A 57671-nucleotide genomic window follows, 5' to 3' on the forward strand; every position below is an offset into this window, starting at 1 on the left:
GCTGACGGTTCACGGCTACTGTCTGAACCACGGCTCACGGCCACGACTTGGCACACGACCTACGACTCACGGCTATTGGCTCACGGCTTCTGGCATACGACTGACGGTTCACGGCTTCTATCCGGCACACGGCCACTGCTTCTACGTGGCGTGCGGTTACCGGCGGCGGGCACAGGGCTTATGGCAAATCGCAAACAGTCCGAAAATTTCCCTTGACACGCCTTCGGCAACTGTGTTATACTGCTGTCATCTTGTGGAGGCGGGCTTGCCGCCCACCGGGCAATCGGGCGGCCAGCAGTGTGCCATTGGCGCGTCGTTGGACGCAGGAGGCCCAACCAATGGACCGACGTAGCACGCTTCGACCCGTAGCTGTTCTCTCTCTCTCTCTCTCTCTCTCATGCTCTGCGCGCTGACCATTCGATCCACGGTCGCTGAAGACCCGCCACCGGGCGGCAATACCGAGCCGCCGTACGGACAGCCGCTGTGTGGCGCGGTGCCGGTGGAGGGCACCCCGGTCTTCACAGGCGCCATGGGCTGGGCCAAGTACGCATTTCACAACCCGCCGCAGAACTACAACCCGAACACTTGGTATGAAGTGACCCACCCAGGGGATTATCTTCCGGGCGTAGAGACGCCCATTCAGCACACGCTTCGCTACGCCATCGAACAATTGACCGGCCCGCGGAATATCAAGGTGCTGGTCAACGGGACCATCAAGCTCAAGAGCCGGCTTAGCATGGATGACCAGTCTTACGTGAAAATCACCGGCGAGTACGCCACCGGGATCGGCCCGACGGTGACCGGCGACGAGTTCCGCATCAAGGACTGCAACAACATCGTGCTGCGGTACCTGCGCTTTCGCTCCGCCGAGGACCCGACAAGCTACCACTGTGCCCGTTCGCTGCTGATCCTTGGCGAGGACGAAGGCTGCAACGACATCATCGTGGATCACTGCTCCATCGGCGCATCGCGTGATGACAACATCTCTGTCTATGGCAAACTTTGCCGCGTCACGGTCCAGAACTGCATCATCGGCGGCGGGGTTATGAGCATTTCCAAAGCCGGGATCGGATCAGGAGGACTGGCCTCAAATGAACACGAGCGATTGACCTATTGTCGGAACCTGATCACGAACACCAAGGAGCGGCAGTTGCACTTTTCCGGCCATGGAAGAGTCGATTTTTTCAATAACGTGGTGTCGATCAACAAATGGGCGATTGAACTTGCTTCGGATAACGGAACGGACAGCCCCAAGATCAACATCATCAATAATCAGTTTGAAACAGCCAACGCATGGACGCGCGGCACCTACTTTGAAGACCCCATCCGTGCCAGAATCATCAATGCGCCGACCAACCCGCCGACTTCCTATTCCGCGCATTTGCCGAAGAGCACGAACGAACATTCAATCTTTGTCAGTGGCAACCGTTACCGCCGATACAATCCTGTCGAATCACAATATGAAGAGCCGTACCTGCTCGAGGATTTTCCCCAGTGGGCGATGACGTACGACTTCAACAACAACGCCGGCCATTCAAATCCGCTGCCGGGTGAGACCGATTTCCCGACGGTCCTTGCAAAGTCGACTGCCTTCGACATGCCAAGCGACACGATCCTCGACACGGAGGACGTGAAGGATCACGTGTTGGCCAACGCGGGATGCCGGCTGCCGGTGAGCGGCCAAGTCCTGGACGAACATGATAAGGACCTCGTCGACGCCGCCGAAGTCGGCGACCGATTGTATAAAGAAGACGAGGGGGACAACAACGGCTTCCCCGGAACACCAATTTTGGTCTCGCCCGCGGACGAAGCCACTGGCGTCTCGACGACCGTCACGCTCTCGTGGGCCGCGAGCGATGAGACGAATTGCTATCTAATTGCATTTGGAACTTTGAACCCACCCTCAATCAATCACGCATGTCAAGTATCGGATCCTTGTTGCGCGACTCCGACGCAATGCTGTACACCGGACACGGAATTTGAGCTTTCTGGCTTGCAGCCGAACACAACTTATTACTGGCAGGTGTACGCCAAGAACCCGTGCAGCATTGTTCCCAGTGCCAACGTTCGATCATTTACAACGGGGTCCTAATCCATGGAGGCTTCGACCATGCTCTTGCGTCATACGTGCAGCATTCTCTTTTTCACCCTTGCATTCGCCAATCCGAGTTTCGGAGTAATCTGGGTTTGGCAGAATGCCGAACCGCTTACATCAAATACGTTTGTCCAGTCTCAGGGTAACCTTGGTTCGTCCCTGTTTCTTCGCTGTGACGCGACGGCTGAACTATGCAAGTGGCGAATCACGACGCGAATGCGCGTCGATAGTGGTTACTCAACCGCCTACTCGCTTTGGATCCGCGACCCTGCCGGGGCGGCCACCCAGTTAAGCATCTCCGAGACCAGCTTCGTCGGTGCGCCGCACGCAACCACGCTCGTGAATCAGGAGAATACAGGGTTCTACCTGTCCAACATCTTCGCGACTGTTCTCAACGGCGACCACGTCATCCCCGCCGGGCCGACCATCTACAACCTGCACAGTTACGTTTTGACGTCGCAGGCCGGTATTGCCCCCGGTACGCTTACACAGCTCCGTGGCGGCTCGGACGGATTCTTCGGGTTCGAACCCGCCGATCCATTTGATAATCGGCACATCGCCGGCTTCGGTGCCAACCCCGGTTTCCAGATCGCCGGCGGGGAATGGCCCAATCCGGTCATTCACATCAATTACGTCCCCGAGCCAACCACCGCCGCGATGCTCCTCGCCCCGGCGGTGCTGCTGTTGCGACGGCAGATACGACGCCCGGCTAATACGTCAATGCGCGACCGGCGGTAAGTCGATATGTTGCGCGGGTTCGGTCAACGTGAAAGCCCACGGCGGCGATGAACAGGCCATCGCGACAACCGTGGGCTTCGGATTCAAACGCGTGTTGGGGGGATCAGTCGATGATCCACTTGCTGGCGCGCAGGGGTCGCCGGGTTTGGAAGAACAGCGCAAGGTCATCCACCATCATGCGGGCGTCGTAGTCCGCCACGCGGCTGATCTGCCGGTTGTTTTCCTGTTGAGTCGTTCCCACGCCGCAGCCCCCGAGCACCGGGACAATCGCCGCGATCGCGAGCACCAGACACAGAAACCTTCGCATCGAATTCATCACGACGAATCCTCCCACTTCAACCAGGCAGTTCGCTTTCCCCAATTGTCGGCGGGAGCAGGGTGCTCCCGAATCGGCCGGTTATGCCGGCCGGGCAGGCAGGTTGTTCACGACGGTTAATTGTATCGTCGACGAGCCGGAAGGGTCAATCGCGGCCGGTCTTAAACTGCCGGCAGCGGGGCCTGGATGCCTTGAACCCGAAGCGGCGGTGGAAAAGACACTTAGCGCCGATAACCATTCCTCATACCGATATTGAATTCCCTGGTCCGCCATGAACTGTTTCAGTTCGCGCAGGCGGGCTTCATAGAATTCATTCTGCCACGCCTGGGCCTGGGGATCGCAGAAATAAACACGACAGCCCAGCGGACGGAACTCGCGGGCAGTACAAACGCCATCAACCTGCCACGGGCAACGGCCCGCCGCTGGTTCCGCCGACAGCCAGCGATCCGCGTAGGCCCGACGAAATGCCGCGACCTCGATCGGCGTCACAAAGAGCCGGTGGCCGGCCCGCGCAAAGTTGCAGCAATGCCCCCGATTCGTGCAACGCGGCTGGTACTCGGCCAGAGCCTCGTCAACCCGCTGATAGAAACCACGAAGGAAGTCGATGACGTCCGGTTGTGCCGACAGGCGATCGAACTCTTGCCGGCGCTCGGCGGATTCGTCGTCATCATGCGGAATCCACCGCTTGAATTCACGCGAGTCTTGATCTCCAGGCGCGCTCATCGTTCCGCATCCTCCCAGCGCACGGCGTTGACGCGCACCTGAATCTGCACGAGCGAATACTGCCGTCCCCGGTTCATGCCAGGGCATCCTTGAGCTGCCTCATCCCAGGCTTCGGGTGATTCAAGATTGATGTCCCAAAAGGGCCACGTGCGGCATTGCAGCGGGCGTACGGGATAAATCGAACAGATCCGCTTGCCGTTCTCCGTTTTCAGGAAACAGCAATCGCCGGACTTCTTGTCTTCCGTGAGGGAGTAGCGACGACCAACCCTTCGAAGATGCTGCGGCGATAACGTATCGTCCGCACGTCCCAGAAACGCGGAGATCCGCTTGATCTCCTCGGGCGTAACGTAAACATAACCCGGCGCGCCGGTGCAGCAGTTACCGCACTGGGTGCAGGTGAACTTCAAGCCCTGATCGTACCACGGTTTGGATGGGGGGTTCCGCTTCATGCCGTTCATTCAAGCCGCACTGGGCGGATATCGAATTAAACGGCATCGTACCTCGGTGTTTCTCGTGTCGCTATCCCTCTTCTTCCTGGGAAAGTGCCTTGCGATGTTCGTCAACGACCTGATGGTCGTTTGCGCAGCCGCCCCCCGTGAGCAGCAAGGCAAGAATCAACAGCAGCGGTAAAAGCCGTGCAACCATCGGTTCTCCCGGCCTGTGGATACCCACGGGTTTCTCCGGCTGGTGGATATCCGCCGCATCGATCCCCGATGCGATCGCGCTATTCAACCACCATTTCGCCCGGTGAGACGTCCTTGACCTCGCCCTCGGTCTTGATTTCCTTCTTCTCCGTCACTTTGTGTTCGTTTTCAGAGCAGCCAATACAGAGGCCCAATCCGAAGCAACAGACCAGGCACATGCCAAGAATTCTGCGAATCATGATTCGAGTCCTTTCGTGCGATTTCACCGACAACCAGTCCAGTCGATTCCGTTTCCAACCGGCACGGACACTAAGTACACCCACGATGAGAAGCAGCCTGTGGCACAGTCGTCTCGCCTGTGATCTACCGGCGGGGCGCCGGCGCCACGCCAGATGAATCATCCTGCGTTTCCACTTAACCGGTCGAGGGACCGCAGCGTCCCCGCGCTGCGGCCCCGGAATGCCCGCGATCACGTTCGGCGGATTACATCCGCTTGACCTTGATGTAGGTATGGACGATCTCCCAGATCTGCATGGCCGGCATCTCCACGGCGACGGTCGCCGTGCCCTCGGCGTCGTATTTGGTGGAGACCACGTACGCGCCTTGGATATACGCCAGCAATTGCGTGTTGATCTCATCATGCTCTGCGACGAAGTCCCGCACCGTCGTCGACGAATCGATCTGGAAACCCATCACCTGCTCGGCCAGCCTCCGCTTGGCATCCAATTCCGCTGCGCGGGCCGCCATGAGCTTGCCCTGCGGCGTATCCGCCTTGTCCGCCGGCGGCACGCCGTTGCCCTCGGCGCGAATCTTCTGGCCGGCCCAATCCGGCAGCTCGATCTTCGCCGTCTTCACGCATGCGGCGATGGCTTGCGGCCGCGGCACGCCCATGCCGACCGCCTGGAACTTCTGCGATTTGATCTCCTGCGAGACCTTCTCGATGTCCATGCCCGTCACGTTGTCGCCTTTGTAATGGCGCTTGTGAAGGCTCTTGATCGTCGTGATGACCTGCTCGGTCGGAACCTCGCACGTTACTTCGACGATCAATTCATCATCGTGATAGTAAGCGTCGCCGACCTGGTACGAACCAGTCAGCGTCGCGGCGCATTCCGCGTCGATCACGTCGGACTCGGCCACGAAATCACGCACATGAGTCGAACTGCTCACACGCAGACCTTTGATGCGCTCCACCAACTTGCGCTTGGCGTCCAGCTCCGCGGCTCGCTGCGCCATCAGCCGCTCCTGCGGCGGCACGCTCTTCCACAGCGCAGGAATCACCGGCGGCGGCGCCGTCACGCCGGCCGGCATGGGAATGTCACCGCCGGGAATCCCCGGCGGCAGTTCCGGTCGCGGCGCGCCCATGCCGACGGCCTTGATGATGTCCTTCTTGTAGTACTGGGTGATCTGACGGAAGTCTTCGGCTTTGAGCTTGTCGCCCTTGTAATGGCGCTTGTGAATTTCCTTCAGTTCTTCGACCAGCTTGGCGACGGTCACTTCGGCTTCGATTGAACAGGTGCCTTCGGAATCCCACTTGGGCTTGCCGAATCGCACCCCGCGCACAAAACCGTCAAAGTCAGATCGAATCGTGTCTGACTCGCACACGAAATCGCGGACATGCGTGTCTGACGTGATTTGCAGTCCCTGGATCGTCTCGCCGAGCTTGCGATAGGCATCGGCCTCGGCGGCGCGCTTGGCCAGCAGCTTGTTCTGGGCATCCCTGGCGGCGTCCTGCGCCGAAACCAGCGCCGGACAAACCACCAGGCAAGCCACGGCGGCGAAGAGTCGGTTTGTTCGTTTCATCGTGGTGTTCTCCTTGGGTCGAGGGATGGAGCGGCCCCCCGGCGGTGTCGCCGGGAAGGACCGGACCGTTGATATCAAGCGAATGGGCGCGGCAGGGAATCCTCCGCGTTGGCAAGTCATCATGGCGGAATAGACACGGCGGACGATCAAAGGTTGGTACGCCTCCCTTCTCCGCGGAAAGCATCCCACCGCCTGCTCGACGGATCCATGGGATCGCGTATCGGCCGATCACATCCGCTCGATTCTCGCGACGGCGGCTTTGTACTGCGGATCGTCGTTGTCATAGGACTTCGCCTGCTTGTAGTACTTTCGGGCCTCGTCGCGGCGGCCGAGCTTCTCGCACGCCACGCCCGCGCCGAAGCACGACTTGTGATCGGTCGGATCGGCGGCGATGGCCTGCTTGAAGCTTGCGAGCGCGCCTTCGTAATCGTCGGCAACCAGCGCATTGACTCCGGCGATGCTGTTCTTGTCGCTGCTGGGCTTCACGGTGATGTCCGTTCGGCGCGACATGGGGATGAATTTCGCGAGGAAATCCTGGGCGTGATGTTCAATCATGCCGCCAATGACCTGATCGCGCGGCGACATGTCGGCCTCGGTCTTCGACGACCCGAAGAACGGGCTGGCGGACGTCTTGGTAAATTCCTGCGACGGCATGCCGTTGTGCGAAATAATCACTTCATTGGTCGCCGGATCCTTGATCTGAAACTGGCAACTCACCGTGATGTTGCGGGCCTCTTCGTCCACCTGCTCGGTATCGACCGAGCCGGCCCCGAACCCGCCGCGACTCCACGCCCCGGCCGCCAGCGACATCGCATCGATGGTGCGCTTCTTGCCGACCTGTTTGTCGATTTTGACCGTGACTTTGCTCGTCAGGATCGCACTGGCGCCCTGGACCTGCGCCGCGGCGACGGAGTCTCCGCTGTCGGTCACGCCGGCAGCGGCGAGGTCCTTCTCGCCCATCGTCATCTTGAGATGCTCTCGGTCAACGAGTTTGATCGGAATGTTGTTCTGCTCGGCCGCGCGCTCCAGATAGGACTGGATCATGTCGGCTGTCAGCTTCGACCATTTGTCCTGATCGAACTCACCGCTGGAGTCCGTCATGTTGGCGTTCATCACCGCGATGTGCATGTGCTGACTCGACAGCGGCGTCTTGGGCTGCGAGCTTTCGGTGATCTCGACGTTGGCTATCGGCGTCTTGGAACAGCCGATAGCCGAAACCGCAAGGGCGAAAGCGGCGAGACAGGCAAACTGCTTCATGGGGTCGATCTCCTTCTAAGTGTGCAGTGAGTTCGAAACGAAAAGCAGGGCCGCGCCGTCCACGGCGCAGCGCGTGATGAGTGGCTGAACAGAGGATTCCGGCATCGGACGATCCCAGAACAACGCGAGGGCAGGACTCGCTTCCCGCGCACACCGCTTCTACTCCATGGCATCCTTGCGGATCGCGCGGAATCCACGAGCAACACGCTAGGTATATCGCAGCTTATAGGACCTGTCAAGTCGCTAAGTGCGTTTGTAGCAAACCCCTGCTTCCGAAATGGCTGACGTTCGCTGAATTGTCCGTCATCCATGGCGTCTTTTTCACAACCTTCGTCGTCGTCGAACCCGGCGGCAACGGACTTCCCCATTCCCGCTGAACGGACGATTTCACAGGCAGGTGTCCGCTTGATCCAGCCATCGCACGCCTCGGTTACACTTCGCCGCGCAGGGACCGCTCACCTGCGCACTCGAGCGATTCATGACTGGACAGCGCCATCATCGTGACACTTCAAAGACTGATGCGGCGCAAGCCGCGCCCGCGCAATCGCCGGCCGCGCGATCGCACCGCGAGCCGGCTTCGCACCGCCGCGGGCCTGCTGAACCGCCCAGCAGGATCGCGCCCGCGATGCGTCAGTACCTGGAGCAGAAGGCTCGCGTGCCCGATGCGATCCTCCTGTTTCGCATGGGCGATTTCTACGAAACGTTCTACGACGACGCGAAGACGATCTCGCGCGTTCTGGGCCTGACGCTGACCGCGCGTGAGAAGAACAGCGACTCACCGGTCCCGCTGGCAGGCGTGCCGTATCACGCGCTGGATCGCTACGTGGCGCGCCTCGTGGCCGCCGGTTACCGTGTGGCCATCAGCGAGCAACTTGAAGATGCGAAGCTCGCCAAGGGCGTGGTCAAACGGGACATCGTTCGCATCATCACGCCCGGCACGCTCACCGATGAAGCGTTGCTGGACGCACGGACCGACAACCTGCTTGTCGCGCTGTGTCCGGCCGCCGGCGGCATGAAGCGCGTCGGCCTGGCCTGCGTCGAGCTGGCGAGCGGGCGGTTCTTCGCACAGATGATCGATTCCGCCGACCTGTCTGACGAACTGGCACGTCTGAATCCGGCCGAACTGCTGATCCCCGAGTCATCGATGGGAGAAACAGCCGACAGCGCGTGTGAACTCTGGCAGTCGATCCCAGACGTGCCGCGCTGTCCAACCACCTCCCGCCCCATTCACGCGTTTGATCCCCATCTGGCACGGGAACGATTGCACCGCCAGTTCGGCGTCACGACGCTCGAAGGACTGGGATTTGATCGCTTCGATGAATCGCTTTGTGCCGCCGGCGCGCTGCTGGATTATCTGAACGAAACGCAGAAGTCCGCGCTGGCGCACATCAGGCGCCTCGCCCCCCGGTCGACCGAGCGGCACATGATGATCGACCAGTTCACGCTCCGCTCGCTCGAGATCGAGCGAACGCTGCGGGATGGCGCACGCGAGGGTTCGTTGCTTGGTGCACTCGACGCAACGTGCAATCCGATGGGCGCTCGGCGCCTGCGGCAATGGTTGTGTTATCCACTGACCGGCGTTGCCGAGATTCATCGACGACAGGATGCCGTGGCGGCTTTGGTCGATCAGCCCGACCGGCTCGCGGCCCTGCGCAACCTGATTGTCGAGATCAGCGACCTGGAGCGGATCGCCGCGCGACTCGGCGTGCGCCGGGTCAGCCCGCGCGATCTGCTCAATCTGGGTCGTTCCCTTGAGCGCTGCGCCGAGGCCAAACGACTGATCGGCGACTCGATTCGCGAGAGTGCCGACGACCTGCTGGGCCATATTGCGCAACGGCTGGGCGGCCATGATGATTTGGCGCGCGCGCTTACCTCGGCCTTACGAGACGATGCGCCAATGGTGGCGCGGGACGGCGGGTTTATCACCGAAGGTTACGACGCGGAACTGGATCGCCTGCGTCAGATCAGCATCGCGGGCGATCAGTATTTGGCCGAGTATCAGGCGCGCGAGGCGCAGCGCACGGGGATCCCGAACCTCAAAGTAGGCTACAACTCGGTATTCGGATATTACATCGAGATCACGCATCAACACCGTGACAACGTGCCGCCCGAGTACGTGCGGAAGCAGACCGTTCGCAACGCCGAGCGGTACATCACTGACGAACTCAAGAAGCACGAAATCGAAGTTCTCGGCGCGGCGGAGCGTGCCCAGGCACGGGAGCTGGAACTGTTTGAGCGGCTTTGCGCACGGGCGGCGGAGCGGTTGACCAGCCTGCAAGAAACGGCTGACGCCGTGGCGACGCTGGATGTCATCGCCAGTTTCGCGGAAACCGCGCGGCGGCGCGGTTACGTGCGGCCCGAATTCACGGAAATCGGCGATGATCTCCTCGAGATACAAGATGGGCGCCACCCGGTGCTGGATGTCACGCTGGCCGAGCGATTCGTGCCGAATGATTGTCGTCTTCGCGCGGACGGTGATCGGCTGATCCTGTTGACCGGTCCGAACATGGCGGGCAAGTCAACGTACATTCGCCAGATCGCGCTGCTCACATTGCTCGCGCACACGGGCAGCTTCGTGCCTGCGAAGGTCATGCGACTGACGCCGGTCGATCGCCTCTTCGCTCGGGTCGGGGCGAGCGACGAGCTGACGCGCGGACAGTCGACGTTCATGGTGGAGATGGTCGAGGCGGCGCGCATCCTCAACACGGCAACGCGACGCTCGCTGGTCATCCTCGACGAGATCGGGCGCGGCACGAGCACCTACGACGGTCTCGCCATCGCCTGGGCCATCACGGAACACCTCGCGCGCACGACGCGCTGCCGAACGTTGTTCGCAACGCATTATCACGAACTGACGGACCTCGCCGGGGAGTTGCCCGGCGTGGCGAATTTCAACGTCGCGGTGCGGGAGGAACTGCGACCCGGTGGCGCGGGGCGCGGCATCGTCTTCCTCCATCGCATCCTGCCAGGCCCGACGGATCGCAGCTACGGCGTCCATGTCGCTGCAATGGCCGGTCTGCCGCCATCGGTCGTTCAGCGCAGCGAGGCCATCCTGCACGAGTTGGAAACGCGCCCGATGGGCACAGGCCCGAGGCCCCCGCGCGGCAAATCGGCCGCCGCGCCCAACCAGTTGCTGCTGTTCGAGGCTGTCCCGTCGACGCCCGAATCCTGGCGGCTGGTGGCAGAGCGATTGACGCAGCTTAACCCGGAGGAAATGACCCCGCTGGCGGCCCTGACCGCGTTGGCGGAATTGCGAAAGACCCTTGCGCAAGACGCACCTCCGAGCACCAATCGCTCGTAATCCACGGCCGCATGGCGCGGGTTTACGTTCGACGGACATCGAATAGGATATGCACCGAGAGGGTCGCGATCGCGCGCCGGTTCGGACGCGTGATGCAGGGCGGAGTTCCATGAGACATTGTCTGGCGGCTGGAATCATCGGACTGATCACGCTGGCCGGCTGCGCGGACCCGAAAGAGAAGTTCGGCAAGACGTGGTACATCGACGGAGCCGGCAACTGGGGTTTCGGCGTTCTGGACGTTCCGGTCGGTCTTGAGGAAGCGGGCTACAAGGGGCGCGTGAACAATTACCAGTGGTCGCTGACCTTCAACCCGGCTCTCGATCAGACGCTGCGCTTTATCGCGAAGGGCCGCGGCGAAGTGCTGGGCGCGATCATCACCGATTACCTCAAAAACAACCCTGACGCCGACGCAAACATCATCGCCCTTTCGGCCGGGACGGGCGTAGCCATGTGGGCGGTCGAAGCGGTCAAGCCGCCGCACAAGGTCAACAACGTCATCCTGGTCGGCTCAAGCTTGTCCTGCAATTATGACACTCGTAAGGCACTCGAGAACATGAAAGGCGATATCTACGTTTACTATTCTGCGTCGGACCCGGTCTTGCAGGGGCCGGTGCGCGTGTTGGGCACGATCGACGGCAAGTTTGACGATTCGGCCGGACTCGTGGGCCTGCGCGGACCGGGCAAGTCCAGCGGGCGGATTCACAACATCGGCTGGTCGAGCCGGTATGTTGCGCTCGGCTGGACCGGCGGCCACGCCGACTGCACCAACAAACGTTTCGTCAAGGCGGAACTCTCCAAGTACATCGTGCGGACCGCGCGAAAGGCCCCCGCCACCGTGGTCCAGCCGGAGCCGGTTGAGTCCAAGGAGCCGGTCCAGGAAGAGGCCACGCTCGGTGACGCCGGCCGCCGCTGAATTTGTACGAGTGCGGCGCGACAACGGGAAACGAGTAAAAGGGTACCTACACCACCCCGCACGCCAGCAAGGGCTTCATGAAGCGAACATCAGGAATCGGATTTGGTTTGGTGTTTCTCGTGGTCGCCGCCGCGGGATTCTTCGGATACCGGGCCTACAACGGCGCTGGGCCAGCCTATGAACTTGAACATGCCATTGTCGAATCCGGCCCGGTGCAGATGACGGTCGAAACCAGCGGAACCGTCGAACCGCTTTCCCAGGTCCAAGTCGGCTGCGAGGTCACCGGCAAGATCATCGAAATGCCGGTCGATCATGACCAACCGGTCAAAAAAGACCAAGTCATCTGCCGGATCGATCAGGAACTGGCCGACGCGGACCACCAGCAATCGACCGCCGACCTTGCCCGTGCCCGCAGCGCGCTGGCCGATGCGAAACTGGCTCTGGACGAATTGAAGGCCAATCTTCCGATCGCAACGAGACAAGCGCTGGCGGCAAAGGAAGAAGCCGAGGCGAACATGGTCGACGCGGAATACCAGTGGGAGCGCGTCGACGAACTGTATCGAAACAACAACGCCCCCAAGGCCGAGTGGATCGCGACGAAAGCGAGATTGCTTCGCGCGCAGGCTGCGGTTCACTCCACGGCGGCCGCTCACGAACTGGCCAAACTCAATGAGACGGTCAAAGTGAAGCGTGCCGAACAGGCGATCTCGCAGGCCGAGGCAACGCTGAAGCAGGCCGAGGCGCGGTTCGAGCTGACCAAGACGCGGGTTGAGCGTTGCACGATCAACTCCCCGATAGACGGCATCGTGCTGAAGCGCTATTTCGACCCGGGCACAACGGTCAACGCCGCGTTTCAAACGCCGATCCTCTTTCTCCTCGCCCCCGCGCTCGACGAGATGCGCGTCAGCGCCAAGGTCGGCGAATCGGACATCAGCCACATCCAGGTCGGCCAGAAAGCCCGCTTCACGATCGAGGGCCGCCACCGACAAACATTCGAGGGCATCATCGAAGAGCGCCGCAATCAGCCTGATATCATTAACAACGTCGTGACCTACACCGTCGGTTTTCGGGTGAAAAATGACGAAGCGCGCACCCTGATTCCGGGGCTGACCGTGAACGTCGTGATCGAGATTGTGAACAAGCCCGACGTGCCGCGAATCGCCAACGCCGCGCTCCGCTTCAAGCCTCCGCTGCCGATCGAGGAACGGCAGAAACTCATCGCCGCGATCAAGTGGCCCGATCAGCCCGAACGCGATTCAACCGGCGCAGCGGCGGACTACTGCACCAAGTCCTTCGCGTGGCAGTACGAGGAAAAGTCCCGCAAGTGGCGCGTCGTGCCGCTGTGGGTCGGTGTGACCGACAACGTCATCACGGAGATTCTTAGCGGCGCAAAACCCGGCGAGAACTTCGTCCGCCGATTCACTGAAAAGTCCGGCGGTGGATTTGACCTCAAGGAAGTCCTCAAGCAGGCCCGGCCGGATAATCGCACGCTCTGACGCCTGCCGGTTGCTTCCAGCCGATCAGGTCGAATTACGGATTCCTATCATGCCGTCGCACACGCCCCTTCCTGCCCAGCCGAAATCGACGGTAGACGATTCGGGCGTCAACGTTGTGATTCAGCTTCGCGCTTTGGAAAAGATTTACGATTCCGGGGACAACGCCGTGCATGCGCTGCGCGGCCTGAATGTGGACATCCCCGAGGGGCAATACGTCGCGATCATGGGCGCGAGCGGATCGGGCAAGTCGACCTTGCTGAACGTGCTCGGCGCGCTGGATGTTCCCACGAAAGGCACCTATCGCCTCGCGGGTCAGATCACGAGCAATCTCAATCGCGATGAATTGGCAAAGCTGCGAAATACCTACATCGGCTTCATCTTCCAAAACTTCAATCTGCTGGCGCGCAGCACCGCGCTGGAAAACGTCGAATTGCCAATGGTCTATGCCGGGGTGCAGGCGACGCGACGGCGCGAATCCGCGCTCGCGGCCTTGCGCCGCGTCGACCTCGCGGAACGCATCCATCACTTGCCGTCGCAGCTCTCCGGGGGCCAGCAACAGCGCGTCGCCATCGCCCGATCGCTCGTGAACAACCCGCGCATCATGCTGGCCGACGAGCCGACCGGCAATCTCGACACGCACACCAGCGCCGAAATCATGCGTCTGCTGACGGAACTGCACGAGCGCGAAAAACGCACGATCATCCTCGTCACGCACGACCCGGGCGTCGCGGAATTCGCCGAGCGCGTCATTGTGCTGCGCGACGGTCTTATCATCGCCGATCAGAAGACGCCGCGAATCGGCGGGCCGCCGGTGCCCGATGTTCGCGCGCTCTCGGCGCAGGGGGTGGCGTGATGTTCGCGCTGTGGATCGAATGCTTCAAAATGGGCCTGCGCGAGCTGTGGCGACACAAACTGCGCAGTTTTCTCACCATGATCGGCATGATCATGGGCGTCTCGGTCGTCATCATCTGCGTCAGCGTCGTGCAAGGCGTGAAGGAATCACTCATCGGCGACATCCGTAAAGCCGGGCGGAACATGATTTTCGTCATCAACGAAGAGACGAAAAAAAAGAACGTGCAGCTTGAGACCTCCGGCGTGGCCGTCAGCAACCTGACGCGCGCCGACGTGGAGGCGATTCAGGAGGAATGCGACGCCGTGACGATGGCCTGCGGCACGCAGGGCATCACGACGCAAGTCGTCTCCGAAACCGACAACGCGATGGTGCCGGTGACCGGCGTGCACGCAAATTACACGGCGATTCGCAACTGGGGCATCGACGAGGGCCGCGATCTGGAGCCGTTCGACGTGGCCACCGGGCGCCGGGTGGCGCTGATCGGGCAGACGGCTGCGCGCAATCTGTTCGGCGAGCGCAATCCGCTGAATCAGACGGTTCGAGTCGGGCGCGTGTCGCTCAAGATTGTCGGGATCCTGGCGTCCAAGGGCTACAACCCGCTCGGGATGGATGAGGACGACACGCTGATCGTGCCGTTGCCGATCGTGCTGCGCGACTTGATGGGTATACGCGAACCGGCTGCGATTCTCTGCTCGGCGCGATCGGACGAGGACGTGGAATTGGCGGTGCAACAGATCACCGATCTGCTCCGTCAGCGCCACAAGATCGCCGAAGGGGAATCGAGTGATTTCCGCGTGACGACGCTGAAGGAGAAAGAGGAGCAGGCGCGGCAGATCAGCGATCAGATGACGCTGCTGATGTTCTTCCTGGCGCTGGTGAGCCTCGCGGTCGGCGGCGTGGGCATCATGAACATCATGCTCGTCGCGGTGACCGAGCGGACGCGGGAGATCGGCGTGCGCATGGCGATCGGCGCTTCCACGAAGGCGATCAATCGCCAGTTCCTGGTCGAAGCGGGCGTGATCTCCAGCGCCGGCGGATCGGTCGGTATCATCATCGGCCTGGTCGGCGCGACGTTGATTGCGAACTCCATCGGCGTTGAGCCGCTCATGTCGCCGTGGATCGCGGTGATTGCGTTTGTGTTCAGCGCCGGGGTCGGCGTGGGATTCGGCCTGCTGCCGGCGCGGCGCGCGGCGAATCTGAATCCGATCGAGGCCCTGCGGCACGATTAGTGAACAACGTCTCTCAAGCCGGGCGCCCGGGGTTCCCGGCTTCGGTCTCTCCTCAACGACCTCAAATGTCGCCATTACGACAGCGAGCATCGCACGTCCGGTTTTAGGGTCCGACAATCATCGCCCCTCCCCTTCCGTGCATTGCTTTATGCAAAGCCGAATTGGATGTTTAGTCGAATAGAAGAGTCGGCCCGGCGCGCGCCGCGAAACGCGGCGGTCCGGAATCGACAGGCCGCCGGCGCGCGGACGCCGGCGCGGGGGAAGCGAGCTATGTCTCAATCCTGTTCAACGCCAGCATCATCACGCATCGCTGAACGGCTGCGCAAGGGCCGGCGGCGGCTCGGCCTTGCACGCCGCATGTCGCTTCGTGCGCGGTGCCGTCTGCTGATCGGGCTGCAATTAACCGTCACGTCCTTCGTCGCTTCGCCGGCGCGCGCCGACGGCACGTCTTCGGCCATGATCGGGATCTCACGCTCCGGCCAGAGCACGCCGCGCTCCTCGACCTGGAACGGCTCGGCGTGGACCAGCTCGGCCGCGGCGCTGAACGTGGGAGAGATTCAGGCTTGGATCGTCACGCGCAATTGCCCGACTCGCAATGAAACCGCGATGGCGACGCTCGACTATCAGGACGACCTCAATCTGCAATTTTACAAGAACGGCATCTGGACCCAATTGTTCGAATTGTGTTCCAACACGGGAATCGACAACAGCCGATGTTATGACGTGGCCTACGAACAACTCTCCGGCAGGATGTTGATTGCATTCTGGAATGACTCGACCGATCAACTGATCTATCATACCTATGACGGCACGACGATGTCCGGCGCGAACTCCATCGCCCTGCCTTCGTCTTCGACCGTCCGCTGGGTGCGGCTTGTCCCCAAGCCGGAGAGCAACGAAATCGCCGCGATCATTGAGAACGATTCCAAGAAACTATATGCGATGTTCTGGAACGGCTCCGCCTTTGGCTCCATCACCACGCTGAACACTGAGCTGGATACAGCCAGCAAACAGTGCTTCGACGCCGCCTATGAAACCATCGCAGGACGCCTTCTGGTCGCCTACGCCATCGAGGACAGCAAATCCCCGTGTTATCGCATCTGGAGCGGCTCCTCGTGGACGAGCCAAGCAAGCATGCCGTCGATCGGCGGCAAGGGGCGATGGTTGCGGCTCGAGGCCGATCCGGCGAGCAATCAGATTCTGTTTGGTGCGATCGATAACGAAGAAGATCTGAACGTCAACGTCTGGAACGGTTCGGCCTGGGGCACGAATCAGGAGTTGGAAACCACGGCCTGCTGGAGCCAGTTGCGGGCCTTTGACATCGCCTATGAGGGCGGCGGTACCCGGGCGCTGATCGCCTATGCCGACAGCTGGGACAACCGATTCCGCTACCGGACCTGGAATGGCGCGTCGTGGTCATCAGAGGTATGGGGTCATAACTTGGGCAACACGCCCTGCGTGATTCAACTGCGAACCGGATCGACCACGGGAGAGGTCTTTTTGGCCGTTCATGACAACAGCAGCCGACTTAACGCATGCCGCTGGAACGGCAGCACTTTTTCTTCCAATCAAGTCGTGGAGTCCGACATGTCCAACAGCTGGGGCAAGGAATGCTTCATGATTGCTGCCCCGGCCGCTTTGGGCCTGGTCCCCGCGGAGCTTCCATACGCGCACGATTTCGAGTCGCCCATGGGCGCGGAATGGTCGGACAGCACGCGGTCCTCTGTTTCCACCTATACCAACTACGCCGGACGGCATCATTCCAAACCACTGAAACTGGCCTTGAACACGACGCCGGGCGAAACGTATACCGTCATGTTCGATTTTTACGCCATCGACTCGTGGGACGGCTCGACGTCGAACAACAACTCCGCGCCGGACTATTTCAACATCAGCGCCGGATCAACGCAGATCTTTAGCCACACGCTGACGCATGAGTGGCCGAACACACGCGCCGGGAGTTATCCCTATTCCTACGATCAAATTGGTAACTACGGCTACAATTCGTGGCACAAGGACGCAATCTTTCGCAAGATGCAGGCGACCTTCACCGCAACTGACACAACTACGACGCTAGCGTTTCAAGGTGTGCTGACGGATGAGAACAACGCCGGCGTCGGCGATGAGTCGTGGGGCATCGATAACATCGCCGTGGAGGTTGCGCGTTTTGTGGACGTTTCGTCCGCCACCGGCTTCGCCGTCTCCACTTCGACGGATTTTGATAACTACGGCGGGGGCATGTCCTGGGGCGATTTCGACAACGATGGCGATTTGGACTGCTTCATCAGCGGCAACACGGCACGGCTTCTGAAAAACAACGACGCCGGCGCCTCGTTCACGGCCGTTTCGCTCGGCGATCTGCGCCGACAGGCCGCGATGGTCGACATCGACAACGACGGCGATCTGGACGTGTGGGTCGCCACGACCAACGATTTCAGCACCGAGCGCTGCATGCTGAACAGCGGTTCGGCGTCCTTCACCAGCGGCGGCAATCTTGGTTTCTCCGGCCCCAGCAATAACGAGAATTGTGTCGCGGCCGACGTGAACGCCGACGGCTGGCCCGACGTCGTGATGTTCAGCGAGAATGGAAACTGGATCGGCCATCACACGGGGTCGACGTCGCCGGCGCTGACGGGCACGAACGCATCTTCGTACGGGCTGCACACATCCGGCCAATATGGCAACGGCGATTACGCGAGCGCTGGGGATGTGAACAAGGACGGCCGGTTAGACTTTTTCTATCACTACGGCGGCGGACGATTGTTCTGTTCGAATGGAGACGGAACGTACACGTACAACAACCGGAACATCGGAATCACAACGGGCGAGTCGCTGAAGCTCGGTAGCGCCTGGGGCGATTACGACAACGATGGCGATCTGGACCTGGCCACGGCGCGGATGAGCGAGGCCTGTTCCGGATACCTCTGGCGAAACGATTGCTTCACACCCAACGGTTTCACGGGGAATTTCACGAACGTCACCAGCTCGGCGGGACTGGCGTTGAATACCGTGGTTGATTACGGCCCGGATGACAAACCTGGCACACGGAGCGTTGCCTGGGGCGACTACGACAACGACGGTGATCTGGATCTGTTTATCCTCGGCGCGAAAGGCGCGCACTATCTGTATCAGAATCAGGGCAACGGCACGTTTCAGCGCGTCGCGCATGGCATCAGCACGACGGGAACCTTTATCGACTGCTGCTTCGTGGACTATGACAACGACGGTGATCTTGATCTTGCGCTGACACGCGAGAACGGAACGGCCATGCTGTATCGAAATCGGACCAACAATGCGAGTTACCTCAAGGTGTGTCTGACCGGTCGCGGCGCCGGCGGCACACCGAAGGATGCCATCGGCACGCGCGTGGAACTGTGGAACGCCGCCGGGACGCAGTTGCTCGCGCGGCGCGATATCGGTGTGGCCAGAGGCTACGGCGGCACCGAACCGATCTGGGCACACTTCGGCGGCGTCAATCCTTCGACGGAATATCAGCTAAAGGTCTATTTTGCCACGACGACAACCGTCAAGACGGTGCGTCCGGGGGAGACCTCGACGACCATCGGAACCCGTACCATTCCCCAAATGATCTCCATTTCCGAGTCGTCGCCCGCGACGATTATGAAATGGAAGGAAAACGTGAATAAGCCGGCTCTCTGACCTTCGGACCGATTTACGGCTGTCACAATGTTAACTTCTTGTAAAACAGATAGTTATCGCAAAGCAAGCAGCTTCAAGCCTAGTATCTTGCTGAAATAGCACTATACCGGTACTATCTTTCTCATGGCTGACCACAGAACGGGTCGGCCGGAGGAGCCGTTGCGTGTTTGCGCTCACAAAACGCACCGATTACGCGATCATCGCGCTGGCGCACATGGCGCAGAATCCCGGGGCTGTGCACAACGCGCGAGAAATCGCCGAGCGGTTTCGCGTGCCTCCGGCCCTGCTGATGAACGTGCTGAAAGATTTGTGTCACGGCGAGCTGGTGCGATCGACTCGCGGCGTGAAAGGCGGTTACTCGCTGGCACTGCCGGCAGATCAGATCACGCTGAACGATATTATCCGCGCGGCCGACGGTCCGGTTCGGTTTGTGCAGTGTGCCGGCGAGGAGTCCGGTGACGCGGCCTGCGAGTTGATGGCGACGTGCCCGGTGAGCCGACCGGTGCGAAAAGTGCACGACAAACTGACGGATTTCCTGGCCACCGTGACGCTGGCGCAGATCGCGCACGACCCGGACTACAAAGATCACTGTGTACATTTATCCCTTGAAGGGACGGCTGTTGCCAAAGGAGCGACCCCACGATGAAGCTGCCGATTTACATGGATCACAACGCGACAACGCCCGTGGATCCGCGGGTGCTCGAAGCGATGCTGCCCTACTTCACGACCAAGTTTGGAAACGCGGCTTCGCGCAACCATCCCTTCGGCTGGGAGGCCGAGGAAGGCGTCGAACTGGCCCGCCAGCAGGTGGCCGCGGCGATCAATGCGTCGCCGAAGGAGATCATTTGGACCAGCGGCGCGACCGAGAGCAACAACATCGCGATCAAGGGCGTCGCCCAGATGTATCGCGACAAGGGTAATCACATCATTACCCAGGCCATCGAGCACAAGGCGGTGATCGATCCCGCGAAGTACTTGGAGCAGAACGGGTTTCAGGTCACGTTCCTGGAAGTGGACAAGCACGGCATGGTGCACCCCGAGCAGGTCCGCGAGGCGATGACGGACAAGACGATTCTCGTCTCCATCATGCACGGCAACAACGAGATCGGTACGATCAACCCGATTCGCGAGATTGGGAGGCTGTGCAAGGAAAAGGGCGTGCTGTTTCACACCGACGCGTGTCAGACGTTTGCGAAGCTGCCGATCGACGTGGAGGACTGGGGAATCGATCTGCTGTCGTGTTCGGGACACAAGATTTACGGTCCCAAGGGTGTTGGGGCGTTGTATGTTCGCAGAAAAAAGCCGCGGGTGCGCTGCGAGCCGGTGATCCACGGCGGCGGGCACGAGCGCGGCATGCGCAGCGGCACGCTCAACGTGCCCGGAATCGTCGGCATGGGCAAGGCGGCCGAGTTGTGCGTGCAGAACCAGGAGGAAGAAATCAAGCGGATCAGCGCCCTGCGCGACCGCATGAAGGACGGTCTGTTCAGCCGGCTGGACGAAATTTTTCTGAACGGCCACCCGACGCAGCGGATCCCGAACAATCTGAACGTGAGCTTCCTGTACGTCGAGGGCGAGTCGTTGATGATGGGTTTCCACGAGATCGCCGTGAGCAGCGGGTCGGCGTGCACGAGCGCTTCGCTGGAGCCGAGCTACGTGTTGAAGGCGATCGGCCGGGGCGACGATCTGGCCCACAGCAGCATTCGCTTCTCGCTGGGACGCTTCACGACGGAAGAGGAAGTGGATTACACCGTGGAGCGCGTGTGCGCGACGGTGGAGAAGCTGCGTGAGATGAGCCCGTTGTACGAAATGGCGAAGGAAGGGATCGACTTGAGCAAGGTGCAGTGGGCGGCGCACTAAGTTGACCTTGACTCACGACTACGATGAGAAGCGAATACCAGAAAAAGCAGGAGAACCTGAAATGGCTTACAGCGAGAAGATCGTGGACCACTATGAGAACCCGCGAAACGTGGGGTCTCTGGACAAGAACGACCCGAAGGTCGGCACGGGCATCGTCGGCGCGCCGGAATGCGGCGACGTGATGAAGCTCCAGATCAAGTGCGACGACAACGGCAAGATCATCGACGCCAAGTTCAAGACATTCGGCTGCGGCTCGGCGATCGCGTCCAGCTCACTGGCGACCGAATGGATGAAGGGCAAGACGGTGGACGAGGCGCTTCAGATCAAGAACACAGACATCGTGAAGGAGCTGTCGCTGCCGCCGGTGAAGATTCACTGCAGCGTGCTGGCCGAAGACGCGATCCGCGCGGCGATCAGCGACTACAAGAAGAAGCAGGAGAGCATGGCGGGCGCGACCGCGGCGAGGTAGCGTGGGCGCGCCGGCATGGCCGCCGAAGGGGCGCGCGGTCCAGCCACTCGGTTCGATTTCTTGCGCAATTGGTGCTTTGGAAAAATGGATTCGGTTGCTTGCGCAATCGGATCCTTGGGATAAATGAAACGGGAGTTTGGCGATCATGGTAACGCTGACGGAACGAGCGGCGGCGGAAGTGAAGACAATCATCGACCAGCAGAAGCTGGAGAGCGAGAAGACCTACCTTCGCGTCGGGGTGAAGGGCGGCGGTTGCAGCGGGTTCTCGTACACGCTCGACCTGACCGAGCAGGTGGGCGAGAACGACGAGCAATGGGACGTTCACGGGATCAAAGTGATCTGCGACCCGAAGAGCCAGATTTACCTGGACGGTGTGACCGTGGACTTCAAGGATGAAGTCATGGGCCGCGGGTTTGTCTTCAACAACCCGAACGCGACGCACACCTGCGGCTGCGGCAGCAGCTTCAGCGCGTAGGTCTTGCGCCGGTGAAATCGACTCGGCGAGGCGTGGGTCGCAACGGCGGGCCGCCTGCGGCGGACGCGAGGCGAATGCGATCATGACAGCGACCCCATCCAGCGCGGCGGGCACTTGTGGTGTGTGCGAGCGCCTTCGCAGCGCGCTCCCCCGCGATACGAATTGGAGCGAGCTGCTGTTGCACGTCGAGCGTGCAGACTACTTTGAGATGTTCGGTCTGCGTCGCGCCTACCACATCGATCTCGCGGCGCTTCAAGCCGCCTACATGGCGATCAGTCGAAACATTCATCCCGACCGATACGCCATGGCCAGTCCCGCGGAACAGGCGTTCGCGATGCGTGCTTCGGCAGTTGTCAACCGCGCCTACGAAACGTTGAAAGACGCATTCGCCCGTGCGGAATACCTGCTCGAGTCGGCCGGCGGTCAGAACGCGGCGCAAGACAAGCGCGTGCCGGCGGATCTGCTCGGCCAGATCATGATGATGCGCGAGGAGCTGGAAGAGGCCCGCGCCGCCGGGGATGAGAAGCGAATCCAATCGATACGCGCCGAGGTGCTGGAGCAACGCCGGACCGCTCAATCGACGGTGGCCGAACTATGTCACCGATTGATCGAACAATCGGACGACGTTCGAGACGAACTGCGATTAAGACTGAACGGACTGAAGTATCTGAACAACCTTTTGAGCACGATTGACGCACCGTAACGGCCATGACCGCGACGCAGGACGACCTCATCATCGGCATCGACCTCGGCACGACGTTCAGTCTTGTCGCCTATGCCGATGCGCGCGGGCCGCAGATCATTCGCGACGAAACCGGCGAGGGGCGGTTGCCATCGGTCATCTGCTTCTCACCCGACGGCCGGGCGACGATCGGCTGGGAGGCGCGGCGGCATGCAGTGGAAAACGCGCAAAACACCGTCTACTCCATCAAGCGACTGATGGGCCTGGGAATCAAGGATCTTCAAAAGGAGTTGCCGCACCTGGCTTATCACGTCGTGCCTGGCGAGCGCGACACCATCAAGGTGGAGATCAACGGCCGCCTCCTGACGCCGCAGGAAATTTCGGCATTGATCCTGCGCGAGTTGGCGCAACGCGCCGAGCGACACCTGAAGCGCCCCGTGCGCAAGGCCGTCATCACCGTGCCGGCTTACTTTGATGACGCGCAGCGACAGGCGACGCGCGACGCCGCGACGATCGCCGGACTGGAAGCCGTGCGAATCGTGAACGAGCCGACGGCCGCGGCGCTGGCCTACGGCATCGGCCTGCGCGACGCAACGAGTCCGGCGACCTCCGGCACCGCCCCGCGTAAGACCGGCGGCGCGATATCGATCACGGTCGGCGACAAGTCCAAATGCGTCTGTGGCAACACCGGGGCCGCGCTGGTTTCGAACAAGCCGCACACGATTGCGGTGTACGACCTGGGCGGCGGGACGTTTGACGTCAGTTTGTTGCGTGTCTCGGGTGAGACGTTCGAAGTCATCGCGACGCACGGCGACACGCATCTGGGCGGCGACGATTTCGACCGCACGATCATGGAGCTGGTACAGCGGGAAGTGCGTGAGCAGTTCGGGCTGGACATCGATTCACCGGCGACCAAACAGGCGCTGCGGTCCTTTGCGGAGGAAGTCAAGATCCGCCTGGGCACGGAAACGGCGGCGAAGCTGGAACTGGATCTGGGTGCGAGTCGCGTTTATCGCAGAACCATCGCGCGAGACGAGTTCGAGAAACTGATTGAACCACTCGTTCAGCGGACGATTGCCTCATGCAAACGCGCGCTCGCCGACGGAAAGATGACGGCGAACGAGATTGACGAAGTCGTCATGGTCGGCGGATCAAGCCGCGTGCCGCTCGTGCGACGGCGCGTTCAGGAGTTCTTCGGGCGCACGCTGTACACGGCGCTGAACCCGGACGAAGTCGTGGCGCTGGGGGCCGCGGTTCAGGGGCAGGTGCTCTCCGGCGCGCGGCCCGACACGCTGTTGCTGGACGTCACCCCCCTGTCACTGGGAATCGAGACGATGGGCGGAGCGATGGGCAAGCTCATCCTGCGCAACACGCGTATTCCCTGTCAGGCGTCGGAGCCTTTTACGACCTTCGTCGATGGCCAGACCTCGGTAAAGATCAACGTCCTGCAAGGTGAGCGGGAGCTGGCGGCCGACTGCCGCAGCCTTGGCGTGTTCGAGCTTCGGGGGATTCCGCCGATGCCGGCCGGGATTCCCAAGATCACCGTGAATTTTCTCATCGACGCCAACGGCATTCTGAACGTTTCGGCGCGCGAAGAGCGCAGCGGCGTGGAAGCGTCGATCCAAGTCATCCCCTCGCACGGCCTGACGCGGGAGGAGGTGCGGCGGATCGAGCTGGATTCGGTGCGTTACGCCCGGGAAGACATGACGGCGCATCGCCTTATCGACCTGCGCAATCAGGTGGAGTTCGACACTCACAAGACCGAGCAGACGCTGGCGAAGTTCGGCCATTTGTTGCCGCCCCACGAGCGCGAGACGCTGGAGCAGTCGATCCGGGCGTTGCGCGAAATGGCGGCTTCGACGACCGATTGCGACGCGCTGCATCAGGCGCTGGATCGATTCGGGAAATCAACGGAGCACCTCGCAAACCTGGCGATCACCCAGTCGCTTCGCGAAGTGACCTCAACGAAATAACCTGAACGGAGACGCACATGGGCGGCCAGAATCCCTACATCAAGGACACCGAGATCGCGCTGCCGAAGCAGCCCTACGAGCTGACGATCATCGATGAACAGGGCACGGAACACAGTCTGACCATCGACCCGAAGAAGATCCCCTACGACGATCACGGGCTGCCTGGCTCGATACTCGATATCTGCATGGCGCACGGCATCGAACTGGACCATGCCTGCGGCGGCGTGTGCGCCTGCTCGACGTGCCACATTCATGTTCTGGAAGGTGCGGCTTCGTGCAACGAGGCGTCAGAAGAAGAGGACGACCAGCTTGAAGAGGCATACGACCTGAAGTCCAACAGCCGCCTCGGATGCCAGTGCGTGCCGAACGGAACGATGCCGGTGAAAGTTCGCATTCCGACGTGGAACCGGAACCTGGCGCGCGAGCCGCACGGTGCCGAGGGAATGACGACGAAGGACAAGGAGTAGCGCCAATGCCGCAGAAACTAACCTGGCTGGATTCCGAGGACATCGCCCTGGCCCTGCATGAGAAATTTCCCGACCTCGATCCCCTGACGGTGCGGTTTACGGATCTGCATGACTGGGTCGTGGCACTGCCGGACTTCGGCGACGATCCGCACAAGTCCAATGAAGCCAAGCTCGAAGCGATCCAGATGGCGTGGCTGGAGGAATACAAGGACGCGAAGGACGACGAGTAGCGCGCGATTATATTCTACCAACCCGGTACGGGGCGTTAAGAATGATGACCGGTCATTGATGATCGCTCCCGCGAGGCTTCCCTCCCAGCATTCACGGTCTTGCAGTCTGCGCTTCTTTTTCAAGCCGCCCTTCTCGCTTGACTTCGCCCTTCCGCTTCCAGAATTGCAGATATCCGATCGAATCGGTTGGTTCGTACCAGGCATGAAGCAGCCTTCCCAAGGGGTCGTCGCCGACCGCCCCGCTGAAAAAATCTCCTGCTGCCGTGATCGCCAGCGCCGGCTGCGTCGGTTGCGCCAGGACGTCATCCGCCATGATTGCGCGCAGCCGCGGCGAGACGCCGACGTGCATGAGCAGGTAAAACCGTGTCGCGCTACGGCGCTCCGTGAGAAAGTAAAGCAACCCGCTGTTGCTAAGGTCGAGAATCGTCTCATCCGGTCGGCTATTCGCTTGAATGTAACCACACACCGTTTCAACAAACCTCGTCTCTCCCAGAGGCAAATCACACCCCACGCGCTTGACCCTGCATTGCGTGCGCACGCCGCCGACCATGCTGGGTGACAGCCGCGCCGGCACACGGCTGTTCTCGCCAAGCCCCGTCCAGCGACGCCACGGCCCGCCGACGCCGCCCTCGCCCATTGCCATCAGCATGATCAGACTCGGTGCGATCATCATGATGACACCGATGGACCCGCGTTTCAGGTGCGCCCATCTCCAGTTCGTCTGCGTCCACGACGAGATCGGCAGCAAGACGACCACAGCGAGCATGAGGAACGGCCCAGCCGCGTAAGCGACGTGCCAATCATCGGGTCGACCAAGAACACTGCCCCAGGATGCCAGCGAGGCGAGCGCCATGAGCATCAGGCCGCTTCGCATGGCTGCCGGCCATGAACGTCGACGCCACGCGAACACCGCGACGCCGATCGCCGCGAGGGGGATCGAATAATAAAGCATGACGCATTGAAGGCCAGCATAGACAGTTGGCAAGTCCGGCGCGTCATGGCTCTGCCACGGCCGCGGGTACGTCGCCGGCATGGCTTCTCCGCGCAGGAAGAGTTGCCAGGACACATTCAACCCAAAGTCACCGAGGATATCGTGCCAAACACACCAGAGCATCAGCGGAAGAAAGCCGATCACCGTACCAGCCAGGAAAGAAATCAATCGCTGCGTGATCTCGCGCGGGCGAGGCGCGCTGATCGGTCCGAGGTACGCATCCGCCACGCACCACGTCCCGATCGTCAGCAGCGAGAACAGACCGACGTCCAAGCTGTACGTCGCCGCGAAACTCGTCAGGACACCTGCCTGGAACAACCTGCTCCGTCGCCGGGAATGCAGAAACGCCCCCGCGGCGGCCAGCGCCAGCAGGCCCAGCACATGCCGATCGGTGACTTCAACCCAGCAGAGAAGCAGCAGCGCGGCCGCGACCAATGCCCCCTGCCACCGTCGCGTCAGCGTGGCGACGGCAATGATTGCGGTCACCGTCCCCAGCGGCGGTAGAATCCCGCGGTAAAGAAACGCATTGCTGCCGAGCTTGCGCAGCGCGGCGACGTCCGTGCCGAACCACGCGCACGCCAGAAGCGGTTTGAGAATGTTTTCACCGAGGCCGTGCTGGACGTAGATGTCGCGAAACGGCAGCTTGCCGTCATGCAGGGCGTCGATGTGTGCCAGCCGCTCGCCTTCATGGATGAAGTCCAGTGCGCCGTCGATATCGAGTCGCAGCGCCGCGAAATAGGCCAAAATGCAGATGATCGCAACGCGAAGCGTCATTTGATTGAGCAATCCGGCATCACGCCGGGCGCATGGCGGGCGGCCACAGCGTGCGCAGCGCCGTGAGGATGGTTCGCGTCGCGGCAGATTTGTTCAACGTGTAGAAGTGAATCCCCGGCGCGCCGCGATTGAGGAGGTCCAGGCACTGCGCCGTCGCGTAAGCGACGCCAAGCGACAGGACGGCATCCTCGTCGTCCTTGAGGCGGTCCAGCTCGTTGAGCAACGTTGGGGGAATCGTCGCGCCGCACATTTGCGTGAACCGCCGGACCTGCTCGACGTTGGTAATCGGCATGATGCCCGGAATGATCGGCACGCCGATGCCGATGGCGCGGGCGCGATCGACAAATCTGAAATAATGGCTGTTGTCAAAGAACAACTGCGTGATGAGGAACGCGGCACCGGCTTCCACCTTGTGCTGGAGATTCTCCAGATCGCGATGGAGATCCCGTGCGCCATCCATCCCGACGCATTCAACGTGTCCTTCCGGATAGCAGGCGCCGCCGATGCAGATCTCACGATTCTGCGAGCGGATGAACGCCACCAGCTCGCTCGCAAAACGGAACCCGTCCGCCACCGGTCTGAATTCCGCGTCACCTTTCGGCGGATCGCCGCGCAGCGCCAGGATGTTTCCGATGCCCGCAGTCGCCAACCGATCGATTACCGCGGCCAACTCATCACGCGTCGAGCCAACGCACGTCAAGTGCGCCATGACTTCGACGCCATAATGCCGCTGAATCTCCGAAACCAGTTCGATCGTCCGATCGCGCGTGCTGCCGCCCGCGCCGTACGTCACGGAAATAAACGTGGGCGACAAATCCCGCAGTGCCCGCACCGTCGCGCGCAACTGCTCGAGTCCTCCGTCCGTTTTGGGCGGGAAGAACTCGAACGAAAAACACGGACGGCCGGTCGAAAGTAGTTCGCGGATTCTCATGCAGAGCAGTGGTCCGTTTCCGGTGATGCGTGTTCAAGTCGAGCGCGGAGGCCCGGTCGTTGATCCATCTTCCTTGCCGAAGCGCCAAGGCGTCAGTCACCTTTCTTCCGGGGTTGAGGTGATTCTTTTTCTGCCTTCGTCTTGTCTTTTGCCGATTTCGCGTCGATTCCAGCGGCGGGCTTCGGAGCCTTCAGCGCCGTGCTGACGGCCGAGGTTACTTCGTCGCTCATCGGATCCACGCGCGGCTCAAAGCGGCCGATCACTTTCCCGTCGCGCCCGATCAGAAACTTGTTGAAGTTCCATTTGATTTCACCGCCATGATCGTGCCCGGCGTCCTTCGCCGTGAGGTATTTGAACAGCGGGCAGATGTCCTCACCTTTCACGCTCACCTTCGAGAACATCGGGAACGTCACGTCAAACTTCGACGAACAGAACTCCTTGATCTCCTCGTTCGTGCCCGGTTCCTGCGCGCCGAAGTTGTTCGCCGGGAAGCCGAGGATGACGAACCCTTCATCCTTGTACTGGCGGTAAAGCTCCTCCAGGCCCTTGTATTGCGGCGTCAGTCCGCACTTCGACGCGACGTTGACGATCATCACGACCTGCCCGTAATAGGCTTGGGCGAGGTTGATTTTTTCTCCATCAATGTTCTTGACCTTGAAGTCCAGTGCTGGCGCGTCCACGTGGCCTGCCTCTTTCAATTTCCTCGCAGATTGTTTCTTCGACGTTGATTTCTTCTTCGATTGTGAGTCATTCGGACCCGCCAGCACGGGGTACGAGATTAGGAAGGCCGTTGCGAGTGCTGCCGCCGCGATTACCCTAAGCGTCATGGTGCGATTCTCCGAAAGTCCCGTTACTCCACCGTGCGGGATCCAGCCCGCTATCGAGGGATTCGCTTATTGTAGTAGATTTGATCCGGCAATCCCAGTCGCGTAGACGAACACGGGGAGCGTGTCGCAGGTTCAATGCCCGATTCATCGAGCTTCAACCTTCATGGGAACCGCGCTTGCCTCATAATGCCGCCTGCCGTCGCACGGCACGCTTGGCACGCGCTCGGCGCAGCGATACGCTGTCCGCCATGAACGCCGTCGCGATCATTCCCGCCCGCTATGCTTCCACGCGCTTTCCGGCGAAGGCACTCGCGCGCGAGACCGGCAAGTATTTGATCCAGCATGTGTGCGAACAAGTCGCGCAATGTCGCACCATTCGGCACGTGCTCGTCGCCACCGACGATTCGCGGATCGCCGAGGCGGTACGCTCCTTCGGCGGCGAAGCCGTGATGACGCGTGTGGATCACCCCAGCGGAACCGACCGTGTCGCCGAGGCGGCGGCGACGTTGGATTGCGACATCGTCGTGAACGTGCAGGGCGACGAGCCGGAGATCGAGCCGACGGCGATCGACAAGCTGGTTAGCCTGTTCGAAGACCGACCCGATCTGCCAATCGCCACGCTCGCCTGCCCTTTTCCGGCCGACGGCGATCCGCGCGATCCGAACGCGGTGAAAGTCGTGCTCGCGCAAACCGGCGACGCGCTGTATTTCTCGCGCAGTCTCATTCCATTCCCGCGCGATACCGGAGGCAACCCTTTCGGCGGTGCGCCGTGCTCACCGGGTGCGTCACCCTGGCACCTGCACATCGGCGTGTATGCCTATCGCCGAAGCTTTCTGTTCGAGCTGGCGAACCTACCGCCCACGCCGCTGGAGAAACTGGAGAAGCTTGAACAGCTTCGCGTGCTCGAGAACGGTCATCGCATGGCGGTCGCTGTGGTCGCGCAAGCACCAGTCGGCATCGACACGCCCGAGGACTACGCAGCGTTTGTTAAGCGTTGTCGCAGCGAATGACGCCACCATCCGGCTTCACGCTTTCGCGATGCCGCGTTGAACTAATGCGGGACAAGCGCTACACTTCCGGTTGTCGCGCTGCTGGCATGAGTGGATGAGGAGTAATTCCATGGCCGACGCGATGAAGCCCACCAACGTTCTGATCCTCGGTGCCGCCGGGCGAGATTTTCACAACTTTAACTGCTTATACCGCGACCATGCCGCCTTTCACGTCGTCGGCTTTACCGCGACGCAGATTCCCAACATCGAAGGCCGCGTGTATCCACCGGCCCTTGCCGGCCGCCTCTACCCGCAAGGCATCCCAATTTTCCCTGAAGACGAATTGGAATCGCTGATTCGCTCGCACCGCGTCGACCTGGCTGTGTTCAGTTATTCCGACGTGCCCTACGCGGAGTTGATGCACCTTTCGGCACGAGCCAACGTTGCCGGGGCGGACTTCGCCCTGATCGCGCCGAGGCGAACCATGCTGCCCGCGACCAAGCCGGTCATCGCGGTCTGCGCCGTGCGCACCGGCTGCGGAAAGAGCCAGACCACGCGTGCCATCGCCGCGACGCTCCAGCGCTTCGGAAAGCGCATCGCCGTCGTGCGCCACCCGATGCCCTATGGTGATCTCTCGCGCCAAGTCTGCCAGCGCTACGCCGAACTGGCCGACATGGACCGCCACGAATGCACAATTGAGGAGCGCGAGGAATACGAGTTGCACATCCGCGCCGGCAACCTGCTCTTCGCCGGTGTGGACTATCAGAAAATCCTCGACGCCGCGCAGGCGGAAGCCGACGTGATCCTTTGGGACGGCGGCAACAATGACACGCCCTTCTTCAAACCCGACCTGATGATCACCGTGGCTGATGCGCATCGCCCCGGTCACGAAGCGGGCTACTATCCCGGCGAGACCAATTTCCGCCTCGCCGATGTGATCCTCATCAACAAAATCAACACCGCCCGTGCGGAGGATGTCGCCCTCATCGAGGCGAACGCCCGCCGCATGAATCCGAAGGCAACCCTGCTTCGCGCGGACTCGGTCATCGCCTGCGAGCATCCCGATGCCATCCGCGGCAAACGCGTGCTCGTCGTCGAAGACGGTCCGACGGTGACGCATGGCGAAATGCCCTACGGCGCCGCGCACGTAGCCGCACGCCAATTCGGTGCGGCGGAAATTGTCGATCCCAGGCCGTTCGCCGCCGGGTCGATACGCAACGTGTTCGCCAGGTACACTCACCTGCGCGATGTGCTTCCCGCAATGGGCTACGGCCGTGAGCAGATGGCCGACCTTCAGGCAACGATCAACGCGACGCCTTGCGATCTTGTGCTGGTGGGGACGCCGATGGACTTGGTCAAGCTCCTGCGGCTGAATCGGCCGGCCATGCGGATCGGGTACGATCTGGACGAGCGGACGGCCACAGCGATTGACAATCTGGTACGCGACCGGGTCCGGTCAGGCCCGCAGGGCTGATGATCCTTGTTTTGGAATCAGCGGCAAGCGGCCTGTCGGCATTGCCTGCCGATCTCTGGAATCGTGCCCCCTGTCCCGCCATTGCCCGCCAAACCGTCGATCCATATATTACGCGGCCGAGCCTTGATAACCTCTCGACTTGGAGCCGCCTGCCATGCCGTCACCGTCCGCCCCCCGCAGTTTCGTCTCGATGAAAGACCTCTCGCCCGATGATCTGCATCGCGTGCTGGAAAAGGCCGCAAAGGTTAAGAAGAACCCCGGCGAGTTTCGCAGCGCCTTCGCTGGTAAGACGCTCGCCATGATCTTTCAGAAGCCCAGCCTGCGAACGCGCGTCTCGTTCGAGGCCGGCATGACCCAGATGGGCGGCCATGCGATCTACCTCGCCCCCACCGACATCTCCATCGGCCAGCGCGAGACGACCGAGGACATCGCCCTTGTTCTTTCGCGCTTTGTCAATGTCATCATGGCCCGCACGTTCGGCCACGACATCGTCGTGGACCTCGCCCGGTACGCGACCGTGCCGGTCATCAACGGCCTCTCCGACCACGAGCATCCGTGCCAGATTCTGGCCGACATGCAAACCATCGCCGAACGGCGCGGCAATCTCAAGGGCCTGCGCTGGGTCTATTGCGGCGATGGCAACAACGTGGCGCACTCGATCATGCTCGGCGGCGCGCTGGCCGGCATGCACGTTACGATCATCGCGCCGAAGGGCTACCAACCCAAACCGGAGATTACGGCTGACACCGAGGCGATCGCCAAATCTACCGGCGGCAGCATCACCATCACCGATGACATGCCCGGCGCGGCCAAAGGGGCCGACGTCCTTTACACCGACGTCTGGGCCAGCATGGGGCAGGAAGCCGAGGCGGCCGCACGCAAGAAAATTTTTGCGGGTTACACAATCGACATGAAGGTGCTGTCGCTGGCCTCCCCCGATTGCGTCCTGCTGCATTGCCTGCCGGCGCACTACGGCGACGAGATCACCTATGACGTGACCCGCACGAAGAATTCGGCCATCTTCGACGAAGCCGAGAACCGTCTGCACGCACAGAAGGCGATCATGCTGACGCTGTGCGGGATGTAGCCGGACGGCTCTGTGGGAATCGTATCGGGCTTATCGCCCGTTGGCGGTTTCATCGTCGTCGTCGGCGATGAGGTCGTCGTCGGAGAGGTCCACGACCTGGTCGACTTCTTCGAGATCATCGGAATCGACTTCGACCAGTTCATCAATATCGATGTCCGACAGATCGTCGGAGTCCAACTCTTCCAAACCGTCGACGTCGAAGGATTCTTCGTCGTCGGTAGCGGGTTTGCCGGCCGGTGCGGGCGCCGACGCGGCGGAGGGCTTGGCGGTCTTCCCCGATGTCTGAACGGCCCCCGATGCCGGCGCGGGCTTGCCGCCGGAACCGTTCGCGGGCGCGGCTGGCTTCGCAGCAACCGGCCGAATCTCCTTCGGCTGGCCGTCGATCTGAACAGTAAAGACAATGGAGCCGGCGCGGATGTGGTCGCCGGGTTTCACCGTCGCCTGGGCGATCTTTTGATCGTTGACAAATGTCCCGTTTCGACTGGCGAGGTCCTTGACGATGACCTTGCCGCCCGTGCGGGTGATTTCGCAATGCGTTCGCGAAATTTCATCCAGCGGTATCCGCACGTCGGCATCGGTGCCGCGGCCGATCACCAGCGGCTTGTCACCGACGGGAATCTCTTTGCGCACGCCCTTCGGGCTGAACGTCACCAGGGTCACGATCATACGAACTTCCCGCGCTGTCGGGGCAACCGGTTGCGTTGACAAGGGATTGTATGCTCCACCGCCAAACCCAACTCGAATCTACCCGTTTTCGGCGGCATTATCAAGGCAAATCGGCCGGGGCGGCTGGGCCCCCGAATGGACAAATTCACCCGAAAATGCTGAAATTCACGCGCAATCAGGAGGAATCCCCCGAGTCCTGCGGACCGTTCGTCCCGTAAGATACACGCTGTGACGATGCCATCCGATGAACGCCTTTCCGACCTTCAAGTGTGCGCCGACAAGTCCCGTCCCGCGATCGGCTGGTACGTGCATCTCCCCTTCTGCGCGACCAAGTGCGGCTATTGCGATTTCTACTCGCTGCCCACGATTCCCGGACTGATCGACCGACTCGTGGCCGCAATCCAGGCCGAGGCCCGAGCACGCAATCCGGGCCGACTGGTCGAGACGATTTTCATCGGCGGCGGCACCCCCACCGTGCTGCCCGCCGCAGCCTTGGACGCGATCCTGACTGAGGTCGTCTCGCACACCGGACCCGTCAGCGAATTCACCGTTGAGGCCAACCCCTCCTCTACCGACGAATTGAAACTCGATCTGCTTCGCCGCCGCGGCGTCAATCGCATCTCCTTCGGCGCGCAATCGTTTCACCCTGACGACTTGGCGATCCTCGAGCGTGTCCACGATCCCTCGCACATCCGCGAGTCGGTCCGCGCCGCGCGGACCGCCGGGTTTGACAACGTCAACCTCGATCTGATCTACGCCATTCCGGGGCAGACCCTCGAACGATGGCGCGACAATCTCCGTCGGGCCATCGATCTGAATACCGAGCATCTATCCTGTTACTCGCTCATGTTCGAGCCGGGCACGTCCCTGACGCGGCTGCATCAACAGGGGCGAATGAACCCCGTGGATGAGGAACTCGAAGCGGGCATGTTCGAAATGACGATCGACGAACTCGCCGGAGCGGGCTTTGAACACTATGAAATCAGCAACTTCGCGCAACCGGGACGCCGTTGCCAAGCCAATATCATCTATTGGGAAAACCGCGAATACCTCGGCGTCGGCCCGTCGGCAGTGTCGTTCCTCGACGGGCTGCGAACAAAGAATGTGCCGGATGTGCGTCGATACGTGGACCACTACGCCTCCGGTTCCGTTCACGCCCTCGCCCGTGGCCGTGACCGTCCTTCCGACCCGGTCGATGTTTCGGCCGAGAGCAATTCACACGAGAGTGCGCCGCCAGGGCCAGCTACAAATGTCGTAATCAATTTGGCACCGGTGGGACCGGTCGTGGAAGCGGAGCGGCTTGACGCAATCTCCCACGCCGCCGAAACGGCCGTGCAATGGCTGCGGCTGACCGAGGGCATCGACTGCGCGGTTTTCGCGGCGCGTACTGGGTTTGATCCGCGCCGACTCTTCGCCGCGGCAATCGACCAATTCGCCCCACTCGGCCTGCTGGAGGCAACATCCGATCGGATTCGACTGACACGCCGCGGCTTGCTCGTTGCGAATCGAGTGATGAGCGTGTTTCTGGAGGTGGCTGGATCGTCGCATGCGAGACCAGATCGAGCGACGCAGGCAGCGGACGGAAACTAATAGTTCAGCTGTTACAAGTAGATTTGCTTACACAGAAGGATACTTTGTTTACAGGGAGGAGACTTTGTTTACACGGTACAAGGAGATTTGCTTGCGCAATCCGCCCCTTGCGAGGCCGCTTGCTTGCTATTTGATCTGCCTTTTGATGAATGCGGACCTGACAGGGCTTTTTTCATAAAACCCTGATAAAAAGGGCTACAGGAAGCCGCCTTCCTGGCCGCTGGACATCTCCGGGAAATGCGGTATATATGGGTGATCGGCTATCAATCCCCGATAGCTCAATGGTAGAGCGAGCGGCTGTTAACCGCTAGGTTGCAGGTTCGAGTCCTGCTCGGGGAGGTCTTTGAGCCACCGCGAAATGCGGTGGCTTTTTTGTTAACGGCTCGACGCGTTTCGGCCGCGCCGGGCCGTCGCCACAACTCGGCCAACCACGCGACCTTGCGCCCCACCCGCCACGCGGCCGTGCTCTCTGTTTTGATCGCCGCGTTCGACGGCCCGAACGTAAACCCAAGGTTCTCGTTCGATCCCCCGCTCGGCGCTCTCAAACTCGCTGCCTCTCGCGGTTAACACCCCGGATTGGTTAACGCGGGGTTACGTTCGCGGCCCGAAGACAGATCGAACCCGTTTTGCGTACATATCAGATAGGCCGTCGCGTTGAGACGACGCCAGTCATCGACATCTCGCCGGACGACCGGCCGGGCGCGGAGCGCACGTCGGCGTGGGCCAGCACGGAGGCAGCGCCCATGCGACCCGCGCCCGACGACCCGTCCACTCTCTCCCCACATCAGCGCCTGCGCGAGCTGACGGCCATCCTGGCTCGCAGAATTCATCGCTTACGCGCCCGGCCGCCAGTCCCTGCGGAAATCTGCAAGATTCCGGCGGAATTGTCGCAAACCGGCCTTGATCCGGGCGCGAGGACTTGCCCTCATGGGGTCGTGGCGTCGCCACGCGAGAACGGAGATCGATGAATGCCGATCGATGTTGACACGGCGGTAAAGACGCTGAACCGCATGACGGTGACGCAGCTCCGCGAGCGCTACGCCGAGGTCTTCGGCGAGGCGACGCGGTCGTTCAACAAGCAGCATCTGGTCAAGCGGATCGCCTGGCGGCTCCAGGCCATCCACGAGGGTGACCTATCCGAGCGGGCACGCCGCCGCGCCGGCGAACTGGCCAACGACGCCGATCTGCGCATCCGGCCGCCGGCCGCGCCGCCAGACTCGGGCGGCAACGGAGGGGTCGCCACGTCGCCGTTTCGTGTCGAACCAGACGACCGCCTGCCGATGGCGGGCACGCTGCTGAAGCGCGAGTACAAGGGCCAGACCGTCCAGGTCCGGGTCCTGTCCGAGGGATTCGAGTTTGAAGGCGACGTCTACCGGTCGCTGTCCGCCGTGGCCCGCAAGGTCACCGGCGCGCACTGGAACGGTTATCACTTCTTCGGCCTGCCCAAGCCCGGAAAGGAGGTCGCCGCACCATGAAGCGCAACGGCAACGGAAACGGCAACGGGAAGGCCCGGACGACGCAGCAAATCCGCTGCGCCATCTACACGCGCAAGAGCACCGAGGAGGGCCTGGAACAGGAATTCAACTCCCTGGACGCCCAGCGCGAATCCGCCGAGGCCTACGTCGCCAGCCAGCAGCATGAAGGGTGGGCCTGCCTTTCCGACCGCTACGACGACGGCGGCTTCACCGGCGCGAACATGGAGCGGCCGGCTTTGAAGCGCCTGTTCGAGGACATTGAGGCCGGCCGGATCGACTGCGTGGTGGTCTACAAGGTGGACCGCCTGAGCCGGTCCTTGTTGGACTTCGCACGGATGATCGGGACGTTCGAGAAGTGTCGCGTCTCGTTCGTCTCGGTGACGCAACAGTTCAACACCACGCACTCGATGGGTCGGTTGACGCTGAACATCCTGCTGTCGTTCGCTCAGTTCGAGCGAGAGATCATCTCCGAACGGACGCGCGACAAGATCGCTGCGGTCCGGCGCAAGGGGAAATGGGCCGGCGGGATGCCGGTGCTGGGCTACGACGTGGACCCGCACGGGTCGAAGCTCGTCGTCAACGCCGAGGAAGCCGAGCGGGTGCGGGCGATCTTCGCCGAGTATCTCCAGCGGCAATCGCTTATCCAGACGGCTCAGGTGCTGAACGAGCGCGGGTGGAAGACGAAGCGCTGGACGACGCACAAGGGCCACGAGCGCGGCGGCAAGCCGTTCGACAAGAACATCCTGCTTCGACTACTGACCAACGTCGTGTACCTCGGAAAGGTTCGCTACAAGGACGAGGTCCACGCCGGCGAGCATGAGGCGATTGTCGACGACGACCTCTGGCAGCGCGCCCAACGGATGCTGCGGGTCAACGGCCGCACGGGCGGCATGCACATCCGCAACAAGTACGGCGCGCTGCTGAAGGGACTGGTCCACTGCAAGCCGTGCGGGTGCGCCATGATGCATACGTACACCAGCAAGGACAACCGGCGCTACCGCTATTACGTCTGCGGCACCGCCCAGAAGCAGGGCTGGCACGCGTGTCCATCAAAGTCGCTGCCCGCCGAAGAGATCGAGCGGTTCGTCGTGGACCAGATTCGGGCGATCGGCAAGGACCCGGCCATCATGGGGATGGCGCTGGAACAGGCCCGGGCGCAGCAAGAGGAGCAAGTTGCGGGATTGGAGGCCGACGCCCGGATCGTCGAACGCGACGTTGGCCGGCTGCACGTGGAGATCGCCAAAGCCGCCGCCGCCGCCGCGACAAACGGCCACGCGGCGGTACGGCTGGCCGAGTTGCACGAGCAACTGCGGGAGGCCGAACAACGCCTCACCGAGCTGCGCGACGATCTCGCCCGGGCGCGGCGGCAGATGGTCAGCAAGCGAGAGGTCGACTCGGCCTTGGAGGCATTCACGCCGCTGTGGGACACGCTCAGCCCACGTGAGCAGGCCCGCGTCCTGCGGCTGTTGGTGAAACGAGTCGACTACGACGGCGCGAACGGCAAGGTCGCGGTCACGTTCCACGCGAACGGGATCAGGGCGTTGGGCCAGGACGACCTCGCCGACAGTCTGGAGATGGACGAATGCCCGACAGCGTGACGGTCGAGTTCAAGGTGCATTTCGGGCGCGGCCCGGCCGGACGACGCGAGGCACGGCTCGGCGACGCGCCGGACGCGACCGCCGTGCCCGCGGGCAGCGTGCCCCGCGTGGCCCGATTGATGGCCTTGGCGATCCGTTGCGAAGAACTGGTCCGTCGTGGCGGCATCACAGACTACGCCGAGCTGGCCGAACTTGGCCACGTTACGCGGGCACGGATGACGCAAATCATGAACCTGCTCAACCTCGCGCCCATCATCCAGGAGGAGATTCTGTTCCTGCCCCGCACGACCAGCGGCCGCGACCCGGTCGGCGAACGCGACCTTCGGCCGATTACGTCCGTCGTCGACTGGCGTGAACAAAGACGGTTGTGGAAAGCTCTCTCTGCCAATACCACGTCACGCGGGCTTCGGGGGGTGCCCGACCCCAAAGGCCGCCGCCCGTCCCAGACGCACGCCGTGCTTCTCGCTCGCGTGCCTGCGGCCGTATAATGCATGGCTGCTGCCTAAAACTCTATCCAGCCTGATCTTGCAGCATAACGGTGCGTGCCAAGCACGACCTTTGTTGAGGATGCCCAGGCGATGGGCCACACGCGACTCGGAGATCTTCCACGGACACGAAAATGGCAGGAGGTCATTGGCCTCGTCGCCGCTGGTGCCGGCGCGGAGTAAATCGCCAACGCTGTGATTCGGGCCGCTGAGACCGGCCTCATGGCGGCGGCCCACCATACGGGCCTCGTCGAAGCACTTTGGTCCCTCACGCAGATCACGCAGGCCGCGCGGGAGAAGGATTTCGCCGCTGGACTCCGCGCCCGCGGATTCGAGGTCCCTGACAACCCCAGCCTGCCCGCGATCCTCAGCGCCGTTTCCGCTGCGGTGGACCGGAGCATGCCGAATAACAGGGGCCGCACGGACCTGGGCGAAATGGCGCACAGCGCCGCCGTTGAGACCACAAACCGCATCGTGACCGAACGAGTGTCTTCATTGTTCGGCGCGACCGCTCAGGACGTCCAGCGAGCGTTCCACGACCTCGGCACCGAAAAGAACTTCGGCGAGTTGGGGAAGCGATTCTTCGGACAGGTGATGAACAAGGTGCTCCAGTTCTACGTGAGCCGGGAAAGCGCGAATCACGTTGGCCACGGCCAACGCTTCGCCAACCTCGCGGCGAAGGCCGCATTCGACGATGCAATGAATACGCATTGCCGCCAAGCGTCCGTGATCGTCGAAAAGTTCGCCGGCGAGTGGCAGTCGAAGCAGAAGTGGGAGAAGCGAGACACCGGCGGCATCACGCGCGACGATGTGGGCAGGTTCGCCCACGTCGCGATGAAAAAGATGATCGCTGAGCTGAAGGAGGGGAATAAATGAACCCTCCTGAAATGCTGTTCCTATGCAACGAGGCCGCCGCGGGCCATACCGGTTCCTCAGCCGGGGTAACGAAGCTCCGCACCGCGGGATCAGGCAAGAACGTGCGGCTGGAACTCGACGAGGTCGGCCGGCAGCTCAACCGCAACATAGCACCGGCGCTGATCGATCTGGTTGAAATCGCATCGCTTGTCTACATCGCCGACCAAGTCCAGCATCGCGGTGCGGATGAGGTCGAGAACATGGGCGCGACTTGGCGTCGCCGAATGCGGTTTGAGATTCCGGTGCGGGTGCCGTCGCTCTGGCGGACAGCGGAAATCAGTGATTCGCTGGTCGAGCTGCTGAGCTTCCTGTCGGAGGACGAGTACGACTTCACCTTCACGCAATACAAACACCCTCCGGCGCTGGACGCATACCTCAGCTTTGGGAAACTTGCGGCGGAGACGCCTCCGGAAACAGTGGTGCTCTTCTCCGGGGGGCTCGATTCACTTGGAGGGGTGCTCGAGGAAGTGGTGCGAGACAAGCGCTCGGCGCTTCTGATTACGCATGAACCGACGACCAAGCTGCGCGGGCGGCATCGCACGCTGCGTAGCATGGTTGCCAACGCTACCGACGGGCCAGTGCCGCAGTTCATCACCGTCCGCGTCAACAAGAAAGACCAGAAGGAACGCGAGTACACGCAGCGAGCCAGGTCCTTTCTGTATGCGTCGTTGGCTGTCGCCGCCGCCCGCATGGCGGATCTGAACGCAATCCGATTCTTCGAGAATGGCGTCGTAAGTCTCAACCTTCCCGTGTCGCCGCAGGTTGTGGGGTCGCGCGCCACCCGAACCACGCACCCCCGAGTGCTGGCCTGCATGCGGCGGCTGTTCTCCTCGATCACGGGCGGTGAATTCACAGTCAATAACGGATTCCTTTGGAAAACCAAGTCGGACATCGTGGCTGACATTGTGAAGGGCGGCCAGGGATCGATGATCGAGTGGTCCACAAGCTGCACACACACGTGGACATATCGGAAGGACAAGCCGCACTGCGGCATCTGCTCGCAGTGCATCGACCGCCGGTTCGCGGTGCTAGCCAACAACGCCGGCCAGTTCGAGCCTGCCGAAAAATACCGCCATCACCTGTTGACGGAGGCACGCGACGAGGGCGAGTCACGCATAATGCTGGCCTCATACCTGGAGACGGCGCAGCAAGTGGCAGACATGGACATCACGGCCTTCTGCAACCGCTTCGGCGAAGCCGCCCGTGCGTTTCCATATCTGGGTATGCCCCCGGATGACGCGGCGAACAGTATCTTCGATCTATACAAGCGCCACGCGCGACAGGTGATGTCTGTGATCGAAGCCGAGGGCAAGGCACACATGTCCGAGATACGCAAGCGCTCGCTGCCGCCGACCTGCGCCTTGCGGTTGGTTCACGACCCGAATCCCAACACGACGAACATTGTCGCGCCCTCCGTCAGTGGATCGGTCGCGCCCGCACCTCCATCGCATCAGCTTGCCCAAGAGGGCCAAGCGTGGCTGCTTCGGTTTGAAGGCATCGACAAACGCTTCGAACTCAGCGTTGGAATGGTCTACCTCCACGCGATGCTGTCCATGCCCAACAAATCCTTCACGGTCGCAGAGCTCTATTCGATTGCTCGACCGCACATGAAGAATATCCCCTCCGCTCGATCGGAAGCCGCATTCGATGAGAAGGCCGCTCGCGCGTACTGGCAGCGACTCACCGAGTTAGACGCCGAGATCGCCGCCGCCGAAAAGGGTCAGGACACGACGGCGATGCGAGTCGCCGAGAACGAGAAGGCTCGTCTTTTGACAGAACTGAAGGCCGCAAGGTTTGCAGGCCGACCCAAAATCGAGAGCGCTGACCACAAACGTCTGCGCGACCGCGTTCGAAACGCTGTCGACCGTACGATCAAGATTATCAAGAAGTACCACTCCAGCGCCGGTGCTCATCTCGACGAGGCCATATCACGCGGTTCCGTAATGACGTACGCGCCAGCGGAAATCCCGCCGTGGATATTTTGAACCCGCTACGCCAAATGTAGCCGCTCGCTACACCGGATGTAGCCCTCTTGCTTGCGGAGCGGCTGCCCGGCAGCAGTCTCCGATCAAGACGAGCGTCCTCGGGAAGAGCCGATCGCCGGGCCCAGCTTCCCAGGACAAGAAGGCCGCTGTGGCGGCGCGAGGTATTACATGGATGTTCCAACGAAGGCAACTCTGTCACCAAGTCGTCAGCGCCTGCTGGAGACGATGCAGGCAATCAACTTCGGGCGGATCGAGCAGTTGTCGGTCGCAGAAGGCGAGCCCGCGTTCGATCCGCCGCCCAGGGTCATCCGCGAGGTCAAGTTCGGCGCGGAGAACGGCGAGAGGCCGGAGTTGTCTCTGGACGACTTCCTGCTGAAGACCGAAGTGCAGGAGCTGTTCGAGGCGCTCACCGAGATCCGAGATGGGGTCATCGAGCGCGTCGAGGTTCGCCACGGCCTGCCGTTCCGAATGATCGTCGCCGAGTGCTGTGATCTGTAGCCTGCGGTCGCCGCAACAACACGAAACCAAGAGTCCATCGTAACCAACTGATATCGCTCAACTGAACAGCCGCGAAGCGGAGTCGTTGAGGGTGTCGCCGACACGGCGATTCTCTCGCGACTCCGTCGCGCGGCCATGCGCCCTGCCGTTCGGTCGGCACCCACCGGCACCCGCTCCTCGGCTTCGAGGAGTCCATCATGGGTCTCGACCCGAAAGCACTTGAATATGCCAATGAAATCATCCGCCACAAAGCCCGTCAGCTCGCCCGCAAGTCTGGATTCAGCCCGTCCGACCGCGAAGACATCGAGCACGAACTACTGATAGCGATCCTCGAGCGCTGGCCCGCATTCGATGCGAGCCGCGCATCGGGGAAGACGTTCATCGCGCGGATCGTCGAACACAAGGCGGTGTCGCTCGTCCGCTCCCACCGAGCGGCCAAGCGCGGCGTCGGTCAGTGCGCGCCGCTGCACAGCGATACGAATGGCAGCGCGTGCGACTTCGACGAGGAACTCGTCCGTTCACGTCGGGGCCTGAAGACCAGGTCGATCATCGAGGCCCTCTGCCTCCGAATGGACCTGGCCGACGTGATGGCCGACCTGCCGCCTGATCTGCGGTGCCTCTGTCAGCGTCTCATGCGTGGATCGGTGTCGGCCGCTGCTCGGGATTCCGAGACACGGCGGACCACGCTCTATCGCGCCATCCGCGAATTGCGCCGGCGACTCGAAGAGGCCGGACTCCACGAGTACCTGTGACCGCGCCGTCAACTCGCCGGCGTTTTGCGTATGTAACCCGTAGGGACAACACGCAAGGGAGGAATGCGATGAAAACGGAAGTCCTTCGGTACACGTTTGCGTCCTCGGTCTGCATGCGCGAGGTCGAGGAGACGCTGCTTCTGGCCGTCCTGGCGGTCGAGAGCCTGTTCGGCGAATCGACCGTCCGGCTCGACGCGTCGTACTCGGTGGATGCTCCGCGCCGCTCCTGCGCCATCGACGCGAGCACGGAAGTGGGCCGCTCGCTCAGTCGCGTATTCACCGGCTTCATCACTCGTGAGTTCGGCGGCGACGCGTTCGGCATCCACCGCGGGGATTCCGCGTCAGGGGCGAAGGATACGGCCGCATGCGCCGCGGCCGCCTGCTGAAAACCATGCGCGAATCACCACAAGACGACAAGCGGTTGCCGCTCGTGCGGCTGGGCCAAGGCGACTACGTGAAGGACATCTATCCCGAGGACTTGAACCATGAAACGCGAGGAGAAGATCGCATGGCAGGCCTGTTGAAACAAGTTCAACGCGGCGTATAGCCCGCGCCGCGGCGCGCCCTGGTGTACGGCACGCATGGCATCGGCAAGTCGACATTCGGCTCGATGGCTGAGCGGCCAGTGTTCATCCAGACCGAAGACGGCCTGGGCGGAATCGACTGCGAGAGGTTCCCGCTGGCCGCGTCGTACGGCGACGTGATCAGCGCACTGTCGGCGCTGTACGGCGAAGAGCACGAATACAAAACGGTCGTCGTTGACAGCCTCGATTGGCTCGAGCGGCTGATCTGGTCGAAGGTGTGCCAGGATCGCGGCGTCGCGTCCATCGAGGACATCGGCTACGCCAAGGGCTACGTCTTTGCCATCACGCATTGGCGCGAAGTCCTGGCCGGCCTCGATGCGCTGCGCAACGAGCGCGGAATGACGATCATCCTGATCGCCCACGCCCAGATCGAGAAGTTCGCCAGCCCCGAGACGGACACCTACGACCGCTACTCGCCGCGCCTGCACAAACAGGCCTCGGCGCTGGCGCAGGAATGGTGTGACGAAGTTCTGTTCGCCACGTACTCGGTTCACACCAAGGCGACCGACGAAGGCTTCGGCCGCAAACGTGTCCAAGGCATCGGCACAGGCGAGCGGATCATCCGCACGACCGAGCGCCCGGCGCACGTCGCCAAAAACCGCCTCGGCCTGCCCGACCAATTCCCGTTGGACTGGCGCACCTATGGAGCGTTCGCCAAGGGCGACGAGCAGGCGGCGCTGGCGGCAATCCGCGAATACTGGCCCGACTACGGCAAGTCGGAAGAGCAAGAGCAACCCGCTGAACAAGGAGCGTAAACGTCATGTCCAACTTGAACGGATTCAATGCAAACGAAGTGGAACCCGCCGTTGGGTTCGATCCAATCCCCGCCGCAAAATACCTGGCGGTCATCACCGAAAGCGAGATGAAGCCGACCAAGTCGGGCGTGGGCAAGTTCCTGCAGCTCACGTTTCAGATCCTCGAGGGCGAATTCAAGGGCCGCCTGGTCTGGGCCCGGCTCAATCTCGACAACCCCAATGCGACGACGGTCAAGATCGCGCGCGGGGAGCTGTCGGCGATCTGCCGCGCCGTCGGCGTCATGGCCCCGAAGGACTCCATCGAGCTGCACAACCTACCGCTGGTGATCACCGTCGCGCACAAGAAGCGGCAGGACACAAGCGAGATCACGAACGTCATCAAGGGCTACGCGAAGAAGGACGCGGCCGCGTCGAAGGCCACGGGGATGCCAGGCAACAACGGGAAAGCGCCGTGGAAGAAGTGACGCGGGTGTACGAGCTGCCGTACCCACCGTCGGTCAATCACTACTGGCGGCGCGTGGGCTGGCGGACGCTGATCAGCCGCGAGGGAAGGCGCTACCGCAGGGATGTGGTGGCGCTCCTCGCGGCGTCGCGGGCTAGGCCGATGCGCGGTGCGCTCATCGTGCGCGTAAAGGTCTTTCCGCCCGACGGCCGGCGGCGAGACCTCGACAACCTACAGAAGGCCCTTCTTGACGCCCTCGAACGCGGCGGCGCGTTCGCCGACGACAGCCAGGTCGCGCGGCTCGAAGTGGAACGCGCCGACATCGTGCCCGGCGGCAAGGTCATCGTGGAGATCGCGGAGCGAACGTAAATGGAGTTGCGACCGTACCAACGCCAGGCCGTCGAGGCCGTGTACGACTTCCTGCGCACGCGGGACGACAATCCGTGCGTGGTGATCCCTACCGCCGGCGGCAAGACGCCGGTGATGGCCACGATCTGCCGCGATGCCGTGCAGCTCTGGGAAGGCCGTGTGCTGATCCTCGCGCACGTCAGAGAGCTGCTCGAGCAGGCGGCCGAGAAACTGCACCTCGTCGCGCCAGACCTGCCGGTCGGCATCTACTCGGCGGGGCTGAAGCGCCGTGACTTGGGCTACGCCGTCACCATCGCCGGCATCCAGTCGATCTACGAGAAGGCATGCGATGTCGGGACGGTCGATCTGGTCATCGTCGACGAGGCCCACCTGATCCCGCCCGACGGCGAGGGAATGTACCGCACGTTCCTGACGGACGCCCGAAAGATCAATCCACAACTCCGGGTGATCGGCATGACGGCCACGCCGTTCCGGATGAAGAGCGGGATGATCTGCGCGCCGGAAAACATCCTCAATGCGGCCTGCTTCGAGATCGGCGTCCGCGAGCTGATCGTGCAGGGCTTCCTGTGCCCGCTGCGGACGAAGGCGGGAACGCAGCGCCCCGACTACGACCAGCTCCACGTGCGCGGCGGTGAATATGTCGCCGGCGAGGTCGAGGACTTGATGGACGAGGACAACCTCGTCCTGTCGGCCTGCCGCGAGATCGTCGAGCACACGCAGGGCCGAAAGAGCGTGCTGATCTTCGCGTCGGGCGTCCGGCACGGCCAGCATGTTTGTCGCGTCATGGTGGAGCGGCACCAGGTCGAGTGCGGCTTCGTCTGCGGAGAGACGCTGCCGTTCGAGCGCGACAATCTGCTGAAGCGGTTCCGCGATGGCGCGCTGAAGTACCTCTGCAACGTCAACGTCCTGACCACCGGATTCGACGCGCCCAACATCGACTGCGTAGCGATGGTGCGCCCGACGCTCTCGCCGGGCCTGTATTACCAGATGGTCGGACGCGGCTTCCGGTTGCATCCGGGCAAGGCCGATTGCCTCATTCTGGACTTCGGCGGCAACGTGCTGCGGCACGGCCCGGTCGATCAGCTTCGCGTCAGCCCTTCGGCGAACGGCAACGGCGAAGCGCCGGCGAAAGAGTGTCCGCAGTGCCACGCGATCATCGCGGCCGGTTACGCCAACTGCCCGGAATGCGGCCACGAGTTTCCGGATCGCAACCACCGCAAACACGAGGCCACGGCCAGCAGCGAGGGGATTCTCTCCGACCAGACGACGCGGACCGAGCATGATGTCACCGACGCCTTCTACAGCGTTCACATCAAGCGGGGTGCGCCGCCCGATGCGCCGCGCACCATGCGCGTCGATTACCGCGTCGGCTTCAACGAGTACGTCTCCGAGTGGGTCTGCTTCGAGCACACGGGTTTCGCGCGCCAGAAGGCCGAGCAATGGTGGGCGCGGCGCTCGAATGAACCGGTGCCCGCGAACGCGGATGAAGCGGTCGAGTTGGCGGACGCCGGCGCGCTGACTCCGACATCGGAGATCACGGTCGAGCGCAAGGCTGGCGAGAAGTTCGACCGCGTCGTGGCGTACCGCCTGGGCGAAAAGCCGCCGCGCCTCGATTCCGAAGAAGGCCTGCCTGAGGAAATACCCGTCGTCGAAAACGAGGAGGTGCCGTTTTGATCGATGCCCCTCGTGTCGCGCCGACGATCCGCCGGTTCCTCGAGCTGCTGTTCCAGCCGGGGGACGTATTCGAGGTCCGCGTGCCGGATTGCCGTGAGCGCCGCGATGCCCGGTACGCATTCACCTGCTCGGGCTACTTCACCTTCGAGACGATGGATGCGGCGGTCGCCGGGATCGTGGAACTGGATCGTTCGGCCATTGCCCCCGGCATCTATGTGACGATCAATCCCGTTGCGCCGGCGCTTCTGGCCCGCGCCGCCAACCGAATCAAGCCCCGGGCGCGCGAAACGACGCAGGACAAGGACATCCTACGTCGCTGCTGGTTGCTGATCGACGTCGACCCTGGCCGGCCGGCGGGCGTCAGCGCCACCGAAGCCGAACTGGCGCTGGCGCACACGAGGGCCCGCGCGATCACCGAGTATCTGGCATCGGCAACATGGCCGGTCCCGATTCTGGCCATGTCAGGGAATGGCTACCACTTGCTGTACCACATCGACCTGCCGGCGGACGACGGCGGGTTGGTCAAGGGCGTCCTCGCGGCGCTGGCCGATCGATTCAGCGACGACGTCGTCGTGGTGGACCGCGCGGTCCACAACCCGGCGCGGATCGTCAAGGTAATCGGGACGGTCTCCCGCAAGGGCGATGAGCTTCGCGGTGCGGCCGGTCAAGACGACCGTCCACATCGACGGTCCGAGTTCGTCGAAGTGCCCGAGCAGCTCGTCGCCGTACCCGAGGAACTCCTACGGGCCGTGGCGAACGCCAAGGACGGCTCGGACGACGCGGCACGGGCCAACGTCGCGGCCCCCGTGGCCAACGTGGGCGGCGACAACGGCCGGTTCGACTGCACCCCGGCTGGCGTCCGGGCCTGGCTCGAGGCCCGACGCGTGACCGTGAAGGGCGAGCGCCGCAACGGCGACAAAACGCTGCTCCTTTTGGAGCGCTGCCCGATCAACCCGGAAATCGTCTCCAACGGCGGCTCCGACATCGCCGTGATGGTCGGCGACGACGGCATGCTCGCTTACTGCAACAAGCACAATCGCGGTCAGGCGTACACATGGCACGACCTGCGACGGGCGCTTGATCCGGAATACGAAGCCCGCGCAGCCGATGACGGCAGCGTCGATCTGTCCGCGTTCGGCGTCTCCGCGCACGACGCGCCGCCAGCCAGCGCGGGTGACACGCAACCGATCGATCCCGGCCCATTGCCTGAAGAACTCCTGCGCATCCCCGGTTTCGTGAGCGAGGTGATGGACTTCTGCCTGGAGACCGCGCCCTACCCGAATCTGGCACTGGCGTTCGGCGGCGCGCTGGCGTTGCAGGCGTTCCTGGCCGGCCGCAAGGTGCGCGATCCCGGCGACAACAGGACCAACATATATGTCCTGGCCCTGGCGCATTCCTCCGCCGGCAAGGATGCACCTCGCAAGCTCAATACGCAGATCATCAATGCAGTGGGGTTCGCCCGCTGCCTTGGCGAACGCCTGGCCTCGGGCGAGGGCGTGCAGGATGCGCTCTTCGCCGATCCGGCCATGCTGGTCCAGACGGACGAGATCGACAGCATGCTCCAGTCGATCAACAAGTCCCGCGATGCCAGGCACGAGAGCATGATGAGCACGCTGCTGACGCTGTACTCATCGTCGAACAGCGTGTATCCGATGCGCCGCAAGGCGGGGAAGGAATACCCCGGCGTCATCGACCAACCGTGCCTAGTCATCTTCGGCACGGCGATTCCCAACCACTACTACGAGGCCCTTTCGGAGCGGATGCTCACGAACGGATTCTTCGCCCGCATGCTGATCCTCGAGGCAAGCCAGCAGAGACGGGGCCAGGAATCATCAATCCGCGAACTGCCGCCACGCATCACGGCGACGGCGAAGTGGTGGGCGGAATACCGTCCCGGCGCTGGCAATCTTGCGGGTTGTCATCCCGCGCCCGCCATCGTCGAGCAGACGGAGGATGCGCGACGGGTGCTGGCGGAGACGCGCGAGGAGGCGGACGCGGAGTACAACAAGGCCCAATCCGCGCAGGACGCCGTCGGAACAACGGTCTGGGGTCGGGTCAGCGAGCAGGCGCGAAAACTCTCCCTGATCTACGCGGTCAGCGAAAACCACGTCGAGCCGCGCATCGGCGTCGAGGCGGCCCGCTGGGCGTCGCGTCTCGTCACGCACCAGGTCCGGCGGATGCTCTTCATGGCCGCCGGCCACGTGGCCGAGAACCCGTTCCATGCCGATTGCCTGCGATTGCTGAAGAAACTGCGCGAAGCGCCAGACCACGCCCTGCCCCACCACGTGCTGCTCAAACGCATGAAGACCGACGCCAAGAGCTTCCGCGAGCTGATCGAGACGCTCGTGCAGCGCGGCGACGTCGTGATCGACGCCGTGGCGACCGAGGGCCGGACCAGGACCGTGTATCGCTTGGTGGGGAACGAAGGTGAACAAGCGTGAACGAAGCGGTGAACGAAGTCGTGGGGAACAAAGGGAAAGATGGGTGAACGAAGATGTGTAGGCCGCGCCGCGAGTTACGTGCTTCTTTCCCTCTTTCACCCGCACGGCGTGCGGGCATGAATACATATTACTTCTCTTCTTCTTTCTCTCTTTCACCCGCTACCCGCACGCGCACCTGCACCCGCGCACGCGCGTACGCGAGGGGAAGGGGTGAAGGAGGGAAGGAAGTTGGGTCCTACCTGGCCCAAGTCGCCAGCCGAGGCCCGCGGGAACAGCCACGAATCCAGACAGAGTTTGTTGCGCTTGGCCGATCCCCAGCCAGGCCGCCACGGGGCGCGCCCCGTTGGGCCGTGGGCCAACGGACGCCGCCGGTGCGTCCTGGCCTACGCCTTGGCCGCCCCGTTGGCCCCGGGGCGGCCCACGTTGGCGCCCGGGCGACGCGGCGCGGACGAGCCGGGCGTTTCTACGGCCTCGGCGGCCCTGTTGCGACGTGGGCCAACGGGGCGCGTCTTGGGCGAACCGGCGGCTGGGACGCCGTCGGATAGGGCGATGACAAGGAGGTCAACGTGAACATCGAACTGCGGCCGCTGGCCGCGATCAAGCCGTATGAGAAAAACCCGCGGATCAACGACGCGGCGGTAGACGCCGTCGCCGAGTCGATCCGGCGGTTCGGGTTCCGCCAGCCGATCGTGGTGGACGCCGATGGCGTCATCGTCTGCGGGCATACGCGCTATCGCGCGGCGCAGAAGCTGGGCCTGGCCGAGGTGCCGGTCCACGTGGCCACGGACCTGACGCCGGAGCAGATCCGGGCGTACCGCATCGCCGACAACAAGACCGCCGAGCTGGCGGAATGGAACCTGGAGCTCCTGCCGATCGAGCTGGCCGAGCTGAAGGACGCCGGCATCGACTGGTCGCTGCTGGGGTTCGACGCCGACGAGCTGGCCGTCATGCTCGACCCCGGCGTGAAGCCGGGGCTGACCGACCCGGACGACGTGCCCGAGCCGCCGGACGAAGCCATCACCCAGCCGGGCGACCTGTGGATTCTGCGCAACGCGGACGGCATCGAGCACCGACTGGTCTGCGGCGACAGCGCATCCGCGGCGGACGTGGACCTGCTTCTGGCCGTCGATCCCGTGAAAGCTCTTGAGTTGCCAGCCGGCTCAGACGTCAAACCGAAGCTGTTGCCGATCCACCTGATCAACACCGACCCGCCTTACAACGTCCGCGTCGAGCCGCGCAGCAACAACGCCATCGCGGCGGGCCTCTCGTCGTTCGGTACGCCCGATGCACTCACGCACCACCAGGGGTTCGACCTGGCGCGCCGCCCGGAGATCGCCAAGCCAACGCACGCCAAGCTGCGGCCCAAAGACCGGCCGCTGGCCAACGACTTCGTGAGCGACGCCGAGTTCGACCGGCTGCTGCACGCGTGGTTCGGCAACATCGCCCGCGTGCTCGCGCTCGGTCGCGGCTTTTACATCTGGGGCGGGTACGCCAACTGCGGCAACTACCCACCGGTGCTGAAGGCCTGCGAACTGTATTTCTCGCAGGCGATCATCTGGGTCAAAGAGCATCCGGTCCTGACCCGCAAGGACTTCATGGGCAACCACGAGTGGTGCTTCTACGGCTGGAAAGAGGGCGCCGCCCACCGGTACTTCGGCCCCAACAACGCGGTGGGCGTCTGGCCGACAAACCGACCCGCGTATAAACCGGGTCAAAGCCACGAGTTGCGATACTTGCCTGCCTGTGCGTCGCATGCGGACAGGCCCCAGCCCCCGCGCCGGTCCTCCCCCAAAAAAAAATCTCTACAACGCCCGAAAAACCTTGATAATTGGGGGGGGGGGGGCGGGGGTACAATGGCGGGTAGGAGCGCGCCAGGTTCATGGCCTGGCGCGAGGGCAGGAGGAGCTCTCAGCTCGCAAAACGCATCACATTATTGAGGAGTGAATTATGAAAGGCATCATGAGACTTCTGGCGGCGGTGGTGGTCTGCGCGGGCGCGGCCGGCGCGCGGGCGAGCATCGTCATCGACACCGTCCCCGTCGGCAACGCCGGCAACGCGGGGGACACGCGGTACGACGTTGGCGGTTATGGCGCGGTCGGCTACGCGTTCAACATGGGCAAATTCGAGGTGACGGCCGGTCAGTACACCGCGTTCCTCAACGCCGTGGCCGCGACGGATACCTACGGGCTGTACAACACGGACATGGGAAGCTTTCCCAACCTTGGCGCCAACATTCAGCGCAGCGGCTCGTCGGGCAGCTACACCTACAGCGTGGCGGCGGACTGGGCCAACCGGCCGGTGAACTACGTCTCCTGGGGCGACGCGGCGCGGTTCGCTAACTGGCTGCACAACGGCCAACCGACGGGGGCGCAGGGGCTGAGCACCACCGAGGACGGCTCGTACTTCCTCAACGGGGCGACGAGCAATGCGGCGCTCATGGCCGTCACGCGAAAGCCCAACGCTACCTGGGTGATTCCCAGCGAGGACGAGTGGTACAAGGCGGCGTACCACAAGAACGACGGCGTGACCGGCAACTACTGGGACTACCCGACCGGCACGAACGCGGTCCCCAACAACGGGAACCCCGGAGGCGATACCGGCAACTCGGCGAACTTCTACGATGGCGATTCCACGATCGGAGGCCCCTACTGGCGGACGAACGCGGGGTTCTTAGGGCTTTCCGACAGTCCGTACGGCACGTTCGACCAGGGCGGGAACGTGTGGGAGTGGAACGAGGCGAACCTCTTCGGTTCGTCTCGCGGGTTTCGGGGCGGATCGTTCAACGCCAACGACCTCTACCTGCACGCGTCGTACCGCAACGGCAACAACCCGACGGTCGAGTACTACAGCATCGGGTTCCGTGTCTCCGAGGTTCCTGAGCCAGGCAGCCTGGCGATGCTGGCCTTCGCAGGAGTAGGGATGCTGGTCAGGCGAAGGGGGCTGGGACGATAGCCCTTTGTCCTTTGTCTCTTTTACCCTTTATCCGGGGCGGGCGCCGGCCCGCCCCGGTCCTTCGCCGCCGAAGGCGGCGCGCGAATTTATTTTGAGCCATGCGCACGCGCCGCATCAGCGAGGATTCCCGCAACGAGCCTCCCGTTCTGCTGGTCAAGTGGTACGACGTGACGAAGTGGCTGCTGGAGCGCGTGGACAACTTCCCGAAGAACCAGCGGTTCATTTTCGGCCAGCGGATTGCCGACCGAACGTTGAACGTCCTGGAAGTGCTGGTGGAAGCGGCTTACTCCGCCCGCAAGGTGGACCTTCTGGCGCGGGCCAACCGTCACATCGAGGTGTTGCGCTGGCTGATCCGCATGGCCACCGACCGCAAGCTGCTCACGCCGCGGCAGTACGAGTATTGCTGCATGGGCCTCAACGAGTGCGGCCGGATGGTCGGGGGCTGGTGGAAACAGGCGGCGGCGAAGGAGCGAAACGCCTATGCACCGCGTGAAGAACCTCTTTGAGCAGGTCTGCTCGATGCGGAACCTCCACCTTGCGGCCAGGGAGGCCCTGCGGGGCAAGCGGACGCGCCTGCCCGGGGCGCGCTTCTTCGGCGAACAGGAAAAGGAACTGGCGGCCCTGCACGAGGAATTGTCTTCCGGGACCTATCGGCACGGCGCTGATCGCTACTTCTGGATTCACGATCCCAAGGAACGGCTGGTGGCGGCGGCGCCGTTCCGCGACCGGGTGGTCCATCACGCCATCGTGCGGGTCATCGAGCCGATTTTCGAGAAGCGATTCATCGAGGACTCCTACGCCTGCCGCACCGGCAAGGGCACGCACGCGGCCATGCGGCGGGCGCTACACTTCGCTCGCGGGCATCGCTACGCGCTGAAGTGCGACGTGTTGAAGTTCTTCCCGAGCGTCGACCAGCAGGTGCTGTTGGGCTTGGTCGGTCGCGTGATCGCCGACCGGGAGGTTCTCGAGCTGCTGGGGCGCGTGTTGGCCAGCCACGCCGACGCAGAGTTCCCCGAGTGGCGGCCGAGAGGCGGGCTGTTCGATTACGAAATCCGCCGGACGGGCCTGCCGATCGGCAACCTGACCAGCCAGTTCCTGGCGAATGTGTACCTGAATCCGCTGGACCACTTCGTCAAGCACGAGCTGCGCGTAAAGGGGTATGTCCGGTACATGGACGATTTTCTGCTGTTCGGCGACGCCCGCGCCGCGTTGAAGGGCTGCGGCGCGAGGATCAAAGACAAGTTGTCCGAGATGTGCCTGCGGATGCACCCGGACAAGTATCGTCTACTGCCGACGGACAAGGGCGTGGACTTTGCGGGGTTCGTGGTGTTCGCGGACGGGCGGGTGCGGGTCCGATCCTCGTCGGTGCGGCGCTTTGATCGGCGCTATCGCCGGATGCTGTGGGAGGTAAATCGCAAACGGCGCGTCCCTGCCGACCTGACCATGCGCGTGCGGGCTTGGGGCGCTCACGTCGCCCACGCGCAGAGCTACGGGCTGCGCGCGGACGTGCTGGGCCGCCGGAGGAAGGCTCTCTGTGGGTGACCGGGAAGCGACATCGGTTCGTATCGCGGGTTGCGGGGCGGATCGTTCAACAACAACGACAACAACCTGCACGCGTCGAACCGCAACAACAACAACCCGACGAACGAGAACAACAACATCGGGTTCCGTGTCTCCGAAGCCCCTGAAACTCAGGCGGCGCAAGCCTGCGGCCTGATCCGGGCGGGAGGACAAAGCTCGCCCGGCCGAGCCGTGCTCAGGGACCACCCGGTCGTCCGGCGTGCCCGCTGCAACCGTGCAAAGCCTTGGCCAAGCATGGGCGAAGCGGGCAGGCGAAGAAGAAGGCCCGGCCGTGGTGAGTAGCAACAGCGAAAGGCGCGGCCGGGCCGCTATTTTCGTCAGCATAATCTCCAGCCTCTCTTGGCCAGTGCGTGACGCGCGAACGCATTCTCGCCGGCGCGATCCTCGGCCTGGCCGGGCCCGGGCGCAAGATCGCCGGGTTGATGACGCTGACGGTCGTGCGCCCCGACGACCTTGCCGACCGCATCCTCGACCGCGATAAGCATCCGCAGTGGCAGGGCGAGCGGACCAAGATGGTCTACGCCTGGCCGACGAACGAGGCGCTGTGGGCGCGCTACGCCGAGCTGTGGCGCGAGGGAATGCGGGCCGATCGGGGCATCGCCGACGCGACCGAGTTCTACCGCGCCAACCGTGAGGCGATGGACGAGGGAGCTGTCGTCGCCTGGCCGCAACGGCACCATCCCGACGAGCTGTCGGCCATCCAGCACGCGGTGAATCTGAAACTGGATCGCGGCGAGGCGGCGTTCTGGGCGGAGTATCAGAACGAGCCGCTGCCCGAGGAGCAGGTCGACGATGATCTGCTGACCGCCGACCAGATCGCCGCGAAGGTCAATGGCCTGAAGCGTGGCGAGGTGCCGCTCGGCGCGACGGCGCTGACCATGTTCATCGACGTGCAGGGGAAGGCGCTGTTCTGGCTCGTGGCCGCGTGGGAGGACGACTTCACCGGCTACGTCATCGACTACGGCACGGAGCCGGAGCAGAAGGAGGCGTACTTCACCCTGCGCGACATCCGTCGCACGTTGACCAGCACCGCATCCCGCGCCGGGCTGGAAGGCGCGATCTACGCCGGGCTGGAACGCCTCTGCGACCGGACGCTCGGCCGCGAGTGGCGGCGCGACGCTGAGGGCGACCAGGGAGGAAGCCCGAAGGCGGTGGTGCGGATCGACCGCTGTTTGATTGACGCAAACTGGGGCAGCTCGTCGGACGTCGTGTATCAGTTCTGCCGGCAATCGCAGTACGCCAGCGTCGTCATGCCGTCACACGGGCGCTACGTCGGGGCGTCGTCGATCCCGTTCTCTGAATACCGTCGCAAACGCGGCGACCGCGTAGGCCTGAACTGGCGCATCCCGGTCATCACCGGCAAGCGTGCCACGCGACATGTCGTGTTCGACACGAACTACTGGAAGTCCTTCGTCCATGCCCGGCTCGCCGTCCCGATGGGCGACCCCGGCTGCCTGTCGTTGTACGGCCGCAAGCCCGAGGCGCATCGCCTGATCGCCGAGCACCTGACCGCCGAGTACCGCGTGAAGACCGAAGGGCGCGGGCGCACCGTCGACGAGTGGAAGCTGCGCGTCGCGCAAAGTCGGCGGAGCCCTTGAAGGCTTCCCGGTTCACAACCGATCGGGTATCCTGGTCCACGACTCGAACTGCACGAATTGCGGGAGAAGCGAAGGCATGGCGGTTTGCGACCCGATACCCGTGATCGACCTGTTCGCGGGACCGGGCGGGCTGGGCGAGGGCTTCAGCGCTGCCCGCTTCCGCGGCCAGCACATCTTTCGCATCGCCCTCTCGATTGAAAAAGACCCGCACGCCCACGCCACGCTCATGCTGCGGGGCTTCTTCCGCCAGTTTACGGGCCGTCGCGTTCCAGAGGCCTATTACGAACATCTGCGCGGCGAGCTGGCTCGTGATGACCTGTACGCCCGTTACCCGGCCGAGGCACAGCGTGCCGCCCAGGAGGCGTGGCACGCGGAACTCGGCGGTGCATCGGCGCCGCCGGACCTCGTGCGCCGACGGATCCGCCAATCGCTGGCCGGAGCGAAAGCGTGGGTGCTCATCGGCGGTCCGCCGTGCCAGGCCTACTCGATCGCCGGCCGGTCGCGGAACCGCGGAATACGTGGATACGCGCTCGAGCGGGACGGTCGTCATCGCCTGTACGAAGAATACCTCCGCATCGTCGCGGACCTGTGGCCACCGGTCTTTGTGATGGAGAATGTCAAGGGCCTGCTGTCAACAACGATCCGGGGTGAGCTGCTGTTTGAACGCATGTGCGATGATCTTAGTGATCCGGCCCGTACCCGGCCGCGCCAGAAGCGGCGACGGTATCGCATTCTTTCACTCGGGGAGAAGGTGGAACGGAGCCCGTTCGATGGCGACTCCGTCCAGAGCTTTGTGGTCCGTGCTGAACGCCACGGGATTCCACAAGCCCGACATCGCGTAATCCTGCTTGGAATTCGGGAGGACCTGGGGGACATAACACCGCCAGTACTGCGAAGTCAAGAAGCAGTCCCCGCCGATGCCGTCCTGCAAGGACTTCCCCGGTTGCGTAGCGGTCTGTCGAGAGCATCGGGACGTATGTCGAAGTACGCAGGCGGCCAGGACGTCTGGCTCAACGCTATAAAACGTGAGATTAACAGCAGGTGGGTTGACGGAAACCACGGAATCGACAATAGGGAAACTGTCCGTGAACTCATCCGCTCAACCATCAAAGAACTGTGTGTTCCACCGGCGGATCGAGGTGCGGAGTTCGTCCGCGGACAGGTCACCGTCAACTACGAGCCGGAATGGTTTCTGGATGACAGGATCGGTGGAGCATGTAACCACGCTTCGCGGGCACATATGGACCGTGATCTGCACCGCTACCTGTTCGCAGCGTGCTACGCGGCGGTCAATCACCGGTCGCCGCGGATGAAGGACTTCCCGCCCGATCTGCAGCCGAATCACCGCAACGTGGCTGCGGCGATCAACGGCGGTTACTTTGACGACCGTTTCCGTGTGCAGCTCAGGAACGAGCCAGCAACGACAATTACCAGCCACATCCATAAGGACGGCCATTACTACATTCACCCGGATCCGTCACAGTGCAGAAGCCTCACCGTCCGCGAAGCGGCGCGGATTCAGACATTTCCCGATAACTATTACTTCACAGGGTTGCGCTCGCAGCAGTACATTCAGGTCGGAAACGCGGTGCCTCCTCTGCTGGCGCGCCAGATCGCGGAGGTCGTGTACGGCGTGCTGCGCGGGGCCGGGATGACAGGCTGAGATGGACCGAATAACAGAGGAACGGCGGCGCTGGAACATGTCGCGGATTCGCGGCCGCGACACCGGGCCGGAGAAGGTCGTGCGGTCGCTGCTGCATCGCATGGGCTGCCGCTTCCGCCTTTACAGACGTGATCTGCCGGGTTGCCCGGATATAGTGCTCCCGAAGCACCGCAGCGTGGTCTTCGTGCATGGTTGCTTCTGGCATCGTCATGCTCGGTGCAGATTCTCTTACACGCCCAAAAGTCGCGTCGGCTTCTGGTCGGCGAAATTCGCCGAGAACGTCAGGCGCGATACCCGCGTACGGCGTGCCTTGCGAAATCTGGGTTGGCGCGTTATCATCGTATGGGAATGCCAGACGGCCAATCCGCAAGTGCTGGTGACCAAACTGGCACGGGCTTTCGAGCAAAAGGAGCGATCACGTGCGGGAACGCATCCGGTCGTTGGTGAAAAACGCCGATCGTGCTGCTGCCGCGCGATGGCTGCGGCAGACCGTCAGAACCATCGGTCCGGGGTTTCATTTTGATACGGCCCCAGGCGAGTACGTTGACGAAACAGCCACCCCGACGTTCCGACCTGCCGAGGCCCAACGTCTTGTCCGAGATCTCAAGCGTGCATCCGCCCTGCTGGGGCGCAGCGCTTTTGAGGATCTGTGCCTTCAAGCGGTTTGGAGAGGCCTCGGGCTCCGCTATGACCCCGCGCTAGCCCGGCTCGTCTCACTGGGCAGGTGACCATATTCGCGCTGACTGACCGCCCTTGAACCTGTCAAATTCATGAGGCAGCATTTCGAAGAGCTGAGACTCGTCCAGCGCATGCAGGTCGAACGTTCTGTCCAGCTGCATGATAACGTCCCCCAGTCGGCGTGCACTTCCGGTTCCCTTGCCGCCCGCTCCTCGACGCAGCGAGCCGTCTCCGTCGCAATAGAGTCGCGTTGCGGTGCCGACGATCGCCCGGCTTGTGACCAGCTGCGGGCGGGCTGCGATCTGTTCAGCCACGTCTCCCGGAGCGTGGAGGGGCTGACAGAGAACGCACATGGCCCGCTGTGAATGGTCGCTGTGCGCAGCATAGATGAGGTAGGGGCCCAGCAGCAGGTGTCGGTAGTACCGGCGGGCGCTGTCAATTCTTGGTATCCAGCGGGCCCGCTCTCCCGGACTTCGGCAGCCGTCCGGTTCAGCCGGGGAGAGCTGATCGAACCAGAACAGCGCCAGCCACGCCCACAAACCGGCGTCGCGCTCCGGCTCGCGCAGGCCGGACCCGGAGAGCCGCTGGTACAGGTACTGCGCAAGCTCGAACCGGCGCGGAAACGACCGGCGCTCCACCTCAATCCGGACCTCGAGGGCGTCGGACGTCGCCGGATCAGTCAGAAGCGACTCCGGGTACGGCTCCGTCGTTTGGGTGGT

51 protein-coding genes, 1 tRNA gene and 1 pseudogene (1 of these 53 cut by a window edge) are annotated in these 57671 nt (G+C 62.6%); 41 read left to right on the forward strand and 12 right to left on the reverse strand.

Translation table 11 applies throughout. The features are described 5' to 3' along the window. Positions 1–397 precede the first annotated feature (397 nt). Together HRU71_01070 and HRU71_01075 are read left to right on the forward strand one after the other, a co-directional pair. The gene (locus tag HRU71_01070; protein QOJ02162.1) at positions 398–2092 is read left to right on the forward strand and encodes a hypothetical protein; all 1695 of its coding nucleotides are present in this window, start codon (positions 398–400) and stop codon (positions 2090–2092) included. 18 nt (positions 2093–2110) lie between these two features. Further along, positions 2111–2833, forward strand: coding sequence for a hypothetical protein (locus HRU71_01075; protein QOJ02163.1), 723 nt, complete (start codon positions 2111–2113; stop codon positions 2831–2833). Between the two features lie 103 nt (positions 2834–2936). On the opposite strand, the gene HRU71_01080 is transcribed toward HRU71_01075, so the two are convergent. The 7 genes from HRU71_01080 to HRU71_01110 all read right to left on the reverse strand — a co-directional run bounded on the left by HRU71_01080 (position 2937) and on the right by HRU71_01110 (position 7573). Further along, on the reverse strand, positions 2937–3149 hold the full coding sequence (locus HRU71_01080; GenBank protein ID QOJ02164.1) for a hypothetical protein: 213 nt from the start codon (positions 3147–3149) through the stop codon (positions 2937–2939). An 81-nt stretch (positions 3150–3230) separates the two neighbouring features. Beyond that, entirely contained in the window at positions 3231–3872 is a 642-nt protein-coding gene (locus tag HRU71_01085) for a hypothetical protein (GenBank protein ID QOJ01964.1), read from the reverse strand. Continuing rightward, the gene (locus HRU71_01090) at positions 3869–4321 is read right to left on the reverse strand and encodes a YkgJ family cysteine cluster protein (GenBank protein QOJ02165.1); all 453 of its coding nucleotides are present in this window, start codon (positions 4319–4321) and stop codon (positions 3869–3871) included. Before HRU71_01090 ends, HRU71_01085 begins: the two co-directional genes overlap by 4 nt. Positions 4322–4391: 70 nt before the next feature. Beyond that, a complete protein-coding gene (locus HRU71_01095) occupies positions 4392–4604 on the reverse strand; it encodes a hypothetical protein (protein ID QOJ02166.1) in 213 nt (70 codons plus the stop codon). Then, entirely contained in the window at positions 4597–4755 is a 159-nt protein-coding gene (locus HRU71_01100; GenBank protein ID QOJ02167.1) for a hypothetical protein, read from the reverse strand. The genes HRU71_01095 and HRU71_01100 overlap by 8 nt, the downstream gene beginning before the upstream one ends. Before the next feature lie 244 nt (positions 4756–4999). Continuing rightward, complete coding sequence (locus HRU71_01105) at positions 5000–6316, reverse strand: hypothetical protein (protein QOJ02168.1); 1317 nt, start codon at positions 6314–6316, stop codon at positions 5000–5002. Between the two features lie 228 nt (positions 6317–6544). Then, positions 6545–7573, reverse strand: a complete 1029-nt coding sequence (locus HRU71_01110) for a tetratricopeptide repeat protein (GenBank protein QOJ02169.1) — start codon at positions 7571–7573, stop codon at positions 6545–6547. A 625-nt stretch (positions 7574–8198) separates the two neighbouring features. On the opposite strand from HRU71_01110, the gene mutS reads away from it, so the two are divergent. The 14 genes from mutS (at position 8199) to iscX (ending at position 25178) form a co-directional block, all read left to right on the forward strand. Further along, positions 8199–10874, forward strand: a complete 2676-nt coding sequence (mutS, locus tag HRU71_01115) for a DNA mismatch repair protein MutS (GenBank protein ID QOJ02170.1) — start codon at positions 8199–8201, stop codon at positions 10872–10874. Positions 10875–10983: 109 nt separating this feature from the next. Further along, on the forward strand, positions 10984–11787 hold the full coding sequence (locus HRU71_01120; GenBank protein QOJ02171.1) for a hypothetical protein: 804 nt from the start codon (positions 10984–10986) through the stop codon (positions 11785–11787). Between the two features lie 77 nt (positions 11788–11864). After that, positions 11865–13283, forward strand: a complete 1419-nt coding sequence (locus HRU71_01125; GenBank protein ID QOJ02172.1) for an efflux RND transporter periplasmic adaptor subunit — start codon at positions 11865–11867, stop codon at positions 13281–13283. A 49-nt stretch (positions 13284–13332) separates the two neighbouring features. Next, a complete protein-coding gene (locus HRU71_01130; protein QOJ02173.1) occupies positions 13333–14136 on the forward strand; it encodes an ABC transporter ATP-binding protein in 804 nt (267 codons plus the stop codon). Next, positions 14133–15365: an ABC transporter permease gene (locus HRU71_01135; protein QOJ02174.1), complete on the forward strand. Its 1233-nt coding sequence runs from the start codon at positions 14133–14135 to the stop codon at positions 15363–15365. Before HRU71_01130 ends, HRU71_01135 begins: the two co-directional genes overlap by 4 nt. 270 nt (positions 15366–15635) lie before the next feature. Further along, positions 15636–19025 carry a VCBS repeat-containing protein gene (locus tag HRU71_01140; GenBank protein ID QOJ02175.1) on the forward strand — a complete coding sequence of 1130 codons (3390 nt, stop codon included), beginning with the start codon at positions 15636–15638 and terminating at the stop codon, positions 19023–19025. A 163-nt stretch (positions 19026–19188) separates the two neighbouring features. Further along, positions 19189–19671 carry an Rrf2 family transcriptional regulator gene (locus HRU71_01145; GenBank protein ID QOJ02176.1) on the forward strand — a complete coding sequence of 161 codons (483 nt, stop codon included), beginning with the start codon at positions 19189–19191 and terminating at the stop codon, positions 19669–19671. After that, the gene (locus HRU71_01150; protein QOJ02177.1) at positions 19668–20882 is read left to right on the forward strand and encodes an IscS subfamily cysteine desulfurase; all 1215 of its coding nucleotides are present in this window, start codon (positions 19668–19670) and stop codon (positions 20880–20882) included. The genes HRU71_01145 and HRU71_01150 overlap by 4 nt, the downstream gene beginning before the upstream one ends. 61 nt (positions 20883–20943) lie before the next feature. Continuing rightward, positions 20944–21351 (forward strand): Fe-S cluster assembly scaffold IscU, encoded by a 408-nt coding sequence (gene iscU, locus HRU71_01155; protein ID QOJ02178.1) that lies wholly within the window; start codon positions 20944–20946, stop codon positions 21349–21351. A gap of 142 nt (positions 21352–21493) precedes the next feature. Beyond that, entirely contained in the window at positions 21494–21826 is a 333-nt protein-coding gene (locus HRU71_01160) for an iron-sulfur cluster assembly accessory protein (protein ID QOJ04883.1), read from the forward strand. Between the two features lie 82 nt (positions 21827–21908). Next, positions 21909–22529, forward strand: coding sequence for a Fe-S protein assembly co-chaperone HscB (hscB, locus tag HRU71_01165; GenBank protein QOJ02179.1), 621 nt, complete (start codon positions 21909–21911; stop codon positions 22527–22529). Between the two features lie 5 nt (positions 22530–22534). Continuing rightward, entirely contained in the window at positions 22535–24481 is a 1947-nt protein-coding gene (locus HRU71_01170; GenBank protein ID QOJ02180.1) for an Hsp70 family protein, read from the forward strand. 17 nt (positions 24482–24498) lie between these two features. Then, positions 24499–24948, forward strand: coding sequence for a 2Fe-2S iron-sulfur cluster binding domain-containing protein (locus HRU71_01175; GenBank protein ID QOJ02181.1), 450 nt, complete (start codon positions 24499–24501; stop codon positions 24946–24948). Positions 24949–24953: 5 nt separating this feature from the next. Further along, positions 24954–25178 carry a Fe-S cluster assembly protein IscX gene (gene iscX / locus HRU71_01180; GenBank protein QOJ02182.1) on the forward strand — a complete coding sequence of 75 codons (225 nt, stop codon included), beginning with the start codon at positions 24954–24956 and terminating at the stop codon, positions 25176–25178. A gap of 91 nt (positions 25179–25269) precedes the next feature. Here iscX and HRU71_01185 read toward each other — a convergent pair whose 3' ends face one another. From HRU71_01185 to HRU71_01195, 3 genes are all read right to left on the reverse strand, one after another. Further along, positions 25270–26943, reverse strand: coding sequence for a hypothetical protein (locus HRU71_01185; protein QOJ02183.1), 1674 nt, complete (start codon positions 26941–26943; stop codon positions 25270–25272). 19 nt (positions 26944–26962) lie between these two features. Further along, positions 26963–27874: a methylenetetrahydrofolate reductase [NAD(P)H] gene (gene metF / locus HRU71_01190; GenBank protein ID QOJ02184.1), complete on the reverse strand. Its 912-nt coding sequence runs from the start codon at positions 27872–27874 to the stop codon at positions 26963–26965. A 92-nt stretch (positions 27875–27966) separates the two neighbouring features. Then, positions 27967–28701: a redoxin domain-containing protein gene (locus HRU71_01195; GenBank protein QOJ02185.1), complete on the reverse strand. Its 735-nt coding sequence runs from the start codon at positions 28699–28701 to the stop codon at positions 27967–27969. Positions 28702–28949: 248 nt separating this feature from the next. Between HRU71_01195 and kdsB the strand changes: the two genes are divergently transcribed. From kdsB to argF, 3 genes are all read left to right on the forward strand, one after another. Continuing rightward, on the forward strand, positions 28950–29711 hold the full coding sequence (gene kdsB, locus HRU71_01200) for a 3-deoxy-manno-octulosonate cytidylyltransferase (protein ID QOJ02186.1): 762 nt from the start codon (positions 28950–28952) through the stop codon (positions 29709–29711). A 109-nt stretch (positions 29712–29820) separates the two neighbouring features. Then, the gene (locus HRU71_01205) at positions 29821–31164 is read left to right on the forward strand and encodes a GTPase (protein QOJ02187.1); all 1344 of its coding nucleotides are present in this window, start codon (positions 29821–29823) and stop codon (positions 31162–31164) included. Positions 31165–31318: 154 nt separating this feature from the next. Continuing rightward, entirely contained in the window at positions 31319–32251 is a 933-nt protein-coding gene (argF, locus tag HRU71_01210; protein QOJ02188.1) for an ornithine carbamoyltransferase, read from the forward strand. Positions 32252–32281: 30 nt separating this feature from the next. On the opposite strand, the gene HRU71_01215 is transcribed toward argF, so the two are convergent. Beyond that, complete coding sequence (locus HRU71_01215; GenBank protein QOJ02189.1) at positions 32282–32917, reverse strand: FHA domain-containing protein; 636 nt, start codon at positions 32915–32917, stop codon at positions 32282–32284. 228 nt (positions 32918–33145) lie between these two features. Between HRU71_01215 and hemW the strand changes: the two genes are divergently transcribed. The 22 genes and pseudogenes from hemW (at position 33146) to vsr (ending at position 56797) form a co-directional block, all read left to right on the forward strand. Continuing rightward, the gene (hemW, locus tag HRU71_01220; GenBank protein ID QOJ02190.1) at positions 33146–34507 is read left to right on the forward strand and encodes a radical SAM family heme chaperone HemW; all 1362 of its coding nucleotides are present in this window, start codon (positions 33146–33148) and stop codon (positions 34505–34507) included. Positions 34508–34774: 267 nt separating this feature from the next. Further along, positions 34775–34846, forward strand: a tRNA-Asn gene (locus HRU71_01225). Positions 34847–35475: 629 nt separating this feature from the next. Then, positions 35476–35982, forward strand: a complete 507-nt coding sequence (locus HRU71_01230) for a DUF2924 domain-containing protein (GenBank protein QOJ02191.1) — start codon at positions 35476–35478, stop codon at positions 35980–35982. Next, positions 35979–37580: a recombinase family protein gene (locus tag HRU71_01235; protein ID QOJ02192.1), complete on the forward strand. Its 1602-nt coding sequence runs from the start codon at positions 35979–35981 to the stop codon at positions 37578–37580. Before HRU71_01230 ends, HRU71_01235 begins: the two co-directional genes overlap by 4 nt. Further along, a complete protein-coding gene (locus HRU71_01240; protein QOJ02193.1) occupies positions 37565–38068 on the forward strand; it encodes a hypothetical protein in 504 nt (167 codons plus the stop codon). The genes HRU71_01235 and HRU71_01240 overlap by 16 nt, the downstream gene beginning before the upstream one ends. A gap of 219 nt (positions 38069–38287) precedes the next feature. Further along, complete coding sequence (locus HRU71_01245) at positions 38288–38941, forward strand: hypothetical protein (protein ID QOJ02194.1); 654 nt, start codon at positions 38288–38290, stop codon at positions 38939–38941. Then, entirely contained in the window at positions 38938–40965 is a 2028-nt protein-coding gene (locus HRU71_01250; protein QOJ02195.1) for a hypothetical protein, read from the forward strand. The genes HRU71_01245 and HRU71_01250 overlap by 4 nt, the downstream gene beginning before the upstream one ends. 168 nt (positions 40966–41133) lie before the next feature. Beyond that, positions 41134–41463 carry a hypothetical protein gene (locus tag HRU71_01255; GenBank protein ID QOJ02196.1) on the forward strand — a complete coding sequence of 110 codons (330 nt, stop codon included), beginning with the start codon at positions 41134–41136 and terminating at the stop codon, positions 41461–41463. Between the two features lie 197 nt (positions 41464–41660). After that, positions 41661–42215 (forward strand): sigma-70 family RNA polymerase sigma factor, encoded by a 555-nt coding sequence (locus HRU71_01260; protein QOJ02197.1) that lies wholly within the window; start codon positions 41661–41663, stop codon positions 42213–42215. A gap of 113 nt (positions 42216–42328) precedes the next feature. Then, entirely contained in the window at positions 42329–42601 is a 273-nt protein-coding gene (locus tag HRU71_01265) for a hypothetical protein (protein ID QOJ04884.1), read from the forward strand. Between the two features lie 122 nt (positions 42602–42723). Continuing rightward, positions 42724–43554, forward strand: a pseudogene (locus HRU71_01270) (ATP-binding protein). 5 nt (positions 43555–43559) lie between these two features. Continuing rightward, positions 43560–44018: a DUF669 domain-containing protein gene (locus HRU71_01275; GenBank protein QOJ02198.1), complete on the forward strand. Its 459-nt coding sequence runs from the start codon at positions 43560–43562 to the stop codon at positions 44016–44018. Then, positions 44006–44365, forward strand: a complete 360-nt coding sequence (locus HRU71_01280) for a RusA family crossover junction endodeoxyribonuclease (GenBank protein ID QOJ02199.1) — start codon at positions 44006–44008, stop codon at positions 44363–44365. Before HRU71_01275 ends, HRU71_01280 begins: the two co-directional genes overlap by 13 nt. After that, a complete protein-coding gene (locus HRU71_01285; protein QOJ02200.1) occupies positions 44366–46039 on the forward strand; it encodes a DEAD/DEAH box helicase family protein in 1674 nt (557 codons plus the stop codon). It abuts the gene before it with no gap. Continuing rightward, the gene (locus HRU71_01290; protein ID QOJ02201.1) at positions 46036–48480 is read left to right on the forward strand and encodes a DUF3987 domain-containing protein; all 2445 of its coding nucleotides are present in this window, start codon (positions 46036–46038) and stop codon (positions 48478–48480) included. Before HRU71_01285 ends, HRU71_01290 begins: the two co-directional genes overlap by 4 nt. 566 nt (positions 48481–49046) lie before the next feature. Beyond that, the gene (locus tag HRU71_01295; protein ID QOJ02202.1) at positions 49047–50417 is read left to right on the forward strand and encodes a ParB N-terminal domain-containing protein; all 1371 of its coding nucleotides are present in this window, start codon (positions 49047–49049) and stop codon (positions 50415–50417) included. 10 nt (positions 50418–50427) lie between these two features. Beyond that, positions 50428–51432, forward strand: a complete 1005-nt coding sequence (locus tag HRU71_01300; GenBank protein QOJ04885.1) for an SUMF1/EgtB/PvdO family nonheme iron enzyme — start codon at positions 50428–50430, stop codon at positions 51430–51432. A gap of 98 nt (positions 51433–51530) precedes the next feature. Then, positions 51531–51938, forward strand: coding sequence for a diversity-generating retroelement protein Avd (gene avd / locus HRU71_01305; protein QOJ02203.1), 408 nt, complete (start codon positions 51531–51533; stop codon positions 51936–51938). After that, positions 51913–52974, forward strand: a complete 1062-nt coding sequence (locus HRU71_01310) for an RNA-dependent DNA polymerase (GenBank protein ID QOJ02204.1) — start codon at positions 51913–51915, stop codon at positions 52972–52974. The genes avd and HRU71_01310 overlap by 26 nt, the downstream gene beginning before the upstream one ends. Positions 52975–53363: 389 nt before the next feature. After that, on the forward strand, positions 53364–54611 hold the full coding sequence (locus HRU71_01315) for a phage terminase large subunit family protein (GenBank protein QOJ02205.1): 1248 nt from the start codon (positions 53364–53366) through the stop codon (positions 54609–54611). A 76-nt stretch (positions 54612–54687) separates the two neighbouring features. Beyond that, positions 54688–56274: a DNA cytosine methyltransferase gene (locus tag HRU71_01320; protein ID QOJ02206.1), complete on the forward strand. Its 1587-nt coding sequence runs from the start codon at positions 54688–54690 to the stop codon at positions 56272–56274. Position 56275: 1 nt separating this feature from the next. Next, positions 56276–56797, forward strand: coding sequence for a DNA mismatch endonuclease Vsr (gene vsr / locus HRU71_01325; GenBank protein ID QOJ02207.1), 522 nt, complete (start codon positions 56276–56278; stop codon positions 56795–56797). Positions 56798–56987: 190 nt separating this feature from the next. Here vsr and HRU71_01330 read toward each other — a convergent pair whose 3' ends face one another. Next, positions 56988–57671 carry the 3' portion of a hypothetical protein gene (locus HRU71_01330; protein QOJ02208.1) on the reverse strand. Its footprint extends 63 nt past the window's final position, so 684 of the gene's 747 nt are visible here — the last part of the coding sequence; its start codon lies off the right edge, out of view; its stop codon occupies positions 56988–56990.

This window comes from Planctomycetia bacterium (genome assembly GCA_015200345.1).
Taxonomy (GTDB): Bacteria; Planctomycetota; Phycisphaerae; order UBA1845; family UTPLA1; genus PLA3.

Bases quoted from the DNA above. Each gene is read 5' to 3' on its own strand.
- HRU71_01070 (QOJ02162.1), top strand. From the start codon at position 398: ATGCTCTGCGCGCTGACCATTCGATCCACGGTCGCTGAAGACCCGCCA.
- HRU71_01075 (QOJ02163.1), top strand. From the start codon at position 2,111: ATGCTCTTGCGTCATACGTGCAGCATTCTCTTTTTCACCCTTGCATTC.
- HRU71_01080 (QOJ02164.1), bottom strand. From the start codon at position 3,149: ATGAATTCGATGCGAAGGTTTCTGTGTCTGGTGCTCGCGATCGCGGCG.
- HRU71_01085 (QOJ01964.1), bottom strand. From the start codon at position 3,872: ATGAGCGCGCCTGGAGATCAAGACTCGCGTGAATTCAAGCGGTGGATT.
- HRU71_01090 (QOJ02165.1), bottom strand. From the start codon at position 4,321: ATGAAGCGGAACCCCCCATCCAAACCGTGGTACGATCAGGGCTTGAAG.
- HRU71_01100 (QOJ02167.1), bottom strand. From the start codon at position 4,755: ATGATTCGCAGAATTCTTGGCATGTGCCTGGTCTGTTGCTTCGGATTG.
- HRU71_01105 (QOJ02168.1), bottom strand. From the start codon at position 6,316: ATGAAACGAACAAACCGACTCTTCGCCGCCGTGGCTTGCCTGGTGGTT.
- HRU71_01110 (QOJ02169.1), bottom strand. From the start codon at position 7,573: ATGAAGCAGTTTGCCTGTCTCGCCGCTTTCGCCCTTGCGGTTTCGGCT.
- mutS (QOJ02170.1), top strand. From the start codon at position 8,199: ATGCGTCAGTACCTGGAGCAGAAGGCTCGCGTGCCCGATGCGATCCTC.
- HRU71_01120 (QOJ02171.1), top strand. From the start codon at position 10,984: ATGAGACATTGTCTGGCGGCTGGAATCATCGGACTGATCACGCTGGCC.
- HRU71_01125 (QOJ02172.1), top strand. From the start codon at position 11,865: ATGAAGCGAACATCAGGAATCGGATTTGGTTTGGTGTTTCTCGTGGTC.
- HRU71_01130 (QOJ02173.1), top strand. From the start codon at position 13,333: ATGCCGTCGCACACGCCCCTTCCTGCCCAGCCGAAATCGACGGTAGAC.
- HRU71_01140 (QOJ02175.1), top strand. From the start codon at position 15,636: ATGTCTCAATCCTGTTCAACGCCAGCATCATCACGCATCGCTGAACGG.
- HRU71_01150 (QOJ02177.1), top strand. From the start codon at position 19,668: ATGAAGCTGCCGATTTACATGGATCACAACGCGACAACGCCCGTGGAT.
- iscU (QOJ02178.1), top strand. From the start codon at position 20,944: ATGGCTTACAGCGAGAAGATCGTGGACCACTATGAGAACCCGCGAAAC.
- hscB (QOJ02179.1), top strand. From the start codon at position 21,909: ATGACAGCGACCCCATCCAGCGCGGCGGGCACTTGTGGTGTGTGCGAG.
- HRU71_01170 (QOJ02180.1), top strand. From the start codon at position 22,535: ATGACCGCGACGCAGGACGACCTCATCATCGGCATCGACCTCGGCACG.
- HRU71_01175 (QOJ02181.1), top strand. From the start codon at position 24,499: ATGGGCGGCCAGAATCCCTACATCAAGGACACCGAGATCGCGCTGCCG.
- iscX (QOJ02182.1), top strand. From the start codon at position 24,954: ATGCCGCAGAAACTAACCTGGCTGGATTCCGAGGACATCGCCCTGGCC.
- HRU71_01185 (QOJ02183.1), bottom strand. From the start codon at position 26,943: ATGACGCTTCGCGTTGCGATCATCTGCATTTTGGCCTATTTCGCGGCG.
- metF (QOJ02184.1), bottom strand. From the start codon at position 27,874: ATGAGAATCCGCGAACTACTTTCGACCGGCCGTCCGTGTTTTTCGTTC.
- HRU71_01195 (QOJ02185.1), bottom strand. From the start codon at position 28,701: ATGACGCTTAGGGTAATCGCGGCGGCAGCACTCGCAACGGCCTTCCTA.
- kdsB (QOJ02186.1), top strand. From the start codon at position 28,950: ATGAACGCCGTCGCGATCATTCCCGCCCGCTATGCTTCCACGCGCTTT.
- HRU71_01205 (QOJ02187.1), top strand. From the start codon at position 29,821: ATGGCCGACGCGATGAAGCCCACCAACGTTCTGATCCTCGGTGCCGCC.
- argF (QOJ02188.1), top strand. From the start codon at position 31,319: ATGCCGTCACCGTCCGCCCCCCGCAGTTTCGTCTCGATGAAAGACCTC.
- HRU71_01215 (QOJ02189.1), bottom strand. From the start codon at position 32,917: ATGATCGTGACCCTGGTGACGTTCAGCCCGAAGGGCGTGCGCAAAGAG.
- HRU71_01230 (QOJ02191.1), top strand. From the start codon at position 35,476: ATGCCGATCGATGTTGACACGGCGGTAAAGACGCTGAACCGCATGACG.
- HRU71_01235 (QOJ02192.1), top strand. From the start codon at position 35,979: ATGAAGCGCAACGGCAACGGAAACGGCAACGGGAAGGCCCGGACGACG.
- HRU71_01240 (QOJ02193.1), top strand. From the start codon at position 37,565: ATGCCCGACAGCGTGACGGTCGAGTTCAAGGTGCATTTCGGGCGCGGC.
- HRU71_01245 (QOJ02194.1), top strand. From the start codon at position 38,288: ATGGCGGCGGCCCACCATACGGGCCTCGTCGAAGCACTTTGGTCCCTC.
- HRU71_01250 (QOJ02195.1), top strand. From the start codon at position 38,938: ATGAACCCTCCTGAAATGCTGTTCCTATGCAACGAGGCCGCCGCGGGC.
- HRU71_01255 (QOJ02196.1), top strand. From the start codon at position 41,134: ATGGATGTTCCAACGAAGGCAACTCTGTCACCAAGTCGTCAGCGCCTG.
- HRU71_01260 (QOJ02197.1), top strand. From the start codon at position 41,661: ATGGGTCTCGACCCGAAAGCACTTGAATATGCCAATGAAATCATCCGC.
- HRU71_01265 (QOJ04884.1), top strand. From the start codon at position 42,329: ATGCGCGAGGTCGAGGAGACGCTGCTTCTGGCCGTCCTGGCGGTCGAG.
- HRU71_01275 (QOJ02198.1), top strand. From the start codon at position 43,560: ATGTCCAACTTGAACGGATTCAATGCAAACGAAGTGGAACCCGCCGTT.
- HRU71_01285 (QOJ02200.1), top strand. From the start codon at position 44,366: ATGGAGTTGCGACCGTACCAACGCCAGGCCGTCGAGGCCGTGTACGAC.
- HRU71_01300 (QOJ04885.1), top strand. From the start codon at position 50,428: ATGAAAGGCATCATGAGACTTCTGGCGGCGGTGGTGGTCTGCGCGGGC.
- avd (QOJ02203.1), top strand. From the start codon at position 51,531: ATGCGCACGCGCCGCATCAGCGAGGATTCCCGCAACGAGCCTCCCGTT.
- HRU71_01310 (QOJ02204.1), top strand. From the start codon at position 51,913: ATGCACCGCGTGAAGAACCTCTTTGAGCAGGTCTGCTCGATGCGGAAC.
- HRU71_01320 (QOJ02206.1), top strand. From the start codon at position 54,688: ATGGCGGTTTGCGACCCGATACCCGTGATCGACCTGTTCGCGGGACCG.
- vsr (QOJ02207.1), top strand. From the start codon at position 56,276: ATGGACCGAATAACAGAGGAACGGCGGCGCTGGAACATGTCGCGGATT.